Annotated in this window: 45 protein-coding genes (1 of these 45 running past the window's edge); 21 read left to right on the top strand and 24 right to left on the bottom strand. The window is 72.5% G+C overall.

Annotated features, from left to right (window positions below; genetic code table 11):
- Positions 1 to 2,306, bottom strand: partial view of an amino acid adenylation domain-containing protein gene (locus AB0E90_RS47440; RefSeq protein ID WP_360419592.1) — the 5' portion only. It extends 766 nt beyond the left edge of the window; 2,306 of the gene's 3,072 nt are visible here — the first part of the coding sequence; it begins with the start codon at positions 2,304 to 2,306; its stop codon lies beyond the left edge, outside the window.
- Between the two features lie 209 nt (positions 2,307 to 2,515).
- On the opposite strand from AB0E90_RS47440, the gene AB0E90_RS47435 reads away from it, so the two are divergent.
- From AB0E90_RS47435 to AB0E90_RS47425, 3 genes are read left to right on the top strand one after another with little or no spacing between them, the layout of a single operon-like run.
- Positions 2,516 to 7,951 (top strand): type I polyketide synthase, encoded by a 5,436-nt coding sequence (locus AB0E90_RS47435; RefSeq protein ID WP_360419590.1) that lies wholly within the window; start codon positions 2,516 to 2,518, stop codon positions 7,949 to 7,951.
- 23 nt (positions 7,952 to 7,974) lie between these two features.
- Positions 7,975 to 13,413: a type I polyketide synthase gene (locus tag AB0E90_RS47430; protein WP_360419588.1), complete on the top strand. Its 5,439-nt coding sequence runs from the start codon at positions 7,975 to 7,977 to the stop codon at positions 13,411 to 13,413.
- Complete coding sequence (locus AB0E90_RS47425) at positions 13,410 to 14,240, top strand: SDR family oxidoreductase (protein WP_360419586.1); 831 nt, start codon at positions 13,410 to 13,412, stop codon at positions 14,238 to 14,240. The genes AB0E90_RS47430 and AB0E90_RS47425 overlap by 4 nt, the downstream gene beginning before the upstream one ends.
- Before the next feature lie 30 nt (positions 14,241 to 14,270).
- Here the strand turns inward: AB0E90_RS47425 and AB0E90_RS47420 are convergent, their stop codons facing one another.
- The 8 genes from AB0E90_RS47420 to AB0E90_RS47385 all read right to left on the bottom strand — a co-directional run bounded on the left by AB0E90_RS47420 (position 14,271) and on the right by AB0E90_RS47385 (position 21,176).
- Positions 14,271 to 14,585 (bottom strand): acyl carrier protein, encoded by a 315-nt coding sequence (locus AB0E90_RS47420; protein WP_360419585.1) that lies wholly within the window; start codon positions 14,583 to 14,585, stop codon positions 14,271 to 14,273.
- Entirely contained in the window at positions 14,582 to 15,712 is a 1,131-nt protein-coding gene (locus tag AB0E90_RS47415) for a 2-oxo acid dehydrogenase subunit E2 (protein WP_360419583.1), read from the bottom strand. Before AB0E90_RS47415 ends, AB0E90_RS47420 begins: the two co-directional genes overlap by 4 nt.
- Complete coding sequence (locus tag AB0E90_RS47410) at positions 15,705 to 16,721, bottom strand: transketolase C-terminal domain-containing protein (protein WP_360419581.1); 1,017 nt, start codon at positions 16,719 to 16,721, stop codon at positions 15,705 to 15,707. Before AB0E90_RS47410 ends, AB0E90_RS47415 begins: the two co-directional genes overlap by 8 nt.
- Complete coding sequence (locus tag AB0E90_RS47405) at positions 16,718 to 17,653, bottom strand: thiamine pyrophosphate-dependent dehydrogenase E1 component subunit alpha (protein WP_360419579.1); 936 nt, start codon at positions 17,651 to 17,653, stop codon at positions 16,718 to 16,720. Before AB0E90_RS47405 ends, AB0E90_RS47410 begins: the two co-directional genes overlap by 4 nt.
- Positions 17,650 to 18,804 carry a glycosyltransferase family 4 protein gene (locus AB0E90_RS47400; RefSeq protein ID WP_360419577.1) on the bottom strand — a complete coding sequence of 385 codons (1,155 nt, stop codon included), beginning with the start codon at positions 18,802 to 18,804 and terminating at the stop codon, positions 17,650 to 17,652. Before AB0E90_RS47400 ends, AB0E90_RS47405 begins: the two co-directional genes overlap by 4 nt.
- Positions 18,805 to 18,811: 7 nt before the next feature.
- Positions 18,812 to 19,054, bottom strand: a complete 243-nt coding sequence (locus AB0E90_RS47395; protein WP_360419575.1) for an acyl carrier protein — start codon at positions 19,052 to 19,054, stop codon at positions 18,812 to 18,814.
- 116 nt (positions 19,055 to 19,170) lie between these two features.
- Complete coding sequence (locus AB0E90_RS47390; protein ID WP_360419573.1) at positions 19,171 to 20,502, bottom strand: condensation domain-containing protein; 1,332 nt, start codon at positions 20,500 to 20,502, stop codon at positions 19,171 to 19,173.
- Entirely contained in the window at positions 20,499 to 21,176 is a 678-nt protein-coding gene (locus AB0E90_RS47385) for an alpha/beta fold hydrolase (RefSeq protein ID WP_360419571.1), read from the bottom strand. Before AB0E90_RS47385 ends, AB0E90_RS47390 begins: the two co-directional genes overlap by 4 nt.
- Before the next feature lie 31 nt (positions 21,177 to 21,207).
- On the opposite strand from AB0E90_RS47385, the gene AB0E90_RS47380 reads away from it, so the two are divergent.
- Genes AB0E90_RS47380 through AB0E90_RS47365 form a run of 4 tightly spaced genes read left to right on the top strand, consistent with a single transcriptional unit; the run spans position 21,208 to position 24,332 of the window.
- A complete protein-coding gene (locus tag AB0E90_RS47380) occupies positions 21,208 to 22,161 on the top strand; it encodes an alpha/beta fold hydrolase (RefSeq protein ID WP_360419569.1) in 954 nt (317 codons plus the stop codon).
- Positions 22,158 to 22,481 (top strand): acyl carrier protein, encoded by a 324-nt coding sequence (locus AB0E90_RS47375; protein ID WP_360419567.1) that lies wholly within the window; start codon positions 22,158 to 22,160, stop codon positions 22,479 to 22,481. The genes AB0E90_RS47380 and AB0E90_RS47375 overlap by 4 nt, the downstream gene beginning before the upstream one ends.
- Positions 22,468 to 23,499, top strand: a complete 1,032-nt coding sequence (locus AB0E90_RS47370; protein ID WP_360419565.1) for an LLM class flavin-dependent oxidoreductase — start codon at positions 22,468 to 22,470, stop codon at positions 23,497 to 23,499. Before AB0E90_RS47375 ends, AB0E90_RS47370 begins: the two co-directional genes overlap by 14 nt.
- Entirely contained in the window at positions 23,499 to 24,332 is an 834-nt protein-coding gene (locus AB0E90_RS47365) for a hypothetical protein (RefSeq protein WP_360419563.1), read from the top strand. The genes AB0E90_RS47370 and AB0E90_RS47365 overlap by 1 nt, the downstream gene beginning before the upstream one ends.
- Here AB0E90_RS47365 and AB0E90_RS47360 read toward each other — a convergent pair whose 3' ends face one another.
- Positions 24,333 to 27,359 (bottom strand): amino acid adenylation domain-containing protein, encoded by a 3,027-nt coding sequence (locus tag AB0E90_RS47360; RefSeq protein WP_360419562.1) that lies wholly within the window; start codon positions 27,357 to 27,359, stop codon positions 24,333 to 24,335.
- Positions 27,360 to 27,553: 194 nt separating this feature from the next.
- On the opposite strand from AB0E90_RS47360, the gene AB0E90_RS47355 reads away from it, so the two are divergent.
- Together AB0E90_RS47355 and AB0E90_RS47350 are read left to right on the top strand one after the other, a co-directional pair.
- A complete protein-coding gene (locus AB0E90_RS47355; RefSeq protein WP_360419560.1) occupies positions 27,554 to 28,306 on the top strand; it encodes a hypothetical protein in 753 nt (250 codons plus the stop codon).
- Between the two features lie 151 nt (positions 28,307 to 28,457).
- On the top strand, positions 28,458 to 29,075 hold the full coding sequence (locus AB0E90_RS47350) for an LmbU family transcriptional regulator (RefSeq protein WP_360419558.1): 618 nt from the start codon (positions 28,458 to 28,460) through the stop codon (positions 29,073 to 29,075).
- A gap of 5 nt (positions 29,076 to 29,080) precedes the next feature.
- On the opposite strand, the gene AB0E90_RS47345 is transcribed toward AB0E90_RS47350, so the two are convergent.
- Genes AB0E90_RS47345 through AB0E90_RS47290 form a run of 12 tightly spaced genes read right to left on the bottom strand, consistent with a single transcriptional unit; the run spans position 29,081 to position 42,959 of the window.
- Positions 29,081 to 29,518, bottom strand: coding sequence for an NUDIX domain-containing protein (locus AB0E90_RS47345; protein ID WP_360419555.1), 438 nt, complete (start codon positions 29,516 to 29,518; stop codon positions 29,081 to 29,083).
- A complete protein-coding gene (locus AB0E90_RS47340; protein ID WP_360419552.1) occupies positions 29,515 to 30,786 on the bottom strand; it encodes an FAD-binding protein in 1,272 nt (423 codons plus the stop codon). The genes AB0E90_RS47345 and AB0E90_RS47340 overlap by 4 nt, the downstream gene beginning before the upstream one ends.
- 14 nt (positions 30,787 to 30,800) lie before the next feature.
- Positions 30,801 to 31,694, bottom strand: a complete 894-nt coding sequence (locus AB0E90_RS47335) for a hypothetical protein (RefSeq protein ID WP_360419550.1) — start codon at positions 31,692 to 31,694, stop codon at positions 30,801 to 30,803.
- A gap of 20 nt (positions 31,695 to 31,714) precedes the next feature.
- Positions 31,715 to 32,689 carry a cyclase family protein gene (locus tag AB0E90_RS47330; RefSeq protein ID WP_360419548.1) on the bottom strand — a complete coding sequence of 325 codons (975 nt, stop codon included), beginning with the start codon at positions 32,687 to 32,689 and terminating at the stop codon, positions 31,715 to 31,717.
- The gene (locus AB0E90_RS47325; RefSeq protein ID WP_360419546.1) at positions 32,686 to 34,020 is read right to left on the bottom strand and encodes a hypothetical protein; all 1,335 of its coding nucleotides are present in this window, start codon (positions 34,018 to 34,020) and stop codon (positions 32,686 to 32,688) included. The genes AB0E90_RS47330 and AB0E90_RS47325 overlap by 4 nt, the downstream gene beginning before the upstream one ends.
- A gap of 16 nt (positions 34,021 to 34,036) precedes the next feature.
- Positions 34,037 to 35,635 (bottom strand): radical SAM protein, encoded by a 1,599-nt coding sequence (locus tag AB0E90_RS47320; protein ID WP_360419544.1) that lies wholly within the window; start codon positions 35,633 to 35,635, stop codon positions 34,037 to 34,039.
- A gap of 4 nt (positions 35,636 to 35,639) precedes the next feature.
- A complete protein-coding gene (locus tag AB0E90_RS47315) occupies positions 35,640 to 36,635 on the bottom strand; it encodes an NAD-dependent epimerase/dehydratase family protein (protein WP_360419542.1) in 996 nt (331 codons plus the stop codon).
- Positions 36,635 to 37,933 carry a DegT/DnrJ/EryC1/StrS family aminotransferase gene (locus AB0E90_RS47310; RefSeq protein WP_360419540.1) on the bottom strand — a complete coding sequence of 433 codons (1,299 nt, stop codon included), beginning with the start codon at positions 37,931 to 37,933 and terminating at the stop codon, positions 36,635 to 36,637. Before AB0E90_RS47310 ends, AB0E90_RS47315 begins: the two co-directional genes overlap by 1 nt.
- Positions 37,930 to 39,684 carry a carbamoyltransferase C-terminal domain-containing protein gene (locus AB0E90_RS47305; protein ID WP_360419537.1) on the bottom strand — a complete coding sequence of 585 codons (1,755 nt, stop codon included), beginning with the start codon at positions 39,682 to 39,684 and terminating at the stop codon, positions 37,930 to 37,932. The genes AB0E90_RS47310 and AB0E90_RS47305 overlap by 4 nt, the downstream gene beginning before the upstream one ends.
- Entirely contained in the window at positions 39,681 to 40,736 is a 1,056-nt protein-coding gene (locus AB0E90_RS47300; protein ID WP_360419535.1) for a Gfo/Idh/MocA family oxidoreductase, read from the bottom strand. The genes AB0E90_RS47305 and AB0E90_RS47300 overlap by 4 nt, the downstream gene beginning before the upstream one ends.
- Positions 40,733 to 42,157, bottom strand: coding sequence for a glycosyltransferase family 4 protein (locus AB0E90_RS47295; RefSeq protein ID WP_360419532.1), 1,425 nt, complete (start codon positions 42,155 to 42,157; stop codon positions 40,733 to 40,735). Before AB0E90_RS47295 ends, AB0E90_RS47300 begins: the two co-directional genes overlap by 4 nt.
- Before the next feature lie 13 nt (positions 42,158 to 42,170).
- Positions 42,171 to 42,959, bottom strand: a complete 789-nt coding sequence (locus tag AB0E90_RS47290) for a hypothetical protein (RefSeq protein WP_360419530.1) — start codon at positions 42,957 to 42,959, stop codon at positions 42,171 to 42,173.
- Between the two features lie 329 nt (positions 42,960 to 43,288).
- Between AB0E90_RS47290 and AB0E90_RS47285 the strand changes: the two genes are divergently transcribed.
- The 7 genes from AB0E90_RS47285 (at position 43,289) to AB0E90_RS47255 (ending at position 50,382) form a co-directional block, all read left to right on the top strand.
- A complete protein-coding gene (locus AB0E90_RS47285) occupies positions 43,289 to 44,518 on the top strand; it encodes a 50S ribosomal protein L11 methyltransferase (RefSeq protein ID WP_360419528.1) in 1,230 nt (409 codons plus the stop codon).
- 106 nt (positions 44,519 to 44,624) lie between these two features.
- The gene (locus AB0E90_RS47280) at positions 44,625 to 45,404 is read left to right on the top strand and encodes a hypothetical protein (protein ID WP_360419526.1); all 780 of its coding nucleotides are present in this window, start codon (positions 44,625 to 44,627) and stop codon (positions 45,402 to 45,404) included.
- A gap of 13 nt (positions 45,405 to 45,417) precedes the next feature.
- Positions 45,418 to 46,566 carry an acyl-CoA dehydrogenase family protein gene (locus AB0E90_RS47275; protein WP_360419524.1) on the top strand — a complete coding sequence of 383 codons (1,149 nt, stop codon included), beginning with the start codon at positions 45,418 to 45,420 and terminating at the stop codon, positions 46,564 to 46,566.
- A gap of 25 nt (positions 46,567 to 46,591) precedes the next feature.
- Positions 46,592 to 47,509 (top strand): phytanoyl-CoA dioxygenase family protein, encoded by a 918-nt coding sequence (locus AB0E90_RS47270; protein WP_360419522.1) that lies wholly within the window; start codon positions 46,592 to 46,594, stop codon positions 47,507 to 47,509.
- A complete protein-coding gene (locus tag AB0E90_RS47265) occupies positions 47,506 to 48,846 on the top strand; it encodes an acyl carrier protein (protein WP_360419520.1) in 1,341 nt (446 codons plus the stop codon). Before AB0E90_RS47270 ends, AB0E90_RS47265 begins: the two co-directional genes overlap by 4 nt.
- A complete protein-coding gene (locus tag AB0E90_RS47260; protein WP_360419517.1) occupies positions 48,839 to 49,465 on the top strand; it encodes an LmbU family transcriptional regulator in 627 nt (208 codons plus the stop codon). The genes AB0E90_RS47265 and AB0E90_RS47260 overlap by 8 nt, the downstream gene beginning before the upstream one ends.
- Positions 49,466 to 49,743: 278 nt before the next feature.
- Complete coding sequence (locus tag AB0E90_RS47255) at positions 49,744 to 50,382, top strand: response regulator transcription factor (protein ID WP_360419515.1); 639 nt, start codon at positions 49,744 to 49,746, stop codon at positions 50,380 to 50,382.
- A gap of 134 nt (positions 50,383 to 50,516) precedes the next feature.
- Here AB0E90_RS47255 and AB0E90_RS47250 read toward each other — a convergent pair whose 3' ends face one another.
- Positions 50,517 to 51,767, bottom strand: a complete 1,251-nt coding sequence (locus tag AB0E90_RS47250) for a glycosyltransferase (RefSeq protein WP_360419513.1) — start codon at positions 51,765 to 51,767, stop codon at positions 50,517 to 50,519.
- A gap of 167 nt (positions 51,768 to 51,934) precedes the next feature.
- Here AB0E90_RS47250 and AB0E90_RS47245 point away from each other — a divergent pair, with 167 nt between their 5' ends.
- The 4 genes from AB0E90_RS47245 to AB0E90_RS47230 all read left to right on the top strand — a co-directional run bounded on the left by AB0E90_RS47245 (position 51,935) and on the right by AB0E90_RS47230 (position 56,583).
- Positions 51,935 to 53,707 carry an ABC transporter ATP-binding protein gene (locus AB0E90_RS47245; RefSeq protein ID WP_360419511.1) on the top strand — a complete coding sequence of 591 codons (1,773 nt, stop codon included), beginning with the start codon at positions 51,935 to 51,937 and terminating at the stop codon, positions 53,705 to 53,707.
- Complete coding sequence (locus AB0E90_RS47240; RefSeq protein WP_360419509.1) at positions 53,704 to 55,491, top strand: ABC transporter ATP-binding protein; 1,788 nt, start codon at positions 53,704 to 53,706, stop codon at positions 55,489 to 55,491. The genes AB0E90_RS47245 and AB0E90_RS47240 overlap by 4 nt, the downstream gene beginning before the upstream one ends.
- Positions 55,488 to 56,132, top strand: coding sequence for an HAD-IB family phosphatase (locus tag AB0E90_RS47235; RefSeq protein WP_360419507.1), 645 nt, complete (start codon positions 55,488 to 55,490; stop codon positions 56,130 to 56,132). Before AB0E90_RS47240 ends, AB0E90_RS47235 begins: the two co-directional genes overlap by 4 nt.
- A 142-nt stretch (positions 56,133 to 56,274) precedes the next feature.
- Positions 56,275 to 56,583: a hypothetical protein gene (locus AB0E90_RS47230; protein WP_360419506.1), complete on the top strand. Its 309-nt coding sequence runs from the start codon at positions 56,275 to 56,277 to the stop codon at positions 56,581 to 56,583.
- On the opposite strand, the gene AB0E90_RS47225 is transcribed toward AB0E90_RS47230, so the two are convergent.
- Positions 56,527 to 57,027, bottom strand: a complete 501-nt coding sequence (locus tag AB0E90_RS47225; protein ID WP_360419504.1) for a hypothetical protein — start codon at positions 57,025 to 57,027, stop codon at positions 56,527 to 56,529. The two genes, AB0E90_RS47230 and AB0E90_RS47225, sit on opposite strands and share 57 nt — an antisense overlap.
- Before the next feature lie 132 nt (positions 57,028 to 57,159).
- On the opposite strand from AB0E90_RS47225, the gene AB0E90_RS47220 reads away from it, so the two are divergent.
- On the top strand, positions 57,160 to 57,579 hold the full coding sequence (locus AB0E90_RS47220) for a hypothetical protein (RefSeq protein ID WP_360419502.1): 420 nt from the start codon (positions 57,160 to 57,162) through the stop codon (positions 57,577 to 57,579).
- The last annotated feature ends 92 nt before the right edge of the window (positions 57,580 to 57,671 follow it).

Genomic DNA, 57,671 nt, shown 5'->3' with positions numbered 1-57,671 from the left:
ACCAGCACCTGGGTCCGGGCGATCGGACCGCCGATAGGCACCGGGTCCGGCACCGGCCGGCTCAGCTCCGCCGCGGTCGACCAGATCGTGGTCTCGGTCGGCCCGTACACGTTGAACAGCCGGCAACCGTCGGCCAGCAGACGATCGGCGAGCGCGGCGCTCAGCGGCTCACCCCCGCTGAGCACCCGGCGCCCGGCGAGCTGCCCGGCGAGCCGCCCGGCGACGTGACGCCAGGTGGTGGGGGTGGCCTGGACGACACCGACGTTCTCGTCACCGATCAGCTGGAGCAGCCGTGACGCGTCGATCCGGTCGTGATCGTCGGCGATCACCACCGTCCCGCCCATGGTCAGCGGCAGGAATACCTCGAGGGCGGAGATGTCGAAGGAGAACGTGGTGAGCCAGAGCATCCGGTCGGCGTCGGTGAACGTCAGCCGCTCGGCGAAGTCGCTGATCAGGTTAGCGAGGTTGGCGTGGCTGACGACGACGCCTTTGGGCCGGCCGCTCGAACCCGAGGTGTAGATCAGGTAGGCGGCGCCGTCGGGATCTCCGTTGCTGTCGTCCGATGGCGCCCCGGCCTCGCCGGCCCCGGCGATGTCGAGAACGTGCCGGCCGGCGGCCATCTCGTCCGGCGGGGGTGGCCCGGCGAGGATGAACCGCACGCCCGCGTCGGCCACCTGGTCGGCGAGCCGGGCCGCCGGGTGCTCCGGGTCGAGCGGCAGGTAGACGCCGCCCGCGGCCCACGCGCCCAGCGCCGCCGCCAGCAGGTTCGGGCCGCGCCCGGCGAACAGGGCGACCGGTTCGCCCGGCCGGAGTCCGGCCGCGCGCAATCGGTCGGCCAGTGCGGATGCCCTGCTCGTCAGCTCGCAGTAGGTGGTGGTGTGGCCCTGGTGGCGCACCGCGGGCGCGTCCGGGTGCCGGGCCGCCCACGCGGCCACGGAGGCGGCAACGGTCGGCGGTGTCGCCGATCGCACGGGCGCGCTCAGTCGCCGGTCGGCTGCGTGGTCGCTTTCACTCCACCCGATTATCTCGCCGAGCGTCCCGTCCAGGCGTGCGGCCATCTCGTGGAGGATCGCCTCATACCGCTCGATCAGCTGGCGGACGAAGTTCTCGTCGTGTACCTCGGTGCTGTAGACGACGGCCAGCTCGACCTCGTCCGGCGCCCCGTAGAAGATCCACTCCATGTCGAGGCGGCTCATGGCGTTGTGCACCTCGTACACCCGGATCGGCACCTCGGCCATCTCGAGGTTGTCCTCTTTGTGGGGCCGATAGTTGAACCCGTGCCGGAACAGCGGCACTCGCCAGTCGGCCGAACGGCTCGCCAGGACGGTCTGGATGTCCTCGAACGAGGCGTCGTCGTGCTCCAGTCCCTCCAGGAACGCCCAGCAGGTGCGCTGCACCAGCTCATCGACGCGAATGTCATCGGTGACGTCGACCCGTACCGGCAGCGTCTTGGTGTGGAACCCGACGACGTCACCGCGCAGCCGCCGGCGCCCGGTCACCGGGATGCCCACCACGACCGCCGGGCCGGCGCCGTGCCGGGCCAGCAACAGGTAGAACGCGGCCAGCAGGATGAGGTTCTGAGTGACCTTCGTCTGCGCCTGCAGGCGGGCGACCGCGTCGACGGCGCCGGCCGAGAGGTCCAGTACGACCCGCGCGCCGGCGAACGTCGGCCGCCCCGTGATGGGATGTGCGTTGGGCAGCGCCATGCTGCCCGGGTCGACGCCGTCCAGATGTTTGATCCAGTAGTCGATGACGTTCTGGTCGGCCGGTGGCTCCAGGTGGATCTGCCCGGTGCCCGCCAGCTCCGGCTGCGCTTCACCATCCACGGCATAGGAGTCGTACAGCCGCGGCAGCTCGTTCGTCAGGATGCCCGCCGAGATGAAGTCGATCACCAGATGGTGACTGACCAGGAGGACCACGCTCGCCTTCGGCAACAGCACCAGATGGGCGCGGACGAGCAGGCCCCCGTCGCCGAGGTCGAACGGCTCGATCACCCGGTCGGTCAGCAGGCCGGTCAGGCTCTCCTCGGCGGCCCCGTCGGTGGTGAGCGGGAACTCCACCGTGGACGCGAGGAACCGCTTGCGCGGCAACGGCCCGTCGAAGGAGAGCACCGCCCGCAGGGCCGGGTGGCGCCGCACCAGGTGGTTCAGCGCCTGCTGCAACGGCCACCAGCGCAGCACCCGTTCGACCCGGACGGCGATACCGACGTTGCAGACGCCGCGCCCGGGTTGCAACTGATGCAGCAACCACTGTGCCTGCTCTTTCGCCGAGATCGCGACTGCGTCCGGCAGCAGGGTCTCATCCATCTCGCCGCCCGTTCCCCGACTGTTCCGCCGGGCACGCCGCCCGGAAGAACCCCGGCAAGCTAAGCAGCGCGACGGCCTCACCAACCTGTCGCGGGTTTGCGGGACGTGAGATGGGCGTACCGGGCCAAAAGAATTTCATCACGTTCGGCGGTGACCCGCGGCCCCAGCCGGGCCTCCGAGCTCGGCTGACCGCGGGGCGGAGGAAACGCATGGCCACGACAGAACCGATCGCCATCATCGGCTTGGCGGCCCGCCTGCCGCAGTCGGACGACATCGACCAGTACTGGCAGAATCTGGTGGCCGGCCGTGACTGTCTGACCGAGTTGTCGGACGCCGAGCTGCTGCGTCACCACGAGGACCCCGCGAATCTCCGCCGGCCCGATTACATACGCCGGCGGCCGGTGATCGACGGCGCCGACGCCCTCGACATCGACGTCTTCGGCCTCACGCCACGCGAGGCCGAGCTGCGCGACCCGCAGTACCGGCTGATGCTGGAGATTGTGCACGCGACGCTCGAGCACAGCGGTTACGACTCCACCCGGTACCCGGGCTCGATCGGGTTGTTCGCGGCGACCAACGCCAACCGCTACCGGTACGACTTCGTGGAGAGTCACACCGACGTCGTACGGCAGGTCGGCTGGCAGGCGATCGACATCTCGAACCATCCCGACTACATGTGCACGTTCGTGTCGTACAAGCTGGGCCTTCGCGGACCGAGTGCCACCGTGCTCACGGCCTGCTCCAGCTCGTTGACGGCCGTGCACATGGCGTGCATCAGTCTGCGCGCCGGCGACTGCGAGATGGCCGTCGCAGGGGGTGTCGACATCGAGTTCCCCTACCACCAGGGCTACATTCCTCTCCCCGGTGGCTTCAACGCGTCCGACGGCGTGGTCCGCGCCTTCGACGGCAAGGCCACCGGCACCAATTTCGGCGACGGCGTCGGCGCGGTCATGCTCAAACCGCTCGCCGCGGCGCGGCGGGACAACGACACGATCTACGCGGTGATCCTCGGCTCGGCGGTGAACAACGACGGCTCACGCAAGGTCGGATTCACCGCGCCGAGCGTCGCCGGGCAGAGCGAATGCGCCCAGCGGGCGTTGCGAGCCAGTGGGGTCGACCCGCGCGACATCGGCTACGTCGAGGCGCACGGCACCGGCACCCGCGTCGGCGACCCCATCGAGCTGACCGGTCTCATCGACGCCTACCAGGCCACCAGCGACGGACCACTACCCCACCAGTACTGCGGCATCGGGTCGGTGAAATCCAACGTCGGCCACCTCGGGCAGGCCGCCGGCGTGGCGTCACTCATCAAGGCCACACTGATCCTGCGCCACGACCTGATCCCGCCAACCATCAACGTGACCACCCCTCATCCGGATGTGGACTGGGAGAACTCCCCGTTCTTCCTCACCGACGAGCCGCAGCCGTGGCCCCGAAACCCGGACCGGCCTCGCCACATCGGGGTCAGCTCGTTCGGGGTCGGCGGCACCAACGTCCACGTGATCCTCGGCGATGCTCCGCCACCGGCGGCGCCGGCCGGGAGGCGCCCACACGAGGCGTTGCTCTGGTCGGCGATGGACCTAACCGCCGAGGCGGCTCTGCGGGAGCGGCTCGCCGGCCACTTCGACCGGCTGCCCGACGACGCCTTCGGCGACACGGCGTTCACGATGCGGTCCGGACGCGCGGCCCGGCCCGTACGTGCGGCGCTAGTGGCCACCGGTGCGGCCGACGCGGCCGCCGGGCTGCGCACCACCGACCGGGTCCTGGTCTCCGACGGGACCCGCCGTGTCGTCTTCGCCTTCCCGGGGCAAGGTGCCCAGTTCCCCGGCATGTGCCGCGAGCTCTACGACAACGAGCCGTTGTTCCGCGACGGCTGCGACGCCGCCTTCGAGCTGCTGGAGCCGCTGCTCGGACAGGACCTTGCCAAACTGTGGCGCACCACGACCGAACCGGCCGATCTGGCCCGCACCGAGCTGGCCCGCACCGAGGTGGCCCAGCCGCTGTTGTACGTGCTGGAGTACACCCTCGCGCACTGCCTCATGGCGTGGGGGGTGACGCCCTCGCAGGTTGTCGGGCACAGCCTCGGCGAGCTGGTGGCGGGGGCCGTGGCCGGTGTCTTCGACTTCGAGTCCGGCCTGCGCGCGGTCGCCGAGCGGGCACTGTGGATGGCCCGGATGCCCACCGGTGCCATGCTGGCCGTGTCCGGCACCGCCGACGACGTCGGCGACGTGTTGTCCGGCACCGTCGTTCTCGCCTCGGTGAACGGTCCCCGGCAGGTGGTGCTGGCCGGCCCGGCCGGCGACATCGCCGAAGCGGCGGCAGTGCTCACCGCACGCGGCCTGCGCACTCGAACCCTCGACACGTCGCACGCCTACCACTCACCGTCGATGGCCGATGCCGCGGAGCGGTTCGAGGCGGCGCTCGGCGGTCTGGTGCTCCATCCGCCGGCCGTTCCGATAGTGTCGGCGGCGACCGGGCGGGTGATGACCGACGACGAGGCCACGTCGCCGGCGTTCTGGGCCGGGCAGCTGATTTCCCCGGTGCGGTTCGGCGCCGCGGCGGAGGTCGTCCTCTCCGCCGGTGCCTCCTCCGTCGTCGAGATCGGCCCCGGCCGCACCCTGTCGACGCTGCTGCGAGCGCGTCCCGGGTTCGCCGCCGGCGGCCATCGGGTCCTGGCCACGGCCGGGAACGCCGATGAGCCGGCGGCGCTGACCCGAGCCCTCGCCCGGCTCTGGGTCGACGGCGTCGCCGTCACCTACTGGGACGACGACGAGCGACGCGGATACCGGCGGGTCGCCCTGCCCGGATACCCCTACCAGCGGCGCAGTTTCTGGCTGGATCCGCTGCCGCGCGGTGCTGACATCGAGGCGTCACTGCCGATCCCGGCCGCCGTCGCCGGGGAAGACGGCCCGGCCGCACCCGCCGTCGCGACGGCGGCCGGCGCCGCCGCGCATCGCTGGCGGATCGCCGAGCTGACCTGGGTACGGGACGACGCCGGCCGGGCTGCCCCCGAGGCCGCCGGCGGTGGGGTCATCCTGCTCCCGGCCGCCGCGGAGCAAGCGCGGGGCGTACAGAACCTGCTCCAGCGCACGGGGCTGCGAGGGCAGCGCGTGGTCGACGGCCGCGACGCGCCGGCGGCCGGCCGCGCCGCGATCGATCCCACCGACGCGGGCGCCTGGTCGGCCCGCCTCGACCAGGCGGCCGAAGCCGGCACCGGGCCGGTGACGGTGATACATGCCGCGCTGGCACACGCTGGTGCCGCCGCCGGGGTGGCGCCGGGTGAGCGTCTCACCGACACCATCGCCACCGTGGTTGCCGCGCTGCGGGCCGCCTCGGTGTTCCAGCGCCGGACCGGGCGGCCGACCCGCCTGGTCCTGCTCGGCTCTCACCTCGTCGACGTCTCCGGCGGAGATCGTGTCGACCCGCACGGCGCCGCCCTGGCCGCGCTGATGCGCACCGCCGCCCAGGAGGTGCCCGCCGTCTCGTGTCAGGTCGTCGATCTCGGTGAGCGTGCCGCCCCGGAGGCGCTCCTCGGCGCGCTCGCCCGCCCGGATCTGCCGGTGCAGGCCGTCCGCGGCGCTGCTCGGTGGATTCCCCGCCTCGCACCGGTCCACCGGGAGGTCGCGGAGGGACCGCCGCCCCGGCTACGCCACCGGGGCACCTATCTGGTGACCGGCGGCCTCGGCGGCATCGGCCTGGTCGTCGCACGTGCGCTGGCCGAGACCGGGCTCCAGCCACGGCTCGCCCTGCTGGCCCGGACGGCGCCGGCCGAGCGCCCGGACGGTGACGCGATCGCGGCCGCGCTCGACGGGCTGGCGGAGGCGGGGGCCGAGGTGGAGGTGGTGACGGCAGACGTCGCCGACCTCGACTCCCTGCGCGCCGCCGTCCACGACGTGGAACAGCGGCTCGGGCAGGTCGGCGGTGTCGTCCACGCCGCCGGGGTGGCTGGAGGCGGCCTGCTCGAACGGCGGTCCACCGACCAGGTACGAGCGGTGCTGCGACCGAAGGTCGACGGCTTGCACGCCCTCGAGGCCGTGTTCGCCGGTCGTTCCCTGGACTTCCTGGCGGTCTTCTCCAGTGTCGCCGCCGTGTCGGGCATGTACGGCAGTGGCGACTACGCGGCCGCCAACGCCTACCTCGACGCGTATTGCGCGGGCAGCACCGGCGGTCCCCGCCGCACCGTCTCGATGCAATGGCCGGGCTGGGCGGAGGTGGGCATGCTGGCCCGGTCGGCCGCGGGCCAGGCGATCCTGAACACCGCCGCGGCGGGCGACTCCGGCACCGCGATCGCGGTCAACGAGGCGCCCGGCGGGGCCGGGACAGCCTTGGAACTCTTTCGCGAGGCGGGCCGGGACTGGGAGTTCGACGAGCACGTCTTCGAGGGCACGCCGGTGCTGCCGGGCACCTCGATGCTTGAGATCGTCGCCATCGCCGGGCGACGGGCGGCGGAGCGCGAGGACTGGCCGGTCGCCATCCGGGATCTCGTCTTCCTGGCCCCGGTCGTCGGCGACCGCCGCCGTCAGGTGCGGGCGGTGACCCGCCCGCTCCGCCACGGACACAAGGTCATCGTGCAATCGCGGGGCGCCGGTACCGAGGAACCGTGGACCGATCACGCCACCGCGACCGTGGCCGCCGCGGCCGAACCGGCCGAGCAGCCGGTCTTCCCGCGGCCGGAGGACGGTCCGATGGCGGAGCCGACCGACGCGCCGCTCGCCGGCTGGGTGGCGTTCGGTCCCCGCTGGGCGACGATGACCGAGGTCCGGGGCCACGACCTCGAGCGCACCGCCCGGCTGATCCTGCCCGAGCGTTACCACGACGACTTCACGGAACACCCGGTGCACCCGGCCATCGTCGACGTCGCCGCGGGTCTGCTGCACGATCTGGAAGACGGCCAGTCGTACGCCCCGTTCATCTATCGCCGGGTGACCGTCCACGCCCCGATGACAGGCGACGTCCGCGTCCACGCCCGGTTCAGCGGACAGAGTCGCACGGCGCGGCGGGCGGTCGACTTCGACATCTTCGATACCGCCACCGGACGGCTGCTGTTGCGGGCGGAGTCCTTCGCGATGCGCGAGGTGGCCGACCGCCGGTTCGGGGCCACGGCGGGCGGCGCCGCCCGCGAGAAGGGGCCGGCCCTTCCGCCGGCTCGGACGGAGCCCGAGGTTCGGCCCGGCTTGCTGCGGCCGGAGGAGGGCGCGGCGGCATTCCTTCGGCTGCTGAGCGACGGTGATCCGGCGGTGGCACTGGTCTATCTTGCCGACGCCCCTCTGCACATACCCGGTCTGCCGTGGCCGGACGCGGTCGCACCGGCGGCCCCCACCGTCGCGGCGGCGCTCCCGGTCCCGTCCCCGGTCCTGACACCGACACCGACGCCGGCATCGGCACCCGCCGCCGTCGACGACGTAGTCGCCGTCCTGCAGAAGTTGTGGACGGCCTCGCTCGGGGTGACGGACCTCGGCCCGGACGACGACTTCTTCGAGGTCGGCGGAAATTCCCTGGCCGCGGTGCAGCTCACCGCCCAGATCAACGCCCACTTCGGCACCGATCTCGGCGCCGGGACGCTCTTCGACCATCCGACCCTGCGAGCGCTGGCGACCGAGGTGCCGGCCCTTCGCGCCCGGCCGACCGGCAGTGCCACCTCGTGACTGACCCGACCGGAGGAACCACCATGCCGTCACCCATCGCCGTCATCGGCATGGCCGGCCGATTTCCCGGGGCCATGGACATCGATGCGTTCTGGGAGAACCTGGTGAACGGCCGGGACTGCATCACCGATCTGGACGACGAGGACCTGCTCCGGCGAGGTGAGTACCCGGAGTACCTGGCCCATCCGAACTACGTCCGGCGCCGGCCGTGCCTGCCCGCCGCCGACATGTTCGACGCCCGGTGCTTCGGCATGACCCCTCGTGAGGCCGAGATCCGGGATCCGCAGCAGCGTGTCCTGCTGGAGATCGCCCACAGCGCCCTGGAGCACGCCGGCTACGACCCGGCCCGGCACCGCGGTGCCATCGGCGTGTTCGCCGGCACCAACATCAACCGGTACCGGATGGACCATCTGGAGCAGGACGCGACGATCCGCGCCACGGTGCCGTTCCTGGCCCTGGAGATCGCCAATGCGCCGGACTACGTCGCGACCTTCCTGTCCCACCGGCTCGGCCTGACCGGTCCCAGCATGACGCTGCAGACCGCCTGCTCCACCGGGCTGACCGCGGTGCGTACCGCGGCCCACGCTCTGGCCGCGGGCGAGTGCGACATGGCGCTCGCCGGGGTGTGCAGCATCGAGATGCCGCTCGACTACGGCTACCTGCAGATGGAGGGCAGCATCCTGGCCCGCGACGGGCGGCCCAAGCCGTTCGACGCCGACGCCGACGGCACCAACTTCGGCAGCGGATGCGGGGTCCTGCTGCTCAAACCGCTGGACGCCGCGATCGCCGACCGGGACACCGTCCACGCCGTGATCGTGGGTGCGGCATTGAACAACGACGGTTCCCGCAAGTCCGGCTTCACTGCGCCGAGCATCGAGGGTCAGGCCGAGTGCATCGCCGAGGCGATCCACCAGGCCGGGATCCATCCGCGGGACATCTCGTACGTCGAAGCGCACGGGACGGCGACCCGGCTCGGTGATCCGATCGAGGTGGCCGGGCTGGCCGAGGCCTTCCGCCGCGCCGCCGGCGACTCCGAACTACCCCGCGGTTACTGCTCCATCGGCTCGGTGAAGTCGAACATCGGGCACGTGGGCCAGGCGTCCGGGGCCGCCGGTCTGATCAAGACGGTGCTGGCGCTGTCTCGTGAGCAGATCCCGCCCAGCATCAACGTCACGCGGGTCAACCCCCGTCTGAAGCTGGAGGACACGCCCTTCCGGGTGGCGACCGACCCGCAGCTGTGGCCACGGACCGCCGGCGCGCCCCGGACGGCCGGCGTCAGCTCGTTCGGCATCGGCGGCACCAATGGTCACGTGGTGCTCTCCGAGGCGCCGGAGGCGGCGCCGTCGTCCCCCGCGGGGCGGCCCAGCGAGCTGATCGTGTGGTCCGGTGCGGACGCCGGCGCCGCGGACGGGCTGGCCCAGCGCCTGTCGGAGCACCTGGGAGCGCTCGATCCGGCCGGGTTCGCCGACGCGGCGCACACCCTGCGCGTCGGGCGGGCCGAGCGCCGGTTCCGCCGCGCACTGGTGGCCCGGGACGCCGGGCACGCGGCTCGGGCGCTGCTCGACGGCGACGGGCTGATCGTGCCGGACGGCCCGGCCCGGCAGCCGATCTTCTGCTTCCCCGGCCAGGGCACCCCGCTCGGTCGCGCGGGCCTCGATCTGTACGACGCGGAGCCGGTCTTCCGGGACCATGTCGACAAGGTTCTCGCGCTGCTGCGCACGCACGACGACACCGATCTCGCCGCGTTGTGGCGGGCCGGGGACGCCGCGCTGGCCGGCACCGCCGTGGCTCAGCCCCTGCTGTTCGCGCTCGAGTACGCGATCGCCAGCACCCTCATCGATCTGGGCGTCCGGCCGGCCAAGCTCATCGGTCACAGCGTCGGGGAGCTGGTCGCGGCGACCGTGGCCGGCGTCTTCACCCTCGCCGACGGCGTCCGCGCCGTCACCGCCCGGGGCGCGCTGATGGGGCGGATGCCCGCCGGTGCGATGCTCGCGGTGGCCGCCGACGCCGCCGACGTCGAGGCTCACCTGACGGACGAGGTGTGCCTGGCGGCGATCAACGGCGCACGGCAGTCGGTGCTTTCCGGACCGGCGGGGGCGCTGTCCGCCTTCGCCGAGAAGCTGCGGGCCGACGGGATCGAGAGCACGCCGGTCCCCACCGCGTACGCGTTCCACTCGGCGGCGATGGAACCTGCCGCCGCCGAGTTCGAGGCCGTGCTCGCGAGCATGCCGCTCCGGCCGCCCGCCATCCCGGTGTTCAGCTGCGCAACCGGTGCGCCGATGACCGGCGACGAGGCCGTCTCGCCCGCTTTCTGGGCACGGCAACTGGTGACGCCGGTGCGGTTCGCGGCGGCGGTGACCACCGCTCTGGCCGACGGGCCGGCGTTCCTGGTCGAGACCGGGCCGGGGCACACGCTGACCCGCCTGCTCCGGACCGAGCCGGCGGTGCGGGCCGGTCAGTCACTTCCGATCGCGGCCCTCGACGCCGACGCGGGTGCGGCAACGGCGTTCGACCGGTTGCTGGGCCGGCTCTGGGTGGAGGGGCATGCGGTCGACTTCGAGCGTCGTGACGCCAGGACCGGACGCCGGCGGGTGCCGGTGGTCGGCTACCCGTACCAGCGTCGTCGTTTCTGGGTCGACCGCCCGGCCGGGCACAAACCGCCGCGCGACAACTCCATGATCGTCGACCGGGCGTCGCAGCCCGTCCCGGACGAGAAGCCGGCGGAGACGAAGGCCGTCCGGTCGTCCGTCGAGGCGGCCCCGGTGGTCCTGGCGGACGCGCCGCCCCAGTGGAGTCTCGGTGCGGTGGAGTGGTCCAGGCGCCCCGCCGCGCCGGCGCCGCCCACCGTCCGGCGCGCGGCCGCCGCCCACGCCGTTCTCGTGCTTCCGGACGATCCCGAGCCGGCCGCGACCGTCCGCGGCGCCTTCCAGCGCAGCGGATACCGGACCACGCGGGCGAACGCCGCGACGCTCGCGACGGGCGGCGACGCCGCATGGGACGTGCTGCTCGGCGGCGCGGCGCCGATCTCCGTGCTCGCCTGCGCCGGCTTGTTCGGCACCGGCCCGGGCCGGCCCGGGGACGACCTCGACCGGCAACTCTCCTCGGGGTTCTTCGCCGTTCTCGACGCGGCGCGGGCGTTGGCCCGCACCCGGCCCTCCCGCCCGGTCACCCTCGCGATCCTCACCAGCTTCGCCGTGGACGTCACCGGCGCCGAGCCGGTCGACCCGGCCGCCGCGATGGTGGTGGCGCTGGCCCGCAGCATCGAGCAGGAGCTGCCGCCGATCCGCTGTGTCGTGCTGGACGCCCCGCCGGGGACAGCCGAGCATGACCTCGGCGCCGCCCTGGCCGAGTTCGGCGAGCCGCTGGTGGCCTTGCGCGGGGCGACGACGTGGACGCCGGGGCTGCGCCGGATGACTCCGGAGCCCGCGACCGATCTGCCTCAGCTGCGGGAGAACGGCGTCTATCTGATCACCGGTGGGCTCGGCGGGCTCGGCTCGGTGGTGGCCGCGGCCTTGGCCGACACCGGGTTGCGCCCCCGGATCGCCCTGATGGGCCGGACGGTTCCGGACTGCGGACCGCGTGCGGCCCACGTCGGAGCGATGCTCGAGGATGCCGGCGCCGAGGTGATGACGGTTGCCGGCGACGTGACCGACGCGGCCTCATTGGGCGCCGCAGTCGAGGCGGTGCGGCGGCGGTTCGGCCCGCTCAACGGCATCATCCACGCCGCCGGCACACCCGGAGGCGGGCTGCTGCAACACCGTTCCCGGGCCGAGATCGACAGCGTCCTGGCGCCCAAGGTCGGTGGCGCGATGAACCTGCTTGCCCTCTGCGATCAGCAGGCCGACCTGGACTTCCTGCTGTTCTTCTCCAGCCATGCCGGACTGGCCGGGATGCTCGGCAGCGCCGACTACGCCGCCGCCAACGCGTTCCTCGACGCGCTCGCCGTGCAGCACGGGCGCGGCCGGCGACGGGTGTGCTCGGTGGTCTGGCCCGGTTGGTCCGAGGTCGGGATGTGGGCGAAGTCGGCCGTCGACCTCGACGCGGTCACCCACGGCCGGCCCGGCCGGGCCTCGTCCGGTGCAGGTGAGAATCCCGGCGCCGGTGAAGGTTCCGGTGCCAAGGCGGAACCCGACTGGCGTACGACCCTCGATGCCGGCGCCGACTGGGTCCTCGACGAGCACCGGTTCGACGGGGTGCCGATGCTGCCCGGCACGGGATCGCTGGAGGTGGTCGTCCGGGCCGCGTTGGAGCGCGGGCTGGCGCCGGACGGCGAGCCACTGGAGCTGCGTGAAGCGGTCTTCGTCGCGCCGGTGAACGGCGAGCGGCCGATCGAGGTGGGAGTGGCGTTCACCCCGGGCGGTGACGAGTTCCGCTTCCGTCTGATGTCGCGGGCCGCCGGCGCCGGCGGCCCGTGGACGCATCACGTCTCCGGCTATCTGGCCCGGGGCCGGTCGGAGCCGCCGACGCCGACGCTTGAGGAGCTGTTCGCCGGGCACACCGCCGGGGATCCCCTGCCGTCGCACGGCCGGCTCGAGTTCGGGCCCCGATGGCAGTCGCTGACCCGGTTATGGCACGGCGAGGACTCCTATCTGGCCGAGCTGACCCTGCAGGAGCCGTTCCTCGGCGACCTCGACCGGCATCCGCTGCACGCCGCGTTGCTCGACCGCGCCGGTATCGCCATCCTGTCCGCGGCGTTCCCGGACGAGCCGAACCAGCACCTCCCGTTCTTCTACCGGCGGTTGACCCGGTTCGGCGCCCTCCCGGCCCGGATCGTGGCACACGGCCGGCCCGGGCCGGCCGGGCCGGGCATGCGGTCGCTCGACCTCGACATCCATGACGCGACCACGGGGGCGCTCCTGGTCCGGGTGGAGTCCTACACCACCCGCGAGATCCGCGTCGCCGACTTCGCCCGCCGGCTCGGCCGCGCGGCCCGGCCGGAGCCCGCCGGCCCGTCCGGCGGCCCGGCGGAGAGGGGCCCGACGGAAGAGGGCCCGACGGAGGAGGGCCCGGCGCTGCTGAACCCGCGCGACGGTGCCGCCGCCTTCCTCACGGTGCTCAGTCACCGGTATCCCCCGGTGGTCGTGGTGAACGCGCCCGGTGCGCTTCTCAGCGTGCGCGGAATGCCGTGGCTCGGCGAGTCCGTCACGATCCCGGTCACCCCCGCCCCGGTGGACGTGCCGCCGGTGCCGGTGCCGGTGCCCCCGGCCGCTACCCCGGCACCGGCGACGGCCGGGGGCGACGTGCTCGATACGTTGCGCTCGCTGTGGATCGAGGCGCTCGGCGTGGACGAGGTCGGACTTGACGACGACTTCTTCGACCTGGGCGGCGACTCACTGGTGTCGGTCCAGCTCAGTGCCCGACTACGCCAAATCTTCCGGATCGAGATCAGCGCCGGCGTGCTGTTCGACGCGAGCACCCTTCGCGTGCTTCGAGAACGCCTGGCCGAGTTGGGAGTCCGATGAGCACCGTGCCCGCCGCTCTGCTGCGGCTGTACCACCCCGAACTGCTCAAGGGCGAGGTCGCGGTGGTCACCGGGGGTGGTTCCGGTCTCGGGTACGCGATCGCCCGCGACTTCACCTCGCTCGGCGCCGAGGTAGTGATCACCTCCCGGTCGGCCGACCGCCTGGCGGAAGCCGAGGCGCGGATCGCCGACGAGACCGGCCAGGGCTGCGACAGTGTCCCGTGCGATGTCCGGGACGAGGCCGAGGTGGGCCGGCTCCGCGACTACGTGCTCGCCCGCTACGGCACTGCCACGATCGTCGTGAACAACGCTGCGGCGAACTTCTTCACCCGGGCCGAGCGGATGACCCGCCGGGCGTTCGACGTCGTGGTCGACACCGACCTCTACGGAACCTTCAACGTCACGCGCAGTCTGATACCCGAGATGCTGGCGGCCGGCCGCGGCGCCGTTCTCAACATCACCGTGCCGATGCCCGAGGCCGGATTTCCCGGGTTCGCCCACTGCGGCGCGGCCAAGGCCGCGATCGTCTCGCTGACCGCCAGCTGGGCGTACGAGTGGGGGCCGCGCGGTATCCGGGTCAACGGCATCGCGCCCGGGCCGGTGCCGACCGAAGGGGTCGCGGCCAACATGCTCGCCATGGACAACGCCGCCGAGGCGTTCGCCGATCACACCGACACCGTGCCGCTGCGCCGTCTGGGGCGGCCCGAGGACATCTCCGCCGCGGCGGTGTTCCTCTGCTCCCCCGCCGCCCAGTGGGTGACCGGGCAGAACCTCATCGTCGACGGCGGCGTCTATCTGAACACCCCGGCCACACCGGGCGCCTTCTGAGCCGCGCCCTCCGCCCGCGGGCGGGCCGTCCTAGTCGTCCTCCGTGGTTGACCAGTCGTCTTCCGGCCAGGGCTGTTCGCCCGTCCACGCCGGGGCCCGCGCGATCAGCTCGGCCATCTCACGCGGCGTGGGGTGGTCGAGGATGTCGATCAGGTCGATCTCCTTGCCCAGCTCCGACTGGATTCGGGAACGCATGCGGACCGCCGTCAGCGACGACGCCGGCACGTCGAGCAGGTGGGTGTCGGCGTCGATATCGGGGAGGTCGATCAGGCTCCGCCAGAGGTCGACCACCCATCGGACCAGTTCTTCACCGGACAATGCGGCGTCCGCCAGTCGATCGCTCATGTATTTTCCTCTCCCGCCGGCCGCTCGCGCGGCCTCTCGAGCCGAGCCTTGATCGCCTTGAGGAAGCGCACGGCATCACCGCCGTTGACATACCGATGGTCGTAAGCGGCGCCGAGCATGACCGTCGCCCGCTCCCGTACCGTGCCGGTGCCCGCGTCGAGCACGGCCTCGCCGTGCACGCCGCCCAGCGACACCGCGCAGACCGTTCCCGGCGCGACGATGGGCTGGGCCAGCACCACGTCGGGATCGGTGTTGAGCGACAGCATGATGGTCCCGCCGGCAAGGTCGGCGACCCGGAACCGCGCCCGCATCGCCAACCCCCGCAGCCGCATCAGCTCGGCCGCGATCTCGCCGAGTGACAACCGGTCGCAGTCACGGACCACCGGTAGGTAGAGGCCGGCGCCGACGTCCACGGTCACCGCGACGTGGACGCCGGTGGCTCGGCGCATCGTGGCCGGCCCGTCCGGCGCGGCGAAGCAGACAGGGAAGTCGGCGGCGATCGCGCCGAGGGCCTCCAGAACCAGTTCCGGCAGGCCGACCAGGGCCCGCAGCCTCCGGGTGGCCGCACGGGCGTAGGTGAGCGCGGCACCGACGTCGACCCGGACCACCGTGAACGCGGCGGGGATCCGCGCGTGCGAACGGGTCACGGCGTCCGCCACACCGACCTGGCTGCGCGGCAACGTCAGGACCTGGTTCGCGCTGCCGTCCGCGAGCCGCAGGACGTCGGCCCGCCGGACCACCGCCACGCCCAGGCTCTCGAGACGGGTGAGGTCCATCCCCAGTTCCACGGCCAGCGCCCGGGCCGGTTCGGTGATCACGCATCCGGCCGGTGCCGCGTCGGTCACCGGCGCCGATGCCGGCATGGAGGCAGCGAGGAAGCCGCGGCGGTCCTCCGCGGCCGGGAAGACCTTGCCGATGACCGTGCCCACCGCGCACTCGGTGCCCGGCTCGGTCATCCGATGCAGGACACCTGGTGCCCCGGCGACCAGTTCCTCGGCCGCCTTGGTGCTTTCCACCACGGCCACCGCCGTGTCCGCGGTGACCGGCTCACCGCTGCCGACCAACCACTCCACCAGGACGTACGTGAGGTCGTTGTTGTTGAGCTTGGGAACCGTGATGTCAGTCAAGCAGCGCCTCCATGATCGCCTGCCGGATCGTCTCCTCCTGCACGACGACCGTCCGCTCCAGGTGGGGCGCGGCGGGGATCACCGAGTCGCGCGAGTGGACGAGCCGCACCGGTCCGGACAGCTCCGGCCCGCAGACCTGCCCCAGGCGGTGCGCGACCTCGGCACCCCAGGTGCCGCCGGCGGTGCTCTCCTCCGCCACGAAGACGGTTCCGGCCCGCTCGGCCAGGACCCGTACCGTCTGCGCCTGGAACGGGTAGAGGCGCGCCGGAACGACGAGGTGCCCGGCGAGATCCTCGTCGACGAGCAACGTCCGCAACGCCGCCCGCGCCCGGTCGGCGAGACCGCCGGTGGCGACAACGAGGAAGTCGGGTGGCAGCCCGGGCGGGTGCACGTGCACCACCGGCGGGCCGCCGTCCGCGCTGTCGAGCAGATCGGCGTGGAACAGGTCGTCGACCGGGCCCGGGGTGCGATGCGGCGTACCGTAAAGGCTCTTGTCCTCGAAGAGTAGGGCCGGCACCGCGGCCGCGAGGACGTCGCGCAGCAGCGTCGTGCCGTCGTGCCAGGCGGTCAGCTCGAACAGGTTCAGGTCCGGCACACCGATGAAGTGTTTCTGCGGGCTCTGGCTGTGCGTCGGCCCGTAACCGCGGTTGCCGCCGACCGGGCAGCGCACGATCAGCCGCATCGGCACCCGTGTCCCGTACATGCTGACGGTCTTGCCGGCGAAGTTGACGATCTGGTCGAACGCCAGGCCCAGGAAGTCGCCGAACATCACCTCGACGATGGCGGCGTTGCCCGCCAGTGCCAGGCCGGCCCCGGCGCCGACGATGCCGGCCTCGCTGATCGGGGTGCTGCGGACCCGCCCCGGGAAGCTGGTCGACAGACCCCGGGTGATCCGGAACGCTCCACCGTACGGGTCTTCGACGTCCTCCCCGATCAGGTAGGTGTGCTCGTCCGCGCCCAGCACGGCGTGCAGCGCCCGGTTGAGGTTCTCGGCCACCGTCTCGGTCACGGCTGCCACCGGCTCAGCGGACGGCCCAGCACATCGGCGGCCACAGCGGCCATGCGGCGGCGCTGCACCTCGTCGATCCGGGCGACCTGTTCCGGGAACGACTCCCGGTAACGCGGCAGCCAGTCGCGCTGCTCCGCGGCCGTGCGTTCCGGTGCCGCGCGGGTGTCGTCGCCCTTGCTGTGCGGGCCCAGCCGGTCGGTCCGGAATTCGAGCACTGCCGGTTTGCCGCCGCGAACGTCGCCGACCGTTTCCGCGATCTGCGCGCGGATGACGCTCACATCGCGTGAGTCGACGCGCAGGTGGGCGAGGCCGAAGGCGGCGGCCCGCCCGGCGATGGTTCCGGCCATCTGCCGGGCCGTCGGCGTCGACTGGGCGATGCCGTTGTGCTCCACCGCCACCAGCACCGGCAACCACCACAGGGCGGCGAGGTTGATAGCCTCGTACACCGCGCCCTCGCCCCAGGTACCGTCGCCGATGTAGACGCAGGCCAGTGCCCCGGCGCCGGCCCGCTGCAGGTGCAGCGCGGTCCCGGTGGCGACCGGCAGCGACTGTCCCTGCACACCGGTCGAGTGGAAGCGTGCCCGCCTCACGTGCTGGCTGCCGCCCACCCCGGCGCACAGCGCGCCGTCCCGGCCGGTCATCTCGGCCAGCAGCCCCTCCGGGTCGTCGAACCGGGCGAGGTAGTGCCCGTGCCCGCGGTGGTTGCTGAAGACGTAATCGCCGTCGCGCAGCAGCGCCTCGAGCGCGACCGGCACGTACTCCTGCCCCGTGCAGGTGTGTGTGGTGCCGGACAGGTGACCGCCTGCGAACAGGTCCTGCACGGTCAGCTCGAAATGCCGAATGAGCAGGAGCCGGCTCAGGTCGTCGTCGCCGAGCCGGGTCGGCGGCGCCGCCGCCTCGGGCATCGGCCGGCAGTCACGCGAGACCATCATCGGGTGGTCGCCGCTTCCCGCCGGAGCAGGTTCTCCAGCGCGTCCGGGTCGAGGGAGGCGACGAAGTCCCCGGCCGCCTGGCGGGCGGAGCGGCGCAGCTCACCGCGGTGGGCATCGTCGGTCAGGACCCGGCTCAGGGTGCGGATCCACGGTTCGAGGTCCTGCGCGGGAACCTCCGGCACCGGCCGGCCGCCGTCGTCGTCGTACCGGGAGATGCGCGTGACCGGCAACAGGTGCGGCACGCCCAGCATCGCCTCCGGCAGGCCGCCGATCCGGGCGGCCAGGACCGGCACCCCACGCAGCATTGCCTCCACGGCGGTATAGCCGAACGTCTCGTCCCACAGCGAGGGCATCGCCAGCACCCGGGTACGGGCGAACACGCGGCCGATGTCGTCGGTGGCCGCCATCAGCTCGATGTTGGGCCGCTGCCGCAGCGAGCCGAGATCCGCGCCGGTGGTCCCCCAGGTAGGCACGGCCAGGAAGGGTACATGCGGGAAAGCGTCCGCCAGGCCCAGGAAGATCTCGATCCCCTTGTAGGCGCACGGGTTCACCATCGTCACCGCATCGCCCTCGGCGAGCGGATAGGGACCGTCGCCGTAGACCGCCGGGTACATCAGCGCGGAGTCGAGGCCGCCCCAGCGGCGCAGATGGTCCTGGACGGTGCGGCTGACCGCGACCACGGCGGCGCACCGGTGGACGAGACGGGTGGCGGCCGGGCTGGGATGGAACGAAGCCGGCCCGAACGGCAGTTGCTGGACGGTGTGGGCCAGATAGACGACCCGGTCCGGCGCAGCGACCAGCGAGGCGCCGAGCATCATGGCGCCGGGGTCGTCGGACGGCACCAGCACCCGGTCGGGTCCGACCGCGGCGACGCAGCGGCGTACCTCACGCACCAGGCGCTGCGGGACGAGGACGGCGCGGACCCGCACCCCGTTCAGCTCGAACGAGACCGTGTCGCCGTCGACGCGCGCGTCGTCGACGGCGTAGCCGGCGAGCCGCCGGTCGAGTTCGGCACGGGTGACGTGCATCGGCGCGACGACCGTGCAGTCGTGACCGCGGGCGGCCAGATGTTCGAGCATGATCCGGTTGGACCGGTTGGCACCGCCGTACGTCGGCACGTGCGGCATGTTCTGGGCGAGCACGATACGCATGACGCCGTCAGCCCATGGCACGGTTGATCACGGCGGCGGCGCGACTCGCGGTGAGCTCGTCGGCAAACAGCTCGGTGACCTCCAGGTCGACCCCGTACCGCTGGTAGACCTGCTGGAGGAACTGCACGAGGTGAAGTGACTGCCCGCCGGCGTCGAAGAAGTCGTCGTCGGGTCTCGGCGCCGCCGGCAAGATGCCGGCCCACATGGCGAGGACGGCCTCCTCCGTGGAGCCAGCTGCACCGGTGTCCAACGGTCCTCCCCTGTGTGGTGTGGCCGCGGCCGGAACGCTCAGCCGACCGGACTCATGCTGTCCGCGCATCGGGGTGACCGGCACGTCCCACAAAAGCGGGAGACGGCCGCCGCCGCTCAGCACGGCTCGGACCGCATGGTGACCAGAGCCTCGACGAACGCGTCCTCCAGTGCGGCCAGTCGTTCGTCGCCGCCGCGAAGCCCGGGTGAGGCGGCGGTGAAGCCGAGCCCGTCATCGCGCAGCGAGATCCAGATGCCGTAACCGCGGCGGCGGGCGGGCGGCACCAGGAAGCGGTTCCAGCCATGCTCGGGCGCCGCCGCCCCCGCCGTCGCCACCAGCGCCGGCGCATCGGCCCGGCGCGAGCTGCGGTCGTCGGTGAACGACACGAAACAGGTGGGATGGTCGTCGCCGGCCTGCTCGACGGGCAGCTCGCCGGCGGCCCGGGCCAGCGGCAGCTCATGGAACTGCAGAGTCGTCATCAGGGCGCGGCGCACCTCGCGAAGGGTGCCGGTGAGGTTGCCGGCGACCGGGAAGTAAAGCGGGAGCATATTGGCGTACCAGCCGATCCCGGTCCGTATCCGGTCGTCGTCACGGTTGTGGGTCGCGATCAGCATGCCGGCCTCGGGGACGCCGATCACCTCGTGCATGGCGGTGCCGAAGGCGGCCAGCACGGCCATGAACAGCGTGGATTTCCGTTCCCGGCACCAGGCGGAGACCGCGGCCGTCCCGGCGGCGTCCAGAACGTCGCGGCCGGCGTAGCAACCGGCTCCGTCGTCCCAGGGCAGGTCCAGCCCGAACGGCGGGTGCAGGGGGCGCCCGCCGAGGCTGCGGCGTAAGGCCGACATCGGCGCGTCGAGGGCTGGGCCGGCGGCGAAACGGCGCCGCTGGGCCGTGCTGAAGGAGAGGAAGTCGGCGGCTGGTGGCAACGGATCGCCGGCGCCGGCGAGCACGGCCCGGTAGAGGACCGGCAACTCCAGCGTCATCACCGATTGCGACCAGGCATCGGTCACCAGGTGGTCGGCCGAGACGTAGCACACCGCCGAGTCGCCCTGCACGACGCCGATCCGCAACAGGGGCCAGCCCAGAACGTCGAAGGGCTGGTCCAGCCGGTCGCGTACGTGGCGGTCGACCGCCGCGGCGGTGGCTTCCGGACCGGCGCCCGCCGCGACCAGGTCACCGGCCTCGACCACCTCGCACGGAACGGTGCCGGCGCCGACGCGGTCGAGCGACACCGCCCCGCCGGCCTCGGTGAACCGGTGTCGCAGGACCGGATGGCGCTGGACCAGCCGGCCGGCCGCCTCCTGCAGGGCGGCCACGTCGATCCGCTCCGGGACCAAGCACACCGCGGGAATCGTCTTCCCGGCGGGCTCGCCCCCCTCGGCATCCTCGGCGGTGACCGCGAGCACACGTCTTTCCTGGGCGTACGACGGCCGGGGCGAGGGGATCACGCCGGGCCTCCGGACAGCTCGGCCTGCTGGGCGGCGAGATCGGCCGTGATGCAGTCCAGCACCTCGGCCGCCCGGTCGCGGACGAACAGGTGGCCGCCGGTGAACGGATAGACCTGGTAAGGCTCGGTGGTGTGACGTTGCCAGGCGAGCATCTCGTCCACCCGCACCTCCGGATCGTCCACGGCGGCAAAACAGGTCAACGGCATGGTGAGCGGTTCCTGCGGCAGGTAACGATAGGTCTCGCACAGCTCGAAGTCGGCGCGGATCATCGGGGCGAGGAAGTCCAGCAGCTCAGGGTCGGTCCGGCCCACGCTGGACGGTCCCGCCATCTCCGTCAGCCGGGCCCGGAATTCACCGGGAGGCAGTGTGCTGGCTCGCGGCCGCCACCGCGGCAGGTCGGGGGCGCGATGCGCGGAGACGAACAGCCGGGCCGGTTGCGGCGCGTTCCGGCGGCGCAACTCACGGCACAACTCGAAGGCCAGGAGCGCGCCCATGCTGTGCCCGAAGAGGGCGTACGGCCGGTCGAGCGCCGGTGTCAGATGGTCGGCGAGCGCCGGCACAAGCCGGTCGAGTCGCCGGAATACCTGCTCCGTCCGCCGGTTCTCCCGGCCGGGAGGCTGCACAGCCCAGATCTCGGCCCGCAACTGTTCCGGCAGCGACCATCCGTTGAACATGGACGCTCCGGCACCGGCGTTGGGCAGGCAGATGAGCCGCATCGACGGTGCCGGCGGTCCGCCGCAGCGCCTGATCCAGCGCGCGCTCGGCGCCGGCTCCGACCACCCGTCCATGCGGTGTCCCTTCCTCGAACATGCCGGCCACCGGCGATGGTGCCAGCACTGCGGCGGCGGGGCCGGTCGCGTCAACTGGGGACATGTCTCGGTCGGCGCAGGCACCGAGGATGAGCAGGTGCGCCCTACCGATTGGTTCATTCCGCTGTCCGACCCCGACCGGGCCGTGGGGCACGTGTGCGCGCTCCCGCAGGCCGGTGGAGGTGCCACCGCGTTCGCCGCGCTCGCCGACGAGCTGGGCCCCGACATCACGGTGTGGGCCCTCAACCTGCCCGGCCGGCAGGCCCGCTTCGGCGAGCCCACCCGCACGGACCTGGATCCGTTGCTCGACGATCTCGCCGGCGCGTTCCCCCACCCGGCGCCGATGCTGCTGTTCGGATACTGCTCCGGGGCGCTGCTGGCGTTCCTGCTCGCCCACCGGCTGCACCACCATGGCCACCGGGCACCGGACGCCCTGATGGTCGCGTCCTATCCGGCGCCCGACCGGGCCGAGCCGGCCCGGAGCACGCACCGTCTGCCCGGAGAGCAGTTCTGGAGTGAGATCCTCTCGTACGGCGGGGTGCCCGAGCGGATCGCCGCCCAGTCCGACTTCCGGGAGATCTTCGAGCCGGCGCTGCGTGCCGACTACGAGTTGCTGTCGGGGTACCACCATCGCGACGTGGCCCCGCTGCCGCTTCCGATCACCACGATCGCCGGCGCGGCGGACCCGGTGCTGCGCACGGCCGACGTCGACCGCTGGCGAGCACACACCACCGGCCCGTTCCGGTCCGAGACCATCGATGGCGACCACTGGCTGCTGGAGAACTCACCGCGCCGAGTGGCCGACCTGGTGCGCGCAAGCCTGCCCCGGACGACGACGGCGCCGCGATGAACGCCGGCCGCAACCCCGGCCTGACCGGAGTGCACGCCTGCTTCGCCCGCCGCCGCGCGCTCGACGCCGACACCAGCTTCTTCGAGGCCGGGTTCACCTCGGCGCTGCTCGCCGAGGTCCTCGAGGACTTGCGCGACGAGGGCTTCACGGTCTCACTCGTCGACCTCTACCGCTACCCGACGGTGCGGTCACTGTCCGCATCCCTCGGGTTCGGGGAACGCCGGTCACCCGCCGCACCCCCTTGGCTCGGCGCGTCCCGGAATCCGGTGACTGTGCTCTCGCCGGGCCCCTCCATAGGGTCGGCCGATGGACCTGTCTAGCCAGGTAGCCGCCGAACCGCTCGAGGTCTACGCCACCTCCCCCGGGGTGGTCGGCGGCCGGCGGTCCGATTCGTTCGGTCAGAAGGTAACCGACGTGGCGCGCTGGGCCGACGCAGCCGGTCTGAGCGGCCTGCTGATCTTCACGGACAACTTCTCGTACGACCCGTGGATGCTCGCCCAATACATGGTCGAACGTACCGAGGCCATGGTCCCGCTGGTCGCCCTGCAGCCCAACTACCAGCACCCGGTAACCGCCGCCCGCCTGGTTGCCGCCATCGGCCGGCTGTACGGCCGGCGGGTCGACATCAACCTGGTGACGGGCAGCCACGCGGCCGATCTGCGGGCGCTCGGCGACACCGTCGACCACGACGCCCGGTACGACCGGCTCCTCGCCTTCGGACAGATCATGCTCGCGCTGCTCGACGGGACAGCACCGGTCACCCACCACGGCCCGTACTACGACGTGAGCGACGCCGTCCTCGACCCGCCGCTGCCCGCCGGACTGACCCCACGGCTGTTCGCCGCCGGCCAGTCCCCGCCCGCCATCCACGTCGCCCGTGCGCTCGGGGCCACCACACTGGTGAACCCCGAGCCCCCGAAGCACTACGCCGGCGGCGGGAAACGACTGCACCGGACCGGCATCCGGATCGGCATCATCGCCCGGGACGACCACGACGCCGCCTGGGAGGTGGCGCGCCGGCGCTATCCAAGGGATGCGGCCCGGGAACAGCGGCTGCACCGATCCCGGAAGGCGGCGTACGCGTCATCGACAGTCCACAACTACACGGAGAGCCGGCGGACCCCCACCGACGACACCGCCGAGGCCATCTACTGGCTGCATCCGCTGCGGGTCTCCTTCGAGTACTGCGCCTACCTGGTGGGCAGCTACGACGAGGTGGCGGAGGCGTTGCGCACCTATCGGGAGAGCGGGATGTGCACGCTCATCCTGAGCCCACCGCAGGAGGAGGACGACCTGCACCACGCCAATGAGGCCATCCGACGGGCGGAGGCACGCTGATGCGGCTCTACTCGGTGTCGCCCGATCTCCGTGCCGGCGGCCACGCCACGGTCGGCGCGACGTTCACCGATGCGGCACGCGGGGCTGACCGGGCCGGCCTCGACGGCATGCTGATCGACACCGGCGGCACCGCAATGGAACCCTGGTCGGTGGCGCAGTACCTGGTCGAGCGGACGGAACGCCTCACCCCGCTAGTCACCGTCGAGCCGGCGGACATGCATCCCTACATGACGGCGAGGATGGTGAGCGGGATCGCGGCGATGCACGGCCGCCGTGTCGACTTCACCCTGGTGGCCGACAGCACGCTCGGCCACGACGAGAACTGCGACCGCCTGGTCGCGTACGGCCGGATCATGAAGGCCCTGCTGCGCGCCGACGATCCGCTCACCTTCGACAGCCGGCACTACCGCCTGGCCGACGCGGTCATCTACCCGTCGCTGCCGCCGCGGCTCGTTCCCCGGATCTTCGTCGCGGGTCAGGAGCCGGCTGCCGCCACGGTGGCACGTGAGCTGGGCGTGGGGCAGCTGATCGACCTGCCGGGCGAGGCCGATCTCACCGTACGGCCGCCGCGGCCCCGGTCCGCCGTGCGCGCTGGCATCATCGCCCGGGACACCAGCGAGCAGGCGTGGCGGGTGGCCCGTGAGCGGGCCGGCCGACCGGCTCACGGCCTGGTCGGCAGCCACGCCGAGGTGGTGGCTGCGCTGACCCCGTACCAGCAGGCCGGGGTGGCCGCGGTGGTGATGACCAACGCCGTGACCGAGGACGACCTCGGTCACGCCATGACGGTGATGCGCGCGGTCCGCGAGAACGCGCGGGGCCGGGTCGACGCCTGACTAGCTGATCGGCTCGCTCACCCGGAACCGGGCGATGTGGGCAGCGAACGCGGTCGCGGTCGGGTGGTCGAGCAGCTCGTCGAGGGTGAGGGTGATGGCGGTCAGCCGCGACAGCCGCGACAGCATCCGCACCGCGAGCAGCGACTGCCCACCGGCCAGGAAGAAGTTGTCGTCCGGCCCTAGCCGCGGGTCCTGCAGCAGCTCCCGCCAGATCTCCAGTACGTCGCGGGCCAAGCCGTCGGCCGGCCGGGCGCCGGGTGTGGCCAGGCGGGGCCCCAGCGGCCGGGCGACGAGGGCCCGGTGGTCGACCTTGCCGCTGGGCGTGTGGGGCAGGGCGGTGAACTCGATGCGTACCGGCAGCGCGTAGCTGGCCAGCCGGGCGCGGGCGTGACGCCAGAGCGCATCGCCGAGGCCGGTCGGGTCGGCGGTGGCTGGCTGGACGAACGCCACCAGCCCCGGTTCACCGGGCAGGTCCGGACGCAGCACCACCGCCGCGGCGGCGACGGCGGGATGTTCGGCCAGGATCGCCTCGACCTCGCCGAGCTCGATGCGGTGGGCCCGGATCTTCACCTGGTGGTCGGTGCGGCCCTGCAACAGCAGCACGCCGTCATGGCGCCACGCGGCCCGATCGCCGGTGCGGTAGAAACGGCCGTGGCGGGGCGACACCCCGTAGCGTTGGGCGGTCAGCTCGGGCCGGTTCAGATAGCCGCGGGCGACTCCGGCGCCGGCCAGGCACAGCTCGCCGGTCAGTCCGGGCGGCAGTTCGGCGCCGGCCTCGTCGAGGATGAACGCGGTCGTGTTGCGCAGGGGCACGCCGACCGGCACCAGGTCGGCCCGCCCGCCGGTGAGCTCGGCGGTGGTCGACCAGATCGTCGTCTCGGTGGGGCCGTACACGTTGAGCAGACGGCACCCGGTGGCCAGCAGCGCCGAGGCCAGCGCCGGCGGCAGCGCCTCGCCGCCGCACAGCACCGTCCGCCCGGTCAGCACCGTCCCGGCCCCGGCGCCCTCCCGGGCGGTGGCCAGGTGGGCCCACGTGGTCGGGGTCGCCTGAACGATCCGTACATCGTGCTGCTCGATCAGATCGAGCAGCAGGTCGCCGTCGCTCCGGGCGGCATCGGGCGCGACCACGACCCGGCCGCCGGTGCACATTGGCAGCAGCACCTCGAGCGCGGAGATGTCGAAGGCCAGGTTCGACAGCCACAGCGTGGCGTCGGCCGGCCCGGCGGCGACGGCGGTCCGGAAGTGCTGGATCAGGTTGGCCAGGTTGGCGTGGGTGACCTCCACGCCCTTGGGACGGCCGGTGGAGCCGGAGGTGTAGATGACGTACGCGATGTCGTCCGGGTCGGCGGCCGTGGCGAGCATCGGGTCGGCCACGGGCACAGCCAGCGACAGTCGCGGGCACGGCACCGTGGTGCCGGCCGGGAGCGGCCGGTCGGTCAGCAGCAGCGCGCAGCCGGCGTCGGCCAGCTGGAACGACAGCAGCTCTGCCGGGTTCTCCGGGTGCAGCGGCAGGTATGCGGCCCCGGCCGCCCAGATGCCGAGCAGCGCCGCGGCCAGCTCCGCGCTGCGGCCGGCGTAGACGGCGACGGTGGCGCCCCGGCCGACCCCGGCCTCCGCCAGCCGCCGACGCACGCCACCGGCGGCGGACAGCAGCTGCCGGTACGTCCACCGCTCGGCCCCGTCCACCACGGCGACCGCTTCCGGGTGCCGCGAACCCGCGGCGACGACCGCGTCCAGGGGTGGCGATGTCGGTTCCGGGTCGGCGGTCCGGTTGGCGGCTTCGACGACGGCGCGGTCCCGCGGCGACCAGCAGGGCAACTCCGCCACGGGCCGGTCGCCGGCCGCGGCGAGTTCGCCGAGCAGCACCGTGTAACGGGCAAGCAGGGCGGTCACGTCGGCCTCGGCGAGCACGTCGGCACGGTAGACGGCGAGGATGCCGGTGCGGCCGCCGCCGGTCTCGATCGTGAAGGACAGGTCCTGGCGCGCGTGGCGGGGGTCGATGGACAGGATCTCGACCGGCCGGCCGTCCAGTCGACGGTCCTCGCTGACGGCGAAGGGGCGGTAGTTGAACATGTAGCGCAACAGCGGCGAGCGCCAGTTCTCGGCCGTGCCCTGCAGCTCCGGCACCACCGCCTCGTACGAGACCCGCCAGTGCTGCAGCCCGGCCAGGAACGCCCCGCGAGTGGCCGAGACGAGCTCGCCGAACGACGCCGAGACGTCCACCGCGACCCGGACGGGCAGTGAGTTCATGTGGTAGCCGATGGTCGCGCCGCCGTCCGGGTCGCCCGCGCGGACCGGCACGCCCACCACGAGATCGGGCCCGGCGCCGTGGCGGGCCAGCAGGGCATAGAACGCGGCCAGAAGCACGATGTTGTCGGTCGCCTGTTGTCGCTTGGCGAGCGTGCGGACGACGGCGAGCGTCTCGGCCGGGAGCTCCCGGCGGCAGGTGGCGCCGGCGAACTGCGCGGGCGACCCGGCGGCCGGGCCCAGCGCCATCGGCTGCCGGTCGGTGGCGACGTCCGTCAGGTGCGCGCGCCAGTAGGCCCGGTCGCGCTCGGCCGACGCGGGACGTGCCGGCGCCGGCACCACCGGAGTGTCGCCGGGAGGCGCGTCGGCCTCGTAGCCGGCGATCAGTGCGTCGAACAACACTCCGGCACTCGTACCGTCGAAGACGAGGTGGTGCACCGCGATGCTGCAGACGTCGCCGGCCGGGTACCGCCACAGGCCCACCCGGAACGGCGGCGCCGCGGTCACGTCGAACGGGGCGGCGACGAACGCGGCGACGAGGGACTCCGGCGGGTCCGGCGGGTCGTCGTACACCCGTATCGGCACCGGCTCGGGCGGGTGGGTGATCGCCACCGGCTCACCGTCGCGCTCGGGGAAGACGGTGCGCAGCGCGGGGTGGCGCCGGGCGATTCCGGTGAGGGCGCGGGCGAGCCGGTCGACGTCGAGGCGGCCGGCGACGGCGAACGTCACCGCTTCGTTGGAGATGCCGAGATCCGGGTACAGCCGCTGCAACATCCACATGGCACGCTCTTTGTCGCTCGTGCGGCGTATGGCGAGTGTGGACACCCCATCAACGTAGGAAGTGCGCAGGTCGCGGGACACGTCCCGCAAAGGCGTGACGGGCCAAGTCACGCGATCTGGGGCCAGGAGCGGGACGATCCCGCGTGGCTATGCTCGGCGCCGACGCGAACGTTCCGGGCGGAGGCCGACCGACCATGCAGCCATCTACCCCCACCACCGTGCTGACGCTCGACTATCCCGGCTACGAGGAGCGGCCACGCATCACCGGGCTCATCGACGCCGGCCTCGACTGCGTGCCGCTGATGCGTGCCCCGCTGCCTCGCCGGCCGGAGGCGATCGGGTACGCCGAGACGCTGCTGGCCGCTCGCTCCGACGAACGGCCGGTGCGCGCGATCGTGGCGTACTGCATGACGTCCCCGATCGCGCACGAGGTCGCCCGGATGACCGCGGCCCGCGACGGACTGCCCGTCCTGCTCGTCGCGCTCGACGGCGCCCCGTGTCCGGACAGCCTCGTCGCACAGGAGTACGCCACGCTCGTGCGCCGTTTCGGTGGCGAAGGCCCGCCGCGCGTCGTGCCGACCCGCGACGAGCTCATTGCCGACCCGGCCGGGGTGCTCGCCGCGATGGCGGCGGAGCTGACCGAGGTCGCCACCCGGGCCACCGCCGACGGCGAGCCCGACGAGATCACCGTCGCCCTCGTGCGCGACCTGGTGGGTAAGTCGTCGGACTGGCTCACCCAGCTCGTCGCGGCCCACAACGCGCTGTTCCCGCCGTGGCCAGGAGAGATGCTGCTGATCGTGTCCCGCGACCACCCGTTTGCCGGGCCGTGGCCCGGCGCCGCCGCCTCCCGGGTGCACCGGGTCGACTGCAGCCGGGAGGAACTGCTGCGGCACCCGGACACGCGACGGTACGTGGCGGAGGCCATCGGCACGCGCCGTCCCGGCTGACCGCGGCCGCCCTGGCCGCGACGCACCGGGGACCGAGCGTCCCGCCTTTTCGGGACATGTACGGGCCTCCGCGGCGGACCGAGACTGGCAGCCAGCCGGCCGGCGCTCGCGGACTCCGCCACGACCAGTGGCCGGCCCGAAGGGAGTCCGAGTGGGCGGCAACGCGCTGTCGCCGACGCGCCGCGCCGGTCTCACGCTGGACCCGGCCGCGCGGCCGCGGCGTCTCGGCCTGACGATCGCGGCGGGGCTGCGTTACGGCACCTGGCAACGCATCGGCCGGCAGCTGAGCTCGATCACCGGCTCCAGCGCCTGGTGGCTGGGCGACTGGCTGGTCTACGGCGAGGCCGCTTACCCGGACCGGTACCTCGTGGCCGTGCGCGAGACCGAACTGCACCATCAGACCCTCCGCAACTACGCCTGGGTGGCGCGCCGCTTCGCGCTGCCTCGCCGCCGGGAGTCGCTGACGTTCCAGCACCACGCCGAGGTGTGCGCGCTGCCGCCGGCGGAGCAGGACCTCTGGCTCGACCGGGCGGAAGGGCACGGCTGGTCGCGCAACGAGTTGCGCCGTCAGATCCGCACCGGCAACGGCCGCCCGGCCGGCACCCCGGCCGAGGTGCGCCTGCGGCTACCCATCCGGCAGGAGCAGGCGTGCCGGCGCGCCGCTGAGCTCACCCATGACGGGGATCTCGACGCGTGGATCATCGCCGCGCTCGACCGGGCGGCCCGAACGGTGGTCGAACGGGCCCAGACCCTCCAGCGATCGGCCTGAGGCCGTCAGCCGAGCCGGTACCGGTGGACGGAGGGCGCCGCCGGCCGGTCCAGCCACGCGTCGAGCAGGTGACGGCTGGCCGGGAACATCGGCTCGGCGTCATCGGCGGCACGCCACCGCCACCTCGTGAACGTGTGCGGCTCCAACCCCTCCACCGGCTGCGTGCCGGGGCCGACGACCACCTCCACGCCGATCGTCACGTGCACGGCCGGGCCGGCGCGATCCAGCACCGCTACGAACGGCCGGGCGGCGGTGGCCCGGACCCCGGCCTCCTCGGCCAGCTCCCGCAACGCCGCCGCCTCGAACGACTCGCCCGGCTCCGCCCGGCCGCCGGGCAGGCACCAGCACGGCGTCGCCGGCTGGCGGACCCGCCAGCCGAACAGCACACCGGCCTGGTCCGGCCCGGTGACCACGACGCCGACGCCGACGGTGGCACCGCTCACCTCGCCGGCACCTCCGTGGCCAGCCCGCTCGCCGCGTAGTGCCCGCTGACCATGGCGGCGACGATACCGCGGAACAGCCCGCACCCGTCGCCGGCGATCACCGCCGGCGCGTCCCGCAGCCGCAGCCGGCCGTCGACAGTGGGGTACCAGCCGACGCCCTCCAGGGTCGGGCCGACCATCCGGGTTCGCTCGTCCAGCACGCCGGGGTAGCGGCGCACCAGGTGCTGGACGCCGCGGCGCATCAGGGCGCACAGCTCCTCGCCGTAGACCCGGTCCAGCACCGCCTGGGTCGACGGAACCCCGTCGAGCAACCCGAGCAGCGGCTCGTCGAACCGGTTCGCGTCGTCGGCGAGCGCCTTGAGCAGGTGTGGCAGCGACCGCACCGCGAGGGCCTCGTCGAGGACCCGGGTGTTGAAGCCGATGTTGGACCGGCCCGTCGGCGGGCAGTCCGCCCGGCCCGACACCGTCCACAGGCCGTCCGTCTCGGTCATCACGGCTTCGCCCTGCCGGCACGCGCAGAACGTGCGCCATTCCACCGAGCCGTCGGCGTCGCCGAACCGCAGCTTCGGGTCAAGCTGGTCGGAGTCGGCGAAGAAGGCCAGGCCGGCCGGCTGCTCGATGCGGAATCCGACCTCCAGCCGGCGCCACACTCGCTCACCGATCAACTCGCTGAGTCGCAGTGGCCCGAACCGGCCGGTGGCCAGCACCAGGCGGCGGGCGGAGAGCGCGCCGTCTCCGCCCGGGCCGCGGACGTCCAGGTTGAACACGTCCGAGCCGGCGGCGTACGCGGCGTGGACCAGCTCGGTCTCGGTGCGCACCTCGGCGTCGACCGCGTCGACCAGCCGCTGGGTCAGCGCCAGCCGCGCGTCCAGCGAGAGATAGTCGCTCGGGTATGCCTTGAGCACCCACTCCCCCGCCGCGGCCGTGTACGCCTCGGGCGACTCCGGGAACGGCGCGGCGTCCAGGCCGGCCTCGCGGAGCACGCCGCTGGTCCAGTCGTAGGCCGCGCGGAGCCGGTCGCCGTCGGACAGCGACCACAGCTGCGATGCCGACGGGTAGAAGGAGAACTTGCCGTCGGAGAACAGGCCCGCGCCGCCGATACCTCGGGTGACGTCGGTGCCGACGTGGCGGTCCCGGCTCCACACCGGCTTGCCCGCATCGAGCAGGACGGTGCGCAGCCCGGTGCCGGTCAGCGCGTGCGCCGCGGCGAGCCCGGCCGGCCCGGCCCCGACGATCGCCACGTCGACGTGATCGTCATTCGGCGACACAACATCACCACCATTCATTCGATGGCCGCGCGCCGGGCCGCGTCGCGCCCGATCCGCGCCGCGATGCACCCGGCCATCCGGTCGGCGGCCGATTCGTACAGATCAAGGAACAGGGCCGGCTCGATGAGCTCGACCTCCATGACGACCGGTGACCCGCCCCAGCCGACGAGGTCTACCCGGGCGAAGAGCGGGGGCACGCCGCCGGGGGTGCCGGCGAGGGCGGCGGCGGCCACGGCGAGCTGCGCGGCATCCGGGGTACACCGGTCCACCTGACCACCGAGGTGGGGCTGGGCGGCAAACCCGCCCGGAACCACCTGCTTGCGTACGGCGTGGGAGAAGCTCCCGTCGAAGTAGACCAGCGAGGTCTCGCCGTCGTCGAGGATGCTCGGCAGGAACGGCTGGATCAGCGCGTCCCCGGTGGCCAGCAGCGCCGCCAGGAATGCCAGGCCGGCCGGGTCGCCGGCCGCGAAGCGCTCGGTGCGCAGGGCGCCGACCGACACCGCCGGTTTGAGCACGACGTCCGGCCACGGCTGGGTGGCCCAGGCCCTGGCGGCCGCCGCCGGGCCGCCGGTGACCAGGAGCGTGGGAGCGACCGGCACACCGGCGGCGGCGAGGCGGCACAGGTACGACTTGTGGGCGTTCCACCGCAGGACCGCGGCGTCGTTGAGGATCGGCACCGCGAGTGCCGTGGCCTCGGCCCAGGCGACGAACTCGTCGGGTCGAAGGTAGTAGTCCCAGCATGCCTTCACCACGCAGAGTGTGGCGTCCGGCCAGGCGAAAGGCCCGTCCCAGGCGGCGAAGACCGGCTCGATCCCGTGCCGGCGCAGGGCGGGACCGAGCACGGAGCCGTCCACGTCGGGGTGGGAGCCGAGCCGGGTGCAGGTCGCAAACGCGACGACGGTGGACAAAGCGCTCCAATCGGCCGGTGTCAGGTGATGGCGATGGCGTTGGCGGGCGAGCCGATGGCGCCTCGCAGCCGCAGCGGCGCCGAGACGAACAGGAAGCTCCACCGCCCCTGGCGCGCGCAGTCGGCGGCCAGATCGTCGAGGTCGAACAGCTCGCCGAAGGGCAGGCCGAGCAGGGACAGCAGGTTGTACATCAGGTTGAAGCGGGCGATGCCGTCGGGCGTGGCCAGCACGGCCGGATCGGCGCCGTCGACCTGCTCGAACGGCGCCATCTCGAAGCTGGTGTTGTCGGCGGCCGCCGCGGCGATGTGCAGGTCCCACAGGTAGCGGCAGGTCGCCTCGCCCTGGGCCAGGCCGGGCGAGACGCAGGGCGACGCGTCGACGGCCGCGCGTTGCCCCGGGTCCAGGCCGCGATACCAGCCGGCCCATCCGGTGCGCACGAGCAGGATGTCGCCGGTCGCCACGTCGGTGCCCTGCGCGGCGAGGGTGGCGCGCAGTTCGTCGGCCTCGATCGTCTCACCGTGGTCGAGGCGCAGTGGCCGGCCCTGCGCCTGCCGGAAGCGGGCGACGTCGGCGAGCACGCCGCGACCGCTGATGCCACGCCGGGCCCAGTGGTCCACGCCGTGCTCGGCGCGTTCGAGACCGTTGTAGTGGCCGTAGACCGGGTGGCGGACGTGACCGAAGCCGTCCCACTGGCTCGACAGCTGGGTGTTGTACCCGTCGATCACGTCGTCGGCGCCGTAGGGCCCGATCGGCGCGTAGGAGTGCCGGGGCGGGGTCCGGCCGATCAGCTCGGGTGTCGGCAGGCCGAGGTCCAGGTTGAGGCTGAAGGTCCGGCCGGTGCGGGCCTCGGCCAGCCCGGCAGCTACCCCCGCCGGTCCGAGCAGGTTCAGCGTGCCGAGCACGTCCCGCGCACCCCACAGTCCCCAGGAGCTGCCGGCCGGGGCGTCGGTGCGGCCCCGCAACTCGTCGTAGCTGGGCAGGTCGGCGGCGGTCATCCGCGCTCCCCGGCGGCGGCCGGCTGCAGATCGCCGAGCAGTTCGAGCAGGTGGCGCCGGACCAGATCCTCCCGGCCACCGGGGGTCGGCCAGCCGGCTCGCAGCTTTGCGACCTCGGCCGCGAGCTGTTCGGCCGGCCGGGCGGCGCGGACCCCGGCCACCATCAGCTCGGCCAGGGCCGGGATCTGCTCGGCGGGCAAGCCGAGGTGGGTCGCCTCGTGCACGCCGAGGCGGATCGAGGGTCGCTCGAATCCCGGCAGATAGGGCAGGTTGGTGACCCGGATGCCGACCCGGTGCAGCCGCTCGGCCGCGTCGGCCGGGCCGGTGCCGAGCGGACTCGGGTCGATCCACAGCTGGTGGCCGCGCGTGTAGCCGAGGTCAGCGCCGTAGACCTCGATCCCACCCTCGGACAGGGCGGCGCCGAGGAGGCGGCCGTTGCGGACCACGTCGGCGGCGTAGCGGCGGCCCTGCTCGCCGGCGAACTCGGCCAGGGCCAGCGCCAGGCTGACCGCGCCGCCGAGGTGGTGGCTGCTGATGAGGGTGCCCTCAGCGGCCCGGAAGCGGTCCCAGACGTCCTCGGAGCGGGTGGCGAAGAACCCCTTCTGCGGCCCCGGGAACGTCTTGTGGGTCGAGCCGCCGATCGAGTCGGCGCCGGAGTCCAGGGGGTTGGGCAGGACACCGCCGAGGATCAACCCGAGCCAGTGGCTGCAGTCCACGTGGATGCGGGTGCCGCGGCCCGCGGCGTCGACGGCGGCCCGGAGCGCGGCGACGTCGAGGTACGGCAGCAGGGCGTTGCTCTGGTCGAGGTACACCAGCTCGGCGCCGGTTCGGGCGACCAGCGCGGTGACCGCGTCGAGGTCGAGCTCGTGCGGCCCCCGGCCGGGCATCGTCGACACGTCCAGCCCGAGCCGTCCGGCGAGCGGGACGGTCACCGAATGGCCGCCCTGCGCCGCGCCGAGGGTCAGGCACGCGGTGCCAGGCGGGCCGCCCAGCGCCGAGAAAACGGTCAGCATGGCGCTGAGGCCGGACAGCGGCCGTACGCTGATGAACGGCGCCCCGAACGCCGCCTGCAGCAGCGGAACCGCCAGGCCCTGCTCGAGCTCCGCGACCGCGCCGCCGCCGCGGAATCCCCAGTCCTGCTGGGAACCGACAGCGCGGAAGTAGTAGCGATGGGCACAGTCGAGCAGGTACGGCAACCGGCTGAGCGTGCTCTGCGCGTTCTCGCTCGCCACCAGGTTGATGACCGTGCGGGCGTCGTGCTCCTGCTCGAGCATCACCGCCCAGGCATCACGGCTCAGGCGCTGCCAGGTGGCGTCGTGCTCCTCGTTCATCGTGCTCCCTCGGCGCTCAGATCGGATCGGTGCACAGCGTCTCCACCGGCTGTGGGGTGACCCCGTGGCGGCGCAGGATGTCCAGCTGGGTGCGGACCTGGGTAGCGCCGCGGTCGGGATCGGGGTGGTCACGGGGGGCCATGGCCAGCCGTTCGAGGGCCTTCTCGACGGACAGGTTGACGGCGTGGTCGGCAACCGGCATCAGCGAGTGCTGGTAGTCGCCCTGCCAGAGCATCAGCACGGCCCGGTCGTTGACCTGGCGGACCTGGTCGAGCGTCTCGCCCAGCAGTTGCCGGGCCTCGACGCTGCTCATGCCGGCGTGCGACCACGGCGAGTCCGAGTCGAACGGGTCGTCGACACGGATGTCGAGTTCCTCCCGGTCATCCCACAGCGGCATTGTCTCGTCGGCCACCGAGAACAGGTGGAGCATGAAGTGCCCGTCGTACTCGTGGAGCAGGAACTGCCGGGTGTCCTCGAACTGCTCCGGGGTTTCGCCCGGGTAGCCGATCATGAAGAAGATCGTGTAGCCGAGGTCGCCCTGTTGCAGCAGCTCGAAAGCGCGCCGGTTCTGTTTGGCGGTCACCCGTTTACTCATCCGGGTCAGCGTGTTCTGGTTCATCGACTCGAAGCCGATCTGCACCCGGAAGCAGTGCGAGCGCGTCAGGTCCTCGATGAACTGCGGCGAGTTGATGACGTTGGCCCGGCTGTAGCACTCCCACGGCACCCCGGCGTCGGGCAGGAGCCTTACCAGCTCCCGCAGCCGGGTCGGCGGGACGGTGAACGTCGAGTCCATCGCCTCGATCATCGAGGCGTCGTTGTGCTCGGCGTAACGCACCCAGTCGTCGCGGATCTTCTCCGCGGACTTGTACCGCCACTTCGGCGACGCCGCCGGGAACGAGCAGAACTTGCAGTCGAACGGGCAGCCGCGCATCGACTCGTACGGCACGATCGGATATTTGCCGGGGAAGCCCGGCGACGGGAAAGCCTCGATGTCGACGTAGGCCGTCTCGTTGATCCGGATCCGGTCGCCGTCGCGCCAGACGAGGTTCGGCACCTTCTCCAGCCGCGTGCCATCGCGCTGCGCCTGCAGCAGCGCCGGCAGCGCGTGCTCGGCGTCGCCGCGCACCACCCCGACAATGGCCGGATGGTCGTGCATGACCCGCTGGAACTTCAGGTTGCTGTACTGGCCGCCGACGAAGACCGGCAGCCCCGGCAGTTGCCCGGCGATCCAGGCCATCGCCCGGGCGAGCATGTGGCTGTTCCAGATGTAGGTGGTGGAGAGCAGGACCACGTCGACGTCGTGCGCCGGCGCGGTGGCGGTGCCGTCCCACACGCCCTCCAGCGGCTGCAGTGTGTACGGCTGCTCCGCGGCCATCAGGATCGACTCGAGGGTGAACGTGGTCAGGTGGGGAATGGTGTCGCGGCGGGGACGCAGCAGAGGGTAGCGGTCGCCGCCGTGCTCGAAGGAGAGCTGGCCGAGCGTGAACCCGGTCGAGCTGGCCCGGGCCAGCATCGCCGGTGCGGCGGCCGCGGTCTCGGGCGCGAACAGCGAGCCGTCGACGTAGGCGGAGTTCTTGTACGTCGGCCCGAGGCCGGCCAGAAGTAGCGCGTGCACAGTGTCATCCCCCGGTTGCGTGATGGAAGGCGGCGCCGGCCACCGGCGCCGGCGCGGTGGTTCGGTCAGCGAGGCGGGCGATGCCCTCGGAAAGCGGCACGGTGGGGCGCCAGCCGAGCACCCGGGCCGCCGCCGAGACGTCCAGGCACACCCGGCCGACCTCGGCCGGGCGAGGCGGGACAGGGCGTTTCCCGGGCGGCACGCCCGCGGCCGCGCAGACCAGCCCGACGAGCTCGTTGACGCTGGTCTCCACGCCGCTGCCGATGTTCAGCCGGGCCCCGGCGCCGCGGGTACGGGCCCGGGCGAACGCGGCGGCGACGTCGGTGACATGAACGAAGTCGCGTGTCTGGGTGCCGTCACCGCACACGGCCGGCGGCCGCCCGTGCAGCACGTCGCGCACGCAGCAGGAGACGACGTCGCGGCCGAGCTCGCCGTCGAGCCGGGGGCCGTAGACGTTGCCGAGCAGCAGCACGGTCACCGGCACGCCGAGGGTCCTCTCGAGCACGTCGAGGTAGAGGTCGGCAGCCGCCTTGCTGGCCCCGTACGGGCTGACCGGGCGGCGTGGTGCGGTCTCGGCGATGCCGCGCGGGCCGGGCGGTGGCTCGCCGTACACCGTGCCGCCGCTGGAGGCCACGACCACGCTGGTCACCTGGGCCGCGGCCGCCGCCGTCATGACGTTGACGGTGCCGAGCACGTTGACCCGGGCGCCCTCGTACGGCCGCGCGACCGAGTCGGTCACCCGGGCCTGGGCGGCGAGGTGGAACACGACGTCCGGGTGCCAGCGCGCGATCGCCTCGGCACCGTCCGGCCCGGCGACGTCGGCCACGAGCACGTCTCCGGTGCGCAGACCCACCCGGCGGGCCTCGTCGAGGTTGCCACCGGTGCCGCTGGACATGTCGTCGAGGATTCCCACCCGCAGCCCGTCGGCCAGCAGCCGCTGAACCAGATGGCTCCCGACGAAGCCGGCCCCGCCGGTCACCAGGGCCCGGCCCGCGCCCATCAGGCCGCCACCGCGTGGCCGGCAAGCTCGTCGCGTCGTTCGGTCACCTTGTGGAACGCCGCCACGATCTGCTGCAGGTATTCCGTGTTGTCCTCGTAAAGGTTCGGTCCGAGGTAGACGCTGAGGTCCCGGCGGGCGCAGCGCTCCTCCGCCACCGGGCAGGTGCCCTCGGCGTAGGAGATCTCGCGGCGGGCCGCGGACCACGGCAGGCCACCCCCGAAGGACCAGCGGCGCTCCTGGAAGCGCGGGGTCAGGTGCAGCGGCACCCCGACGTAACTCGCCGCAATCGGCACCCCCTCGGCCTTGAGCGCGGCGACGTAGATGGCGCGGTCGAGCCCGTCGAGTTCCTCGTCACGGTAGAACGGGCTGTAGGAGTGGTAGACGTGCACGCCGTCCGGCTGCTCGAACACCGGATCCAGCCCGGGCAGTCCGGTCAGCTCGGCCGAGACTCGGCGCAGCTGCCGGCGGCGGGTGTCGTTCCAGGTATCGAGCATCTCCAGCTGCCGCAGGCAGATCGCGGCGGCGAGCGGGTGGATGCGGTACGTGTAGATGAACGAGTCCAGCAGGCCGCGGACGTTCTCGTCCTCGATCTGCTGGGCGCCGCGCACCGGGTGCTGGGTGGCCAGCAGCAACCGGTCGAACAGGGCCCGGTCGCGGGTGAGCACGAACCCGCCCTCGCCGCCGATGATCTGCTTGCCGCTGCCGATCGAGAAGCATCCGATGTGCCCGATGGTGCCCACCGGCTCGCCGCCGAACTCGGCGCCGGTGGCCTGGGCGCAGTCCTCGATGACGAAGAGACCGTGTTCGCGGGCCACCGCGCCGATGCCGGCCATGTCGGCGGGCTGGCCGTAGATGTGCGGCACCACGATGGCCTTGGTGTGCGGGCTCACCGCGGCCGCGACGGAGGCCGGGTCGAGGGTGTAGGTGCGCGGGTCGATGTCGGCGAAGACGGGCACCGCGCACTGCTGCAGCACGCACGCCACCGACTGTCCCCAGGTGTAGGGCGAGACGATGACCTCGTCGCCGGCGCCGGCGCCGACGGCCATGAGCGCCGCGTGCAGCGCCGCCCCGCCGGAGTTCGTGCTCGCGCAGTAGGCGCCGCCGAACCGGGCGCTGACGGCTGCCTCGAACTCGGCCACGACCCCGCCGGGAAGCACGGAGGTGAGGTTGGCCGGCTCGTCGCGGGAACGGCGCAGGGTCCGCTCCACCTCGGCGATGTCGTCCTCCCGGACGATCGGCCACGGCAGCGGGGCCGCGGTCACGGTGGGCGCGCCGCCGAACAGGGCTAGCTTACTCATCGGTGGTGCTCCGTTTCTGCCGTGTGGGATCCGGGGCCGTCCGGCCTGGTGACCAGGAACGGGCCCAGACGCAGCGCGTCCGCGCCGCTGCGCAGGAAGGTCGCGAGCGCCTCCCGCGGGGTGTTGACGATGGGCTCGCGCTCGTCGTTGAACGAGGTGTTGATGACCGCCGGCACGCCGGTTCGGCGATGGAAGCCGTCGATCATCGCCCAGTACGACGGCTGCAGCTCGCGCTCGACGGTCTGCGGCCGGGCGCTGGCATCGACGTGGACGATGCCCGGCACTCGCTCGTGCCAGGCCGGCGCGACGTGATCGGCAACGATCATGAATGGATTGCTTCCGCCCCTGGCCAACAGCGCGTCGCTGTCCTCCGCCCGGATGCTCGGGGCCAGCGGCCGCCAGTGCGCGCGGCGTTTGACGTCGTTGACCCGGTCACGCAGCCGGGCGGAGGAGGGCGCGGCGACGATGCTGCGCCCGCCCAGCGCGCGCGGGCCGCCTTCCATCGCGCCGTCGAACCAGCACACGACCTCCCCGCGGGCGAGCCGTTCGGCAACTTCATCGGCGACATCGGCGGGCTCGGTGTAGGCGACGCCCGCGGCGTCCAGGGCGGCGGCGCAGGCGGCCGCGCGGTGGTGAGGCCCGAGTGCCACGGAGCGCAGCTGGTGCATCGGCGCGTCCCCGCCCAGTGCCGCGGCGTACTGCGCGGCGCCGATCGGAGCGCCGTTGTCGCCGGCGGCCGGCTGCACGAAGATCGCCTCGACGCCGGGGACACCGGCCAACGCGCCGTTCGCCGAGCAGTTCAGCCCGACCCCGCCGGCCACCACGAGGTGGCGGCTGCCCGTCTCGGCCAGAGCGGCCCGGGCCAGGTGGGTCAGGACCGTCTCGAGGGTCTGCTGGGCGGAGGCGGCGACGTCGAGGTCGAACTGCGGCCAGTCGGCGAGGCGGCTCGGGCCGCCGGCCTCGCGCGGTGGCCGCGGTGAGCCGAGACGGCGGCTCAGCGTCGTCATCCACGCCTTGATGATGGCGAGGTAGTCGGTGCCGGCCGGATCCCACGGGCGCAGGTGGCCGTCGATGGCGATGCGGTAACCGCCGTCGGTCAGCTGGATCTCCGGGAAGGCGAGCCGCGGCGAGCCGTACGGCGCCAGCCCCATCAATTTGCCCTCGCCGAAGCCGCCCATGCCGAGGAACTCGGTGATGCACGCGTAGAACTGCCCGAGCGAGTCGGTGGTGGGGAACTGCCGCAGCAGCGTGATCCGCCCGTCGCGCCCGTGCGCCAGAGTGGTGGAGACCCGGTCGCCCTCGCCGTCGGCGACCAGAACGACCGCATCGTCGAAGCCGGCGCAGTAATAGGCGCTGGCCGCGTGCGCGAGGTGGTGCGAGACCTGCACCAGCGCCGGGGTGCGGGCCGGCGGGCAGCCCGCGCCGCGGACGAAGTCGCGCAGGTTCGCCGGCCACCGGTCGGCGTCGCGGCCCTGGTCGCGGCTCGAGAAGGCGATGTCCTCGCGGTAGCCGGGCGGGGCGATGACGCCGTACTCCTCTTCCACCCAGGGGGTGGCGATCGCGGCGATGTCGCCCCAGTCCAGTCCGCTCGCCTCCAGACACCAGCGCACGGCGCCGAAGGGCTGCTGGGCGACGGCGTGCTTGGTCCGGGTGAACCGCTCCTCCTCGGCGAAGGCGACCAACCGGCCCTCATCGAGCAGGCACGCGGAGGCCTCGTGGTGGCCGATGGCGTTGATTCCGAGGACTCTCATGGCCGGGCCTCCTCGATCTCGTCCAGCCGGACCCAGGAGTGGGTGCCCGCCGCCCGCAGCGCGGCCGTGACGGCGCGCATCGTCTGCAGGTTGTCGGCGACGGTCGGGCCGTCGAATCGGCCGCCGTCGAGCCAGTCCAGGAACTCGTCCAGCGCATACAGGTGATAGCGGCGGGGCATCGGGTCGAGCGCCACCTCGTCCACGGTCAGCTCGCCGCCGGTGTGCCGCTCGACGCGCAGCTGCTCGCCCAGCACGACCAGCGCGCCGTCGGCGCACTCGACGCGGTATTCCTCGCCGGTCCACGAGCGTTGTTCGCCGCCGCACACCGCGTTCGCCTCGTAGGTCACCCGCACGCCGCCGGTGAGCCGGCCGAGCAGGCTCACGCAGCAACCGCCGGCGAAACCGTCGGCGGCCGGCGGGCGCCACTCGTCGCAGGCGATCTCGGTGAACTCCAGGCCGGTCAGGTACCGCACCCGGTCGAGGTGATGCACCGCGGCGTCGGTGAGCAGCGGGCTGGCCATCCGGTGCCGGGCCGGCCCGGACCACGAGGCGAACTCGCGGTAGTCGGCGCGGAAACGCACCGACACGAAGTACGGCTCGCCGAGCTCCCGGTCGGCCAGCATGCGCCGGGCAGTCATCGCCGCCGCGGTGTACCGGTAGTTCTGGATAACGCCGATCTTGGCCGGGCCGCCGTCGGCCGCCGCGATCGCCAGGCAGTCCTCCCACGAGCCGGCCAGCGGCTTCTCGGTCAACACATGCAGGCCGGCGTCGACCGCGCCGACGATCGCCTCCCGGTGGTGCTCGGGCGGAAGCACCACGAACGCGCAGTCGGCCTGGATCCGTCCGTCGCGCACGGCGGCGAGCGCCGCGCCGATCGAGCCGAAGCAGGCCTGCGGCCACAGCCCGCGCTCGCGGCCCTCCTTCTCCAACGGCACGGGATCGGCGTCGACGAGGCCGACGACCTGGCAGCGGTCCGCGGTCTCGGCCAGGAACCAGCTCAGCCAGGTGTGGGCCATGCCGCCGGCCCCGAACATGAGCACGCGATATCTCATCGCCGGCCTCCGATCAGGTGCCCGGCGTGCAGCCACGCAGAGATGTCGTCCGGCCCGGCCAGATCGGCCAGTCCGGAGACCGGCAGCGCGCCGCCGCGGCAGCGCGCGGCCACCTCGACGAGGCGCTGGTCGGCGGCGTACCCGTAGCTGTAGTCGTTGTAGTAGCCGGAGCTCAGCGTCGCGCACCAGGCCGGCACCCGCACCGAATCGGCCTCGGGGGCGAGGTCGAGGGCCGGCAGAGCGGGCTGCGGCCGGGTGCCGCGGATCGCCTCGGCGTAACCGCGTGCCATCTCCGTGAAGCCGTACTCGGCCGCGACGTACTCACGCAGGGCCTCGTACGGGTACAGCTCGGCGCCGGAGAGCGCGGCAAGGATCAGCTCGCCGGTTCGGGCGGCATCACCGTGGTCGACCTTTGCGACCAGGTCCTCGGGCAGCACGCTGCGCTGCGCGCCGACCCGCGAGACGATCGCCGGTGTCCCGCAGAGCTGGGACTCGACCGAGGCGTTGCCGAACGCCTCGACGAACGAGCCCACGCACAGTGTCAGCACGCCGAGGCTGTAGTACTCGTGCATCCGGCCGCTGTCGACCCACGGGTGCAGGTGCACCAGGCCGGGCCGGCCGGCGTCGGCGGCGCGGCGCAGGACGTCGGCGTAGGAGCCGCGGTACTCCCGGGCCCCCGGCGAGTCCAGCTCGGCGTCCATCCACACGGGCACCAGCAGCCGGACCCGGTTCGCCTGCTCGTCGGGCAGCTTGTCCAGCACCGGCAACAGCGCGTCGAGGCTCTCGGTGATGCCTTTGCGCGGATCGGGGCGGTGCGGGTACAGGATCGGCAACGCGTCCGGCGCCAGGCCGAGCTCGCGGCGCAGCGCCGAGGCGTCGACCGGGCGCAGCGCCGTGAGATCGAAGCCGTTGGGCGCGACGCTGATCCGCTCGGCCGGCAGCGGCCGGAACCGATCGAAGGTCTGCTCGACGCAGTCCCGCACGTACCGCGAGCTGAGCACCAGGTGGTCGCGGCGGAACGACAGCGCGCCGGCCAGCGTCGTGGGATAGACGAAGTCCTGGAACGACACGACCGTCGGCACCGCGTCGTAGATGAAGTGGTACAGCAGCTCTCCGTCGTGCACGTAGAACACGTCGTTCCCGGCGGCCGCCTCCGCCAGCGTCTCGACGATCGCCGCGAGCTGGTAGGGAGCGGCCTCGTACGGTTCCGGGTAGGTCTGGCGGAACTGCAGGACGGGATGCACGACGGCCGATGGCGCGAGCGCGAACGCGGCCTCGTTGTCGTCGCGGCGGGTGCAGTAGACGCTCACCTCGTCGCCGCCGTCGGCGAGGTGGCGCACCACGGCTTCGAGGGTGCGCTGCGAGCCACCGTGGACGGCGGCGGGGAACAACGGGCCGAGCGAGAAGACAGCGATACGCATGCCGGCGCCCCCTTCAGCGGCCGAGGTCCGCCGGGGCGGACCCGCCGAGCACGCCGCTGACGCGACTGATCTCGGACCGGAAGCGGTGGTACGCCGGGTGGTCAGGGTACGTGGCGTGCATCGCCACGAGCCCGTCGAGCCGCTCGACCGGCACGGCGTTGGTTGGGCACACGACCCGGTAGCGGGTGTGCTCGAGCAGCCGCAGGCGCCCCCGCGCCGCATAGCGTTGCAGAACCCACGCGACGGCGCCCTGCTCATCGTGGTAGAGCACCTCGTGGTCCTCGACGAAGTGGGACCACCAGCGGTACTCCTCGGCGATCTCCTCGCTCAGGTCGCAGCCCGCGCGCTGGCCGACGAGCCCGGCGTTGATCGGCACGAAGCCGTCGGCGAGACGGGGGCCGTAGTTGCCGTACGGCCAGCGCTCGACGTACTCCTCCTGGGTGACCAGCACGTCGGTGCCGTCGCCGGCGATGAACTCGCGCAGCTCCACGGGGTCGTCCAGCAGGAAGATGTCGGCGTCGACCCGGAACTCGGTGGCGGCAGGGTCGTGGCGGAAGCGCGGCGCCCACTTCAACCAGGTGGCGCGCGGGTCGAGGTATTGCGCGCCCGGCGGGTCCAGCGGGCGGACCTCGGCGTCGACGAGCAGGTCGCGGACCAGCCCGGACGGGTCGTCGGCATAGACGACGTACGCGGCGTCCGGCCCGAAGAAGTGCCGGAACGTGCCGATGCTGTGGCTGAGCATCTCGACGTACTCGGGTGTGGCCTTCCACAGGCCCCACCGGAACACGACCGGCGCGCTCATCGGGCACCGCCGGTGCCCGGCTGCCCCGGCGGGAACAGCCGCGGTGCGTCGTGATGGTCGGGGTCGTCGTTGGCGGCTAGCCGCCGCCGGAAGCAGGCACGGCAGGACTGTCCAGACACAGGGGCTCCCCCGGGTTGCACGGTGACGGACGTCGCGGAATGCGCTGAAGGCGCCGGATTCGATCGAAGGCGCCGATGCAGCGGCACGTTAGGCAGACCGATCGGCGGGTGTCAACGAATGGCGGCCCGGACCGCCGTGAGCTGCGGCCTTCGCACCGGCGTAACATTGCTGGCCGGTCGGTGCGACGGATAGGAGCGAGGGCGAGCTTGGTGACTGGACGGCGCGGTAACAGGCAGGACCGCACGGCGGTCAGGCGCCCGGAGCAGCCCGGACGAGCCGCACAGCCCGGACGAGCCGCTCAGGCCGGACGAGCCGCTCAGGCCGGACGAGCCGCTCAGCCGAGGCGAGCCGCACCGGCCCCGCGGCCGCAACGCCGCCCCGAGCCCCGCGCGCACCAGGTCGAGCTGCTGTTCCTGCCCGGGCTCGAGGCGCTCGTGCGTGACGAGGCGGCTCAGCGGCTGCCCAACCTGCGCCGGCTGGAACCCGTGCCGGGTCGCGACGACTCGCTGGCCGGGCAGCTCACCGGCACGCTGATCGACACCGCGAGCTTGCGCACCGTAGTCGCCGCGTTCTTGGTGCTGTCGTTTCCCGTGCCCAACCCCCGGGGCCTGCTCGGCGGCGAGCACATGCCGGACATCTTGGCCGCCGTGCGATCGGTCGTCGCGTTGAACCGACGCGACCGGCCACGGTCGCTGCGCATCGAGGCGGCCGGCCGCGACTCGCCGGTGCTGCGCAAGTTCGCCGAGCAGGTCGCCGCCGGCACGAGCCTGCGCCACGACCCGGACGACGGCGATTGCGTGGTCCGCGTCCGCCCGACCCCGGGGAGCCAGGGCTGGGACGTTCTGGTGCGGCTGTCGAACCGGCCGCTGTCGGCCCGCCGCTGGCGGGTCGCGGGACACCCGGCCGCCGCCAACGCGACCGTGGCCGCGGCGATCGCCCGGCTCAGCCGCCCCGACCCGGCCCAGCGGGTGGTCAACCTGATGTGCGGCTCCGGCACCCTGCTCATCGAGCGGCTGCTGGTGGCGGGCGCGCGGGCCGCCGTGGGCTTCGACGTGGACCCCGGCGCTGTCGAGGCCGCCGCCGAGAACGTCGCCGCCGCCGGGCTCCGCGACCGGGTCCGGCTCCTGACCGCTGACATCGACGCGGACGACTGGCTGACCGGCGGTCCCTACGACGTGCTGCTCGCCGACCCGCCGTGGGGCGACAAGGCCGGACGGCACGACGAGAGCGAGGCCCTGCACCAACTGCTGCTCGATCGGGCCTACGCCGGGGCCGCACCCGGGGCGCGCCTCGTGGTGCTCACCCATGAGATCCGCATCATGCAGCGCTGCATCGGCCGTTCCCGCGACACGTGGCGGCTCGACGCGGAGATCCGGGTGTTCCACAAGGGACATAACCCGCGGATGTACGTGCTGGACCGGGTCGCCGCCGCGCACTGAGCGAACCGGTGGGGCTACCGCGCCCTCGACAGGCCGCAGCGTTGCTCCTACGGTGTCGCGCAACACCGGGCCTGCTGGTGTCCGAGCCGGAGGGAGCCCGACCGACATGGATGCGGCAGGGGCCGCGGCGGCCCGCTATCACGACACCGGCCTGGTGGTTCTGCGAAACGCGGTCCCGCCGTCCCTGCTGGCCGAGCTGCGCGCCGCGGCGGGCCACGCGGCCGATCTGGCCCGGCGCGCCGCCGGCCCCCAGTGCCAGCGTCTGCCGAACGTCTTCGCCACCGAGGGGCTCACCCCGGACCGCTGGCGTGACCTGCTGGAACTCCCCACGCTGCGGGAACACGTCGAGGCCCTGCTCACTCCGGCCCACCGGCCGTCTCGGGCGATGGCGCTGCTGATCAATCCGACGGTCGAGCCGTGGCTGATGACCTGGCACCGCGACTGGCTGCACAACGCCGAGGCCGTCGACACCGGTGAATGGCTCGACGCGGCCCGGAACACCACGATGTTCAACCAGCTCAATGCCCCGTTGTACGACGACGCGAGCCTGTGGATCCGACCGGGCAGCCATAATCGGCCCAGCCGCCCGGACGAGGAGGCCGCCCGCGCCGCCGCCGGCGGTGGCGGTGGCGAGGTGCACGGCCGGCCGCTTGCCGCGCTGAGCGAGATCTGCCGGGCGATGCCGGGCGGCGAGCCGGTCCGGCTGAGCGCCGGCGACATCGCGCTGTACCGCAACTCGTCCTGGCACGCCGGGCTCTACGACCACCGCGACCGGCGAGCGACCCTGCACACGTGGTTCGACGGCGACGATGACCGGGGCTGGCAACAGCGGCGGCGCAGCGCCGGCAAGGACGCCAAGAATTACGCCAGCCCGGCCCTGAACTGATCGAGGAGCTGCCATGGCCGACCCCGATATCGACGAGCTGACCGGCCCGGCGCTGAGCGCCGCCGAAGCGGCCCGGCTTGCCGAGCTGCGCGAGCTGCTGGCCGGCTGTGACCTGGCCGGCGACGCTCACCCGGCCGACGCGCTGGCGAAGGTCGTCGCGGCCGGCTTCCTGGCCGACTGCGTGCCGGCCGAGCACGGCGGCACCGAGCGCTCCATCACGTTCGCAGCCCGCGCGGTCGAAGAGGTGGCAGTGGCCAGCCCGTCGCTGGCATGGCTGCTCACCATCCAGTACGGCCTGCACTTCCTGCTGCCGACGCTGACCTCGGGCGGCGGTGGTGAGTACTTCGCCGAGATCGCCACCAACGGCGCGCTGCTGGCCGGCTCACACGCGCGCTCCGGACTCGCGGTCACGCGGGACGGCGCCGACCTGGTGGTGACCGGTGTCCTGCGGTATTGCTCCGGGGCTCCGGTCGCCCGCTGGATCACCACCACGGCGGACCTGCCCGAGGGCGGCGGCACGGTCTTCATCCGCGACGACACCCCGGGCATCCGCTGCGAGCCGTCGACCGAGCTGCACGGCATGCGCGGCTCGCTGACCGGCTTCGTGCACCTCGACGGGGTACGAGTCCCGCCGCACCGGGTCCACCCGTTTCTCGACCTGAACGACCCGTCGGTACGCCCGCCGGCGTGCCGGTACTTCGGTGGCTGGCACTCGCTGCTGCTGCAGAACGCCGTGTTCGTGGGGGCCGCGCGCGGTGCCATCGCGGTCGCGACGCCGATCCTGGGCGCTCGCGGCGGCCGGCTCGGCCCGGCCGGCTCGGCCCTGCTGGAGGCCGCGCTCGGCGCGGCCGCGACCGACCTGCTGCAGGCCCGCGCGATCCTCTACTCCCGGGTCGGGCGGCTGGAGGCGGCGGCACTGGCCGGCACCGAACAGCGCAACGCCGCCGACCCGGCTCATACCGCACTGTTGAGCTCGATCGCCGCGCTGGCCTTCTCGGCCGTGTCCCGGCTCGTCGAGCACGGCGGCGGCGCGACATTGCTGACCGCCAACCCGCTCGAGGCCTACTGGCGCGACGTCCAGCTGGCCCGGGTCGCCGAAGGCACCCAGCGCACCTCCGCGACGCACGAGCTGGGGCACGCGCTCGCGGCCCGCGCGCGCTGACGAAATTCCCGAGAGGAGAGCAACGATGGCGGTGGTTTCACCCGACACGAACCCAGAACGGCTGCGCGAACTGTGGAACAACGACGGCTGGTTCGTCATCAGCGGCCTGCTGAACACGTCCCAAATCGCGCAGGCTCGCCACGACCTGCAGCACGAGTACTACCCGGATATGCGGTCGGTCTGGCGGGAGCCGGACCCTGAGCTGCGCCGCGAGCAGTTCGTCGGGATCACCGAGTTCCCGTTCTGGAAAAGCCCGGCGATGTGCCGCACCACGTTCCACGAAGCGATCTACGACGTCGCCGAGCTGCTGCTGGGGAGTTCCCCGACGCTGTACATGGCGCACGCGTGGGCTAAGTACACCGAGGCGGCCGACTACGACCAGCTGCTGCACCGGGACTTCCGCAACCACACGCTGGTCGTGCCCGATCAGTCCCGGCCGCAGTACCGGCAGATGGAGGCAATGCTGTACCTCAGCGACGTCGACCCCGACCTCGGCCCGACCCATCTGGTGCCGCGCCGACACACCACCGAACTGCCGATCAACCCGGAGTTCATGGCACGCGCGGGCAACGAATGGCTGTACGACCTCGAGGAGAGCGCCTACGCGCCGGCCGGTTCGCTCCTGGTGTACTCGCCCGACGTGTTCCACCGAGGCACGGCGCTGACCCGGCCCGGCGGCAGCCGGTTCGTCATCAGCGTCGGCTACCAGCCGCGCGGCCTGTCCTGGGCCGGGTACCACTGCTGGCCGAAGGCGGGCAGCTGGCCGCCCCTCATCGATCTCATCCAGCAGGCCTCCCCCAAGCAGCTGCGCGCGCTGGGCTTCCCGTTGCCGGAGGATCCGTACTGGACGGCGCAGATCCGCGCCCAGGTCGCCGAGCGCTACCCCGGGCTCGACCTGGCTGCCTACCTGGCCCCGGCAGGCGTGGTCGCGGCCGGCCGATGACCGCGGTTGCCCTGGTCGAGCGGCTCTTTCACGACCTGCTCGAGGTCGACGACATCGAGCCCGGCAGCGACTTCTTCGACGCCGGCGGCAACTCCCTGCTGGCCACCCGGCTCGTCGCCGCGCTGCGCCGGGACGGCTGGCCGGTCCTGCTCGACGACGTCCTGTTCGGACGCACGGTGCAGGCGATCGCCGAGGCGGCCGAGCGGGCCTGGCAGGAGAACCAGGTCTCAGCCGCGGGCGGCTCCCGCTCGGCGTCGGAAGCGGCCCGCGAGATCCTGGATCACGTCGAGGCCGAGGTGCTGCACGAGTGCCGGACCGCGCTTGCGCCGGCCCGGGTCGCTCTGACCCGGCCGCTGGCCGAGACGGTGGAGCCCGCACGGCTCGCCGCGGTGCGGTCGGGGTTGTCGGCACTGCTCGGCATCGAGCTGCCGACCGATGTGGTGTCCGGATCGCCGGCCCGGATCGCGGCGTATGCCCGGCCACTGGCCCCGCCGCCGGCGATGCCGGTCCGGCTGGTCGACGGCGCGGACGACGGTGCGCCGGTGACGCTGCTGTTCGGGCCGACGCCGGCGACCGTGTCGGACCTGCGGCGGGCCGTGGCCGGCCGGCGCCCGGCCGCGGCGGCGTACGGGTTCCTGCCGGTGGTCGGCGACGACCCAGCGCTGCCCGGCGCGTCGTTCGAGCCGATGCTGGACGCGACCCTCGAGGCGATCGGCGCCCTGGCCGCGCCACGCCGCTTCCGGATCGTCGGCTACTGCAGCTCGGCCTGGTTCGCCAACGCGGTTGCCGATCGACTCGTCGCGCAGGGCGCGCAGATCACCGATCTGGTGGCGATCAACCCGCCGACGCTTGAGCAGCTGCATCTGCGCGATTTCCGGTATCTGGTGGGAACCAACTTCGGCCTCGACTACGAGCAGGTGCCGCCGGAGGTGGCCGGGCCGTTGCACGTGGTGCACCACCGGTGGCTCGCCGGCGAGGTGGAGACCGCCGCCGCGGCGCTGGAGGCAGTGGCCGCGGTCGAGCCGGCCATGCCGGTGCTGCTGGCCGGCACCGGCGACCCGGATGCCTACGGCGCGACCGAGCGGGCCGTGTTCCTGCGGCAACTGGCGGCGTCGCTGACGTACCAGTTCTCGGTCGGCCTCGAAGCGCGATCGACGGATATCATGACGACCGTGGTCATCAGCAACGACGCGACCTACCTCGACGAGGCCACGACACCGGACATCAGCGCCGCGGTGACGATTCACCGCAGCCCTCACCCGCAGCGCCTGTTGCTGCGCCGGCCCGAGGTGGCCCGGCTGGTCCTGGGCCCGCACGAGGCGGTGGGTGATGTTTGAGGGCGTCCGCCCGCCGGCGCTGCCGCACCCGGCCGCGACCGGTTTGGAGCTGCCCGAGGGTTTTCCGTTCGACGCGTGGCTCAAGGTCGGCCGACAGCTGCGGGTGATCGCCGACGCGACCGCCTGGTGGCTGGGCGACTGGCTCGTCTACGGCGAGGATTCCTACCCCGACCGGTACCGGCAGGCGGCCGAGGAGACCGCGCTGCACTACCAGACGCTGCGGAACTACGCGTGGGTCGCGCGGCGCTATCCGCCGCACCGGCGGCGGGGGCGGCTGAGCTTCCAGCACCACGCGGAGCTGTGCCGGCTGGGCCAGGCCGAGCAGGATCGCTGGCTGGACCGGGCCGAACACTTCGGATGGTCACGCAACGAGCTGCGCCGTCAGCTGCGCGGGCGCCAGTCGGCGGAGGTTTCGCCGCCGGGCCCCACCGAGGAGGTGCGGCCGGGCGGCCGGGACGGGCGGAGGTTGCGCGTCTCCGCGGAGCAGGAGCGGCTCTGGCGCCAGGCGGCCGCGCTCGCCGGCGACGACCTCGACGACTGGATGCGCCAGGTGATCGGCCACGCCGCCGACGCCGCGATGGCGGCAGGACGGGACGACCAGCCGGCGCCGCCGGCCTGATCCATCCGTACGGATGGCATGACGCCCGCCGTGGGAGCGTGCCCAGCTACCCGGCCGGTCAGCGCGCGTCCAGCGAGCCTCATCGATCGGAATTCCCCGTCGCCGCAGGCCGCGGACCGGGTCTATGTCCCTCGAAACCGGTACACCGAACCGAATTAATGCTGCTACAGTCGTCAATGAGTGATCGTACGGGGCGGCCAATTCTTTGTTACATACGGCTGGATGCGGGGCTTCGCCATTTCAATTCGGCGATACCTCTACTCGTCATGGGGGCTAGCGTGATTCGAGTTGAAATACTGGACAGTTCACCGATCTTTCTGGCCGGCCTGATTCGCATCCTCTCGGATGAGGGAATCAAGGTGATGAGCGCCGGCACACAGCCCGACGCCGCACCCTCCTGGCTCGCCGACGCCGTACTCGTCGATCCTGACGCGCTCGTCCAGGACGAGGTGTGTCCGTATATCGCGCAGCGTTCCCAAACGGCAGCAATCCTCATCCTGTGCGCGCAGGATTCGCCCCGCGTCGAGCATTATCTGGCGTGCGGCGCCTCCGGGATCATCAGTAAACAGGTGCCCGGAAGCGTGCTCATCGAGGCAATTCGCACGGTGGCCGCGGCCTCGCGATGGCCGGCCGGTGAACCCGACGCTGCCGCCGAAGCGCGCGGTGGCGCGCCGAGCCCGCCCGCCGCGGACCCCGAGGCGGCGTTGTCCCGGCGCGAGGAACAGGTGCTGCGGCAGATCGCGCAGGGGCTCACGCACAGCCAGATCGCCACCCGGCTCGGGATCAGCCGCCACACCGTCGATACGTACGTCAAGCGAATCCGGGCCAAGCTCGGCGGCGCCGGAAATAAGGCGGAACTGACCCGCGCGGCGCTGCTGGGTCGCTTCCTGGGCGACCGGGGTGGCATTGCCTCCTAGGTCTATTTTCAACTTCGTCAATCCTGCGAACGATCTTCCATTCGCACGGACAGCGGGCGGGCAATTCCGCGACGGTGCACGAATTTCGATGCGCAATTCCAGGCCGGACTCTTAACCAATCCGGGCAACCCGGGTCAGCCGGGCTCGGCCGCCACCAGTGGCCCGCGCACCGCCCGGCCGATCCGCCGGGCCTCAGCGAGGATCAGCGGTCCCCAGCGCGGCCACAGCGGGGCAAGCCGGGACGTGATGAACACCAGGTCGACGGCGTCGTCGGGCAGCACGGTGCGGATACCGACGGCGTGGTGGACCGAGTGGGACAGCGCGGCCGGCAGCTCGCGCAGCCGCTGCCGGTCGAAGTCGATCAGCGCGGCCGGCTCCACGCCGCCGGGCAGTTGGCCACCACAGCCGAGCACGGCGACCCGGGTGCCGGCGGGCAGCTCGCGTAGCGCGGCCAGCTCGCCGGTGACATCGACGGTTCGGCTGGCGGCGGCGGCCCGGCTCAGGCGTGGGTACTCGGTCTCGACGTACCAGTCGTGGTTCTGGCCGAACCACGGCTGCTCGCGCATGAACCAAGCCCACAGCAACTCGACGATCGGCTCCGGATGCTTGTACAGAAAGGTGAGGATGTTGCCGCGGTTGGTGTCGATGTCAGCGGTGGTGGCGCGCGGATGCGGCGTGTCGACCGCCCACGCCTCATAGCCGATCTGGAATTCCAGTCCCCGCCGGAACAGCCGGAACCCCAGTTCCAGGTCCTCGCCTCCCCAGCTACGGAAGTCCTCGTCGAAGCCGCCAGCGGCGTGGAAGTCGGCGGCCGGCACCGAGCAGTTGACCGACCAGAAGAACTGCCATGGCAGCAGGCTGCGGCGCAGGTCGAATCCGTAGACGAGGTAGGCGGGATGGCGCATGTCCCACAGCGCCGGGGAGCCGTCATAGCTGCGCACGATCTCCTCGGGCGTCATGGTGGCAGCGGCGACGTCCAGGCCAGGCGTCGGGTTGTCGACCCGGTAGCCGTACGTGTAGCCAACGACGGCGCGGGCCGGTCCGGAGCGGCCGCGGTGCGCGCCGAGGTGTGCGTCGAGGAAGTCCGGCCCGGCCAGCACGCCGGTGTCGGCGAAGACGAGTACGGGGGCGGTGGCCAGGCGCGCGCCTGCGTTGCGCGCGGCGCCAGCGCGGAAGCCCAGGTCATTCTGGAAGTGGTATTCCATCCGTAGCACCCCTGCGAAATCCCGCACGACATCGCGCGTGTGGTCGCCGGAGCCGTCATCCGCCACGATCACCTCGAACCGCTCGGCCGGCATCCGCTGGGCGGCCAGCGCCGTCAGCGTGCGGCGCAGCAGCTCCGCGCGGTTGTAGGTGGGGATGACAACCGAGACGTCCGGCGGCATACGTCCTCCAGGTGGGTGCCGCGATCATCGCAGCGGCCCGCCGGGGGCGGCATGTCCCGCAAATACGCGATTCCCAGCCGGTGGCCAGCGCCGGTAGCAAGAAGCGATCCGACGAGCGCATGCGGGAGGGCAGTTTGTTGCCGAGGTACGTCCGAGACTCGGCCGAGGTGGCGGCTCAACGGTGGTGCCTGCTGCGGCTCCTGCCGCAGGCGGGTCTGCTGCCCGGCAGCGTGCTCGTGCTGCTGCAGTGTGTGCTGGCGGCCATGGTGAGCACCCGTGCCGTCGCGGTGAGTGCGCTGATCGCGGTGCTGAGCCGCCACCACGAGGATCGTGAACTCGTCGTGGCCGCCGTCGTGGTGGGCGGGCTGCTGCTGGTCGACCAGGGTGCATGGCTGGGCGTGACAGTGGTTCGCCCGGTCGTTGTCAGCCGCATCGACGGGGCGGTCCGGGCCACGGTCCGGACGCTGGCCGCCGGCTTGCCGACGCTGGACCGGCTCGAGGACGCCCACTTCCAGGACCGGGCGTCCCAGGCCGTCGACGCCGGGACCGGTGTCGCCCGCAACCGCTCACCGGGCAGCGCGGTGAGCGGCCAGATCGAGCTGACGTTCCGGCTGCTCAGTGCGCTTGCGGCCGGGTGCGTGCTGGCGACGTTCGCGCCGGTCCTGGCAGTCGCGCTGTTCGGCGTCGCGATCGCCGTACGGGCGATCGTGCAGCGGCAGTGGATGGCGGTCATCGACGTGCTCGACGCGGACACGCTCGGGCAGCGCGAGCAGTACTACGTCTCGGAGCAGGCGGTCTACGGTGCGGCGAAGGACGTGCGGATGTACGGCCTGGCCGCCTTCCTCGGCGGCCGGTTCGCCGCAATCAGCATGCGCGTCTACGGGCCGGTGTGGCGGGCCATGGCCCGCAACTGGCGCCGGCAGCGGCTGGCGGTGACGCTCACCGTGCTGTCGGCCGCCGTGGCCATGGCGATCCCGGCCCGCGCGGTGCTGGCCGGCGAGCTGGAGCCGGCCCGGCTCGTCATGTACGTCATCGCCGCCTGGGGCATTCTCGAGATCGCCACCATGGGTTTCGAGGCCTATGACATCGAGTACGGGCTGCGCGGCATCCGGGCCGCTGACGAGCTCACCGCCGGGCACCGTCCCGCCTCCGCGGCGCCGACGGCCACGGACCCTGCGCCGCGGACCCCGGAGATCCGTTTCGAGAACGTGTTCTTCACGTACCCCGGTGCGACCCGGCCGGCCCTCAACGGACTGAGCCTGACCATGCGTCCGGGTGAGACGGTTGCCGTCGTCGGCGAGAACGGCGCCGGCAAGACCACGTTCGTGAAGCTGCTCGCCGGGCTCTACCGCCCCGACTCCGGGCGCATCACCATCGACGGCGCCCCGCTCGCCGACCTCGATCCCGGTACCTGGCGGCGCGAGCTCGCCGTGCTGTTCCAGGACTTCGTGCGCTACCCGGCCACCCTGCGCGACAACGTCGGCATCGGCGCCGGTCCGAGCGACGACGCCGACATCCTGGCCGCGCTGGAGCGGGCCGGCGCCGCCGATCTCCCGGCCGGTCTCGACACCCTGCTGTGGCGCGAGGGCACCGGCGGCATCGACCTGTCCGGCGGCCAGTGGCAGCGGGTCGCCCTGGCCCGCGTGCTGCGCGCCGCCGCGTCCGGCCGGCGGATCCTGGTGCTCGACGAACCCACCGCCCACCTCGACGTACGGGCCGAGGCCGACTTTCACGATCGGGTGGTGGCGAGCGTGCGCGACGCCACGAAGGTGCTGATCTCCCACCGGCTGTCCACGGTGCGCCCGGCCGAGCGCATCGTGCTGCTGCGGGACGGCCGGGTCGCGGAGGACGGGTCGCACGACGAGCTGATGACCCTCGGCGGCGACTACGCGCGGTTCTTCACGGTCCAGGCGGCGGCGTTCGCGCAGGAGGCCCGATGATGCCGTTACTGCGGCTGCTGGCCTACGTGGTCCGGCTGACGGTGCGCACCGACCGGCGGGCCGCGGCGCTGTTGTGCGCGCTGACCCTGGCCCAGAGCGTGGTCGTCGCGGCGACCGCCCTGAGCCAGCGTTATCTCATCGACGCCAGCGGCAGCGGACACGCCGCCGGTGTGGCCGGCTCGATCGCCGTCGCCGCGGTGGCGCTCGGGGTCTCCAACACGGCGGCGCGGCAGCAGACGGCGATAACTCTCTACCTGGTCGGGCGGGTCCAGACCAGGCTCAACGGCGAGATCCAGTGCCGCGTCGCCGAAATCCCCACGGTCACGCACGTCGAACACGGCCCTTACATCGACCGCTGGGGCCGCCTGTTCGGCAACAGCCGGGCGATCGCGGCGCTGCCGTGGTCGGCCCTCGACGCGGCCTGCACCACCATCGGCCTCGCCACCACCGTCATATTGCTCGTGGCGATCAGTCCTCTTCTGAGCCTGTTGGTCGCGCTGGCGATGCCGCTGCTGCTGGCCCACCGGCGCGCCGACGTCCTGCTGCGCCGGGCCCGCGACGCCACCACCGAGCTGGTCCGGCAGGAGCAGCGCCTGCACGACCTGTGCATCCAGCCGGAACCGGCGAAGGAGGTCATTCTCAGCGGCAGCGGCCCGGAGGTGAGCCGGCGAGCGGGTGAGCTGTGGGCCGCCGCGGCCCGGCGGGAGACCCGCGCCCGGCTCCACGCCCTGATCTACCAGGTGCTCGGGTGGCTGGCATACGCGGCCGGGATGACCGCGACGATCATCATCGTCGGCAGGCTGGTCAGCGAGGACCGGACCACCCTCGGCGCCGCGGTCATGGTCGTCACGCTGGCCACCCAGCTTCAGGCCCAGTTCCGCACCATGCTGGAGAGCTTCAGTACGGTGGCCGAGGCCGGCCAGGTGATCGAGCACTACTGGTGGCTGCGCCATTACCACGACGACGCGGTGCGCCCGGGCGACGCGCCGCCCGCCGACCTGGGCGACGGAATCAGCCTGGAGGGCGTCGGATTCCGGTACCCGGCGGCCGACGACGACGTTCTGCACGACGTCACCCTGCGGTTCCCGGCCGGCAGCACGGTCGCCGTCGTCGGCCCGAACGGCGCCGGCAAGTCCACGCTGATCAAGCTGCTCACCGGCGTCTACGAGCCCACGGCCGGCCGGATCATGGTGGCCGGACGCCCGCTCACCGACCTGGATCGTGGCCGCTGGCAGGCCGCCTGTTCGGGCCTGCACCAGGACTTCGCCCGGCTGCGGCTACGGGCCGGCGAGACAGTGGGGGTCGGCGACGTAACTCACGTACGCGATCGGGCCGTCATCCAGGCCGCGCTGGACCGGGCCGACGCCCGCACGATCGTGGAAGGCATGCCGCAGGGGCTCGACAGCCGGCTCGGCGCGGATTTCGGCGGCGTGGAGCCCTCCCTCGGCGAATGGCAGCGGCTGGGACTGGCGCGATCGCTGATGCGCACCGCCGCCGGCCGCCCGGCTCCGGCGTGCGTAGTCCTCGATGAGCCGACCGCGGCCCTGGACCCGCTCGCCGAGCACGACCTGTTTCGTCATTTCCTGGCCCAGGCCCGGGCGGCCAGCGGGAACGGTGCGGTCACTGTCCTCGTCTCGCACCGCTTCACCACCGTGCGTCTGGCCGATGTCATCGTCGTGCTCGATGACGGCCGGGTCGCCGAACTCGGCCCCCACGACGAGCTCATGGCGGCCTGCGGACGCTACGCCGAGCTGTACCGGCTGCAGGAGCGGGTGTATCGGTGACGGTGCTGCATGTGTTCGACATGGACGGTACGTTGCTGGCCGGCTCGACGGCGTCGGTGCAGATTGCCGCGGCCCTCGGGTCCGAGGCGGACCTCGTCGAGCTGGAGCGGCGTTTCGCCGGCGGAGAGCTGGACACGCGCGGGTTCGCGGCGGCGATCTGCACGCTGTGGCGGGATCTGGCACCCGAGCTCGTGGCGGCCGCGTTCGCCGGCAGTCCCTGGCTGGCCGGCATCGACGACGTGTGCGCGGACATCCGCCGGCGCGGCGAACGCTCGGCGGTCATCACGATGTCGCCGAACTTCTTCGCCGTGCGCCTGCTGGAGCGCGGCTTCGACGAGGTCGTCGCGTCGCGATTCCCGCCGTTGCCGTTGACCGCGGCCGCCGACCCGGCCGGCATCCTCACGCCCGCGGACAAGGTGCGGATCGTCGACGAGCTGTGCGCGCGGCACCGGATCCAGCGTCGGCACTGCGTGGCCTACGGCGACTCGATGTCCGACGCGCCGTTGTTCCGGCATCTGAGCGCGACCGTCGCCGTCAACGCCGACGAGCACTTGACCTACCTGGCCGCCGCCGGCTACCGCGGCCACGATCTGACCGCGGCGTACGCCCTGGGCCGCGCGCTTCTGCCCGTCGCGGAATAGTTCCTCCGGACGAGTTACGCCACCGGTGGATCACCCCGGCCGGCTTGACCTGACGAATTCGAGACGGACGGCGATCCGGACCGGTAGACCGCGTCACCGCCGACGACGGTCACGGGCGGGAAGCCACCAGCATGTACCGGTCGTGGCGGACACCGTGCTGGCCTGGACGGCGTTCCAGGCGAGCGTGCACGCGGTCGGGCTCGACGTGATGAGCGAGGATCGGCTGGCCTGTGACCGGGAGTACGTGGTGCTCCCGGCCGACCGGTTCCCGCACATCCGCAGCGTGGCCGAACACCTCAGCGAGGTCGACCGCGAGGACCAGTTCGAGCTGACCCTGCAGCTGGTCCTGGACGCGGCCGAAGCCCGCGGCGCCCGCGGCGGCAATCCTTCGGGGTCAGCGCGTGGGTCCGGTCCCGGCGATGGCCGCGAGGGCGGTGAGGTAACGGTCTGAAACGGAGACCTTGGTGATTCGGCGAAGCTTGTAGCCGAGCGGCCGCTTGTGCCAGGTGGCGTTCGGACGGACTTCGCGCAGCCACAGCCACCTTTTGGTGATCTCGTGGACGACACCAATCCACATCATCGACGAGTGGAACCGTCTTTCCTGCTCGATGGCGACCAGTGGCGAGATCGCGCTCATGCCCCGGAGCAGACCCGCGGTCGTGTCCAGGTCGAGGTCCGCCGGGGCGGTGGGCGGCCACTCGGGCTGAGTCCGCGCGAAGCGCTCCGCGAACGAGGAGTCCTTCTTGACCTTCACCACATCCTCGACGCGGATGGCGACCAAGCCCTCGAAGAAGCCTCCGTCACCGGTGTGCGCGATCAAGGCCCACCGGGCGCCGACAGCGACGACGATGCCGTCGACTCGGTCGGCGTTACGCGGAGACCGAGTGATTCGCACGAGAGCTCGGGACCCGGCTGCACGCCGGAGCCGGTCAGCCTTGCTCACCCCCGACGACGTCACGCTTCGGATCCTCGCACAGCGACCCCCATCTCCCCATCGAAATAGATCTGGTCTCGTATCCTCAGCTCCGTGGAAGAGACCGCGGTAAGCCAGCTGCTGCACCAGCGGGGTTGGCGCACAGCGTTCACGGTCGCGGACAGGGTCAACTCCTGGGCGCGGATGGTGACCGCCATCGAGAACGGCTACCGCGACGATGTTGACGAATACTCAAACGATCTCTATTGCCGCAACTGGCTCCATGAGGCCTGGCTGCTTCTCGACGACCACTCGCTTGCCCGCTGGAACGGCCAGGTCAGAAGGTTGGACGGCAGGTTCCGGGCGGCAACCATCGACGATGACGGCTACGTGCTGTCGCAGTTTCACGGCGGCGGCCATCCCGAAATGTGGTGGTGGCGGCGCTACCCGCGAATCCTGACGGGTGCGCTCGGCGAAGCGCTGCACGCCGCCGGTGCGGACTGCCAAGTTTCATCGCCGCCAACCGGCGGCTAGTGTCCTGAGTCTTTAATTCGCCGTCAGTGGGTACGGTGGTGCGTATGCCTTCTCCGGTAGCAGTGCCCATCGTGCTCACCGACGACGAGCGA

Origin of the sequence: Actinoplanes sp. NPDC026619 (assembly GCF_040638295.1) — a bacterium.
In the GTDB taxonomy this organism is placed as follows: domain Bacteria; phylum Actinomycetota; class Actinomycetes; order Mycobacteriales; family Micromonosporaceae; genus Actinoplanes.
The sequence above is the reverse complement of the archived record's forward strand: the minus strand, read 5'-3'. Positions and strand labels throughout refer to the sequence as shown.

Bases quoted from the DNA above. Each gene is read 5' to 3' on its own strand.
- AB0E90_RS47380 (WP_360419569.1), top strand. From the start codon at position 21,208: ATGAGCCGCATCGACGGTGCCGGCGGTCCGCCGCAGCGCCTGATCCAG.
- AB0E90_RS47435 (WP_360419590.1), top strand. From the start codon at position 2,516: ATGGCCACGACAGAACCGATCGCCATCATCGGCTTGGCGGCCCGCCTG.
- AB0E90_RS47420 (WP_360419585.1), bottom strand. From the start codon at position 14,585: ATGAGCGATCGACTGGCGGACGCCGCATTGTCCGGTGAAGAACTGGTC.
- AB0E90_RS47275 (WP_360419524.1), top strand. From the start codon at position 45,418: ATGGCCGACCCCGATATCGACGAGCTGACCGGCCCGGCGCTGAGCGCC.
- AB0E90_RS47280 (WP_360419526.1), top strand. From the start codon at position 44,625: ATGGATGCGGCAGGGGCCGCGGCGGCCCGCTATCACGACACCGGCCTG.
- AB0E90_RS47240 (WP_360419509.1), top strand. From the start codon at position 53,704: ATGATGCCGTTACTGCGGCTGCTGGCCTACGTGGTCCGGCTGACGGTG.
- AB0E90_RS47300 (WP_360419535.1), bottom strand. From the start codon at position 40,736: ATGAGATATCGCGTGCTCATGTTCGGGGCCGGCGGCATGGCCCACACC.
- AB0E90_RS47250 (WP_360419513.1), bottom strand. From the start codon at position 51,767: ATGCCGCCGGACGTCTCGGTTGTCATCCCCACCTACAACCGCGCGGAG.
- AB0E90_RS47270 (WP_360419522.1), top strand. From the start codon at position 46,592: ATGGCGGTGGTTTCACCCGACACGAACCCAGAACGGCTGCGCGAACTG.
- AB0E90_RS47405 (WP_360419579.1), bottom strand. From the start codon at position 17,653: ATGATGGTCTCGCGTGACTGCCGGCCGATGCCCGAGGCGGCGGCGCCG.
- AB0E90_RS47265 (WP_360419520.1), top strand. From the start codon at position 47,506: ATGACCGCGGTTGCCCTGGTCGAGCGGCTCTTTCACGACCTGCTCGAG.
- AB0E90_RS47355 (WP_360419560.1), top strand. From the start codon at position 27,554: ATGCAGCCATCTACCCCCACCACCGTGCTGACGCTCGACTATCCCGGC.
- AB0E90_RS47400 (WP_360419577.1), bottom strand. From the start codon at position 18,804: ATGCGTATCGTGCTCGCCCAGAACATGCCGCACGTGCCGACGTACGGC.
- AB0E90_RS47315 (WP_360419542.1), bottom strand. From the start codon at position 36,635: ATGGGCGCGGGCCGGGCCCTGGTGACCGGCGGGGCCGGCTTCGTCGGG.
- AB0E90_RS47310 (WP_360419540.1), bottom strand. From the start codon at position 37,933: ATGAGTAAGCTAGCCCTGTTCGGCGGCGCGCCCACCGTGACCGCGGCC.
- AB0E90_RS47325 (WP_360419546.1), bottom strand. From the start codon at position 34,020: ATGAACGAGGAGCACGACGCCACCTGGCAGCGCCTGAGCCGTGATGCC.
- AB0E90_RS47425 (WP_360419586.1), top strand. From the start codon at position 13,410: ATGAGCACCGTGCCCGCCGCTCTGCTGCGGCTGTACCACCCCGAACTG.
- AB0E90_RS47330 (WP_360419548.1), bottom strand. From the start codon at position 32,689: ATGACCGCCGCCGACCTGCCCAGCTACGACGAGTTGCGGGGCCGCACC.
- AB0E90_RS47370 (WP_360419565.1), top strand. From the start codon at position 22,468: ATGGACCTGTCTAGCCAGGTAGCCGCCGAACCGCTCGAGGTCTACGCC.
- AB0E90_RS47290 (WP_360419530.1), bottom strand. From the start codon at position 42,959: ATGAGCGCGCCGGTCGTGTTCCGGTGGGGCCTGTGGAAGGCCACACCC.
- AB0E90_RS47295 (WP_360419532.1), bottom strand. From the start codon at position 42,157: ATGCGTATCGCTGTCTTCTCGCTCGGCCCGTTGTTCCCCGCCGCCGTC.
- AB0E90_RS47360 (WP_360419562.1), bottom strand. From the start codon at position 27,359: ATGTGGATGTTGCAGCGGCTGTACCCGGATCTCGGCATCTCCAACGAA.
- AB0E90_RS47430 (WP_360419588.1), top strand. From the start codon at position 7,975: ATGCCGTCACCCATCGCCGTCATCGGCATGGCCGGCCGATTTCCCGGG.
- AB0E90_RS47375 (WP_360419567.1), top strand. From the start codon at position 22,158: ATGAACGCCGGCCGCAACCCCGGCCTGACCGGAGTGCACGCCTGCTTC.
- AB0E90_RS47260 (WP_360419517.1), top strand. From the start codon at position 48,839: ATGTTTGAGGGCGTCCGCCCGCCGGCGCTGCCGCACCCGGCCGCGACC.
- AB0E90_RS47385 (WP_360419571.1), bottom strand. From the start codon at position 21,176: ATGTTCAACGGATGGTCGCTGCCGGAACAGTTGCGGGCCGAGATCTGG.
- AB0E90_RS47305 (WP_360419537.1), bottom strand. From the start codon at position 39,684: ATGAGAGTCCTCGGAATCAACGCCATCGGCCACCACGAGGCCTCCGCG.
- AB0E90_RS47365 (WP_360419563.1), top strand. From the start codon at position 23,499: ATGCGGCTCTACTCGGTGTCGCCCGATCTCCGTGCCGGCGGCCACGCC.